The sequence below is a fragment of the Acinetobacter sp. CY79 genome, assembly GCF_059515845.1.
This window is the reverse complement of the sequence record NZ_JCAKMY010000003.1, coordinates 1-57,671: the sequence shown is the minus strand read 5'-3', so window position 1 is coordinate 57,671 and position 57,671 is coordinate 1. Positions and strand designations below refer to the sequence as shown.

Genomic DNA, 57,671 nt, shown 5'->3' with positions numbered 1-57,671 from the left:
AAGTCTAAAGTAGAACCTGTGATATTTAAGTTATCGGTATTCATCACACCGTGAGCAAATCCGACCAGTTGCCATTTGGCAATCATGACAGCTGTATTTTGAATGACTTTTGTTGCAAAACTCAGGAGAGGGGGTTCACTGTCTAAACATTCTGGATAATGCCATTCGATACACTTTTGCGTGAAATCTGGTAATAAATCGGATTGATATTGATTAATCCACTCAAAATGTCCTAAGCGAATGTGGCAATCTGAGGTACGCAACATCATCGCGCCACGCTCTAATTTTTCACGTTGTACCCCTTGATCTGATGAGGTAAATCCAACGGCATTACTCGAAGCGACACCCAGTGCATTGAGCGCATGACCCGCTAAGTATTCACGAATCACAGAGCGTAACACCGCACGACCATCGCCCATACGAGAGTAGGGAGTTGATCCTGCACCTTTTAAATGAAGATCAATGGTTTGGTTATTTTGATCTAAAATTTGCGCGATGAGGAGTCCACGACCATCACCGAGTTGCCCCGCCCATTGTCCAAATTGATGACCCGCATAGACCATCGCCAATGGGGTGAATTCAGCAAAGGTTTTTTGCCCGCTACAAATTTTAACCCATTGTTGCTTATCTTCAGTAGACCATTGCAATTGATCAGCCAAATCTGCATTGAAATGACCTGCTTTAGCACCTTTCAATGGAATGGGCTGTTGCTGATGATAAAGTCTATTTGACAGCGTTGGGTAACGTGAATTGAATTGCATAAACGTAAACAATCATAGGGAGGCTGATTTCACTATAGCAAATTCAATTTTGCTTTTCAGTGATTCATGTAAACTAATCAACAATGAATAGTTTTGCACCATTTATCGTAGATGATCGATGAGGCTCAGCATGATCAGACACTTGATAACTCATCCCTGGAAGTAAGTTAAATGAACCACCATCTTTGAGTTCAGTGAGTAGTTCACCTTCTAAGCAAAATAAAATATGACCTTTTCTGCACCAATGATCGGCCAAATAACCTGCCGAATATTCAACAATCCTGACTCTAATATTATTAAATTGCTGTGTTTTCCAAAGGGCATAACCTTGTTCGCCCAAATGTTTTACTTCTTCTAGATCAGACCATTGAGTCGTACAGAAAGGAATATTGTCGATGAGCATGGTTTTACCTTATTGTTATAGATGAAGAGTAAAGTGAGGCAAAAATAAAAAAAAGCTCCGAAGAGCTTTATTTTTCAGATATTGAATCATCTTCAATTAATGAGAAACTGAAGATTTCTTCAAGTTGCGCATTAATAATTTTAATGTTTGGCGATGATGTGAAAGACGTTGTTCAACCAATTGGAAATCTACTTTAAGTTTATTGTCCATTTGGTGAATCTTTTCAGCAACGGAAGCTTTCTTCGCTTGAATTTCTTGCTCTTTTAACTTCGCCCAATCATTTAAGGTTTGAGAGAAAGCATCATATTCTTGAGCAAAACGAGCTTTAACAGTGCTAATGTCATCATTCATATTTAAGCCGTATACAGCCAAATCTTGTTCTGCATATTTAAACTTCATGGCCAATTCGGCTTTTTTAATATTGAAGCTTGGAATACGACGTAAATTCTTTGCAAGACCAAGTTTAGAACATGTCCAAATCAGCCATTTCGTAGGATCGTACTGCCACCATTTCACCCCATTACGGTAATCGTACTGAAAAATATGGTGATAGTTGTGATAACCCTCGCCCCATGTAGCAATCGCAAGAACGAAGTTGTCACGCGCTGTATTTTCATCTGTATAAGGACGTTTGCCCCACATATGACAGAGCGAGTTAATAAAGAATGTCACATGGTGGCTCAAGATTAGACGAAGTAAACCGCCCAATAACATTACACCCCACATATCACCCACTAACCAACCCACAGAGGTCAAGATGACAGCATGCACTACAATGACTAAAGGAATGTAGTATTTGTCTTGGAACATCACAACCTTGTCAGCGAGAAGGTCGGGAGCATTCTTATAATTTGATTCAGCCGCAGGATAATTGCGAAGCATCCACCCAATGTGCGCGTACCAAAATCCATTATTAATTGAATATGGATCTTTTTCGACATCATCAACATGACGATGATGCGTACGGTGACCAGAAGCCCAGAACAAAATACTGTTTTGAACCGCAAATGTACCCATAATCATTAAGATGATTTTTAAAGGTAATGTTGCTTCATAAGCACGATGTGCCCATAAACGGTGATAGCCAGCAGTAATACCGAGGCTACTAAAACCAAGAAGTACAATTAAACTAATCCACGCACCGGCGCTAAAATCGTGATGGTACGCATACAAAGGAATAGCAATGATTGCGACAATCGGTAAAAACACCAATGCAAAAACTGCGATCCAGTTAATTGGGGCTTTGGGTAGGGGAGCATTCATCTCCAACAGCACTCCTAGAACCTTAGAAGGTATAAATGAAACCTTAATCCATGTAAAAACTAGGGATTAAGACTTCATGATATTAGCACGAGCAAACAAATGTTCACTAGCATTATTGTACAGTTGTATTGTACTAAACAGTAACATAATAAAACATTGGCTAAATTCCTTAAGATGGAACTGATTTTGTCGTGAGCCATTGTAAAAAGTGAGTTAACGATTCTTTGAAAATAGTTGCTGATGAAGCACATCAAATAAAGTTGTAAGATTTAATGTTAAATTAAAAATTTCAATACATTACAGGTATTGCATCATCATTTTGGGGTAGTCGGTGATCAGTCCTTGAATCCCTAAATCACGTAAATGTTTTGCTCGATCAAGTTGATTGACGGTCCAGACACTGACATTTAGATTTGCAGATCGTGTTGCATGAATGATCTCATCTGTTGCAAGTTGATTCATCCAACCGATTTGGCAACATTCAAGTTCAAGTGCTTGATCAATGGCTTGATATTGAATGTCAGTTTCAATGAGCAAACCACGTTTAAATTGAGAGCGCTGATTTTTTAAAGCTTGATGGATTTTGGGGTCAAAGCTGGTAATCACCGCAGAGTGTTCAAAGCCTTTGAGTTGCTGTTCTAGGCTCAGTGTGATTTTCTCAGCATCTGCTTGAGATTTAACGGCTTTCACTTCAACTTCGATATGTTCAAAGTTTTGGATCAGAGTCAGGGTCTGACCCAGCAGAGGCGTGCCTTCGATATTGTTCCAATCTGACCACGTCACAGCATGGTTGTACGCATGGAGATCTGCACGGCTACATTCATATACATGTTTTTGCTGACCTGAAGTGCGTACAAAATCATCATCATGCATGATAATCAAAGCATCGTCTTTGAGTTGACGAACATCAAACTCAACGGCGCGAATCCCTAATTTTTGAATATATTGAAATCCACCGAGGGTATTTTCAGGTGCTTCCCCACGCGCACCACGATGACCAATAATTTGCATACAACACCCCGATTTGACAGGGTGATCATAGCGCTGATTTATGAAGGAAATATGATGGTTTTAGATTATATTTTTAATCAATAAGGATCGTTATAACGACAAAGTCGATCATCTATGAATAAATTTTCTCAAAGCTTAAATCGTATCGTTAATATTCTTCTGCCAGAGCACTTCAGAACCACCTTCAGCACGTTGTAAAGTCCGCGAGGCAACAAATAACCAATCCGATAAACGGTTTAAAAGTTGAAGTGATGTGGCTTGAATATTTTGATCTCGAGCATGAACAGTCATTAAGCTACGTTCTGCACGGCGACAGACTGAACGTGCTTGATGCGCATAGCTACATGCTAAAGAACCCGCAGGTAATATAAAGTCTTTAAGCATCGGTAAAGCTTCGTTCATTTGATCAATTTCATTTTCGAGAAATTCAACTGAAATAGGCAAGACCATGTTGTAGTTAGGAATACAAACTTCACCGCCTAAATCAAATAACCAGTGTTGAATCAGGCTGAGTGATTTGTCCCATTTGGCTTTATCTTCAATAGAACTCACAGCAATTTGTGAACGTAAAATCCCGATGCAAGAATTCAGCTCGTCCACATCACCGAGTGCATGGATACGAAGATCATCTTTAGGCACACGTGAACCATCGCCTAGACCTGTTGTGCCTGAGTCGCCTGTACGGGTATAAATTTTACTTAAACGGTGTCCCATGATTTGTCCTTATCATTCGTTCAATTTAAAAAGCTAATGTGATTCACATTAGCTTGTAAATGTTAAAACTAGTATTTAAATGTCACGCCTGTTGAAGCAAGTCGACCACCATTGACGTAATAAACTCCGTCAAAGCTACCATCGTACGCAGCCTTGTATTTCACATCGCCTACGTTTTGGATGTTACTAAACAGCTTAATATTCGGGTTGATGTTCCAATAACCGTGTAGATCTACCGTGGCATAGCCTGAAGTGGTTTCACTGGTTGACCAGTCTTTCGCTTTCGATTTAGCAATTAATGATGTACTTAAGCCATAGCTTTCATTTTGTAAGCCTATTGTAAATGTCAATGTTTGGCGAGGGCGACGAAGTAAGTCAGTGTCCTTGATCTCGTTGGTCGCTTTAATATAGTGGTAGCCAGCTTGTAAGAAGTAATCATCTATTTGCCATTTTGCCAAAGCTTCAGCCCCTTGCATGCGCGCTTTAGAAATATTATCCAATCCCCAAGGTGCAGTGTCGGCATAATCAATCAAGTGGTCGATATCGGTATGATAAAGTGACGCACCATATTTGAATTGATCATTCAGTTGGTGATCAAAGCCGATTTCATAGGACTGACTTTCTTCAGGCTTTAAATTTGGATTAGCAGATGAGCCATAGTATAAGTCATTTACAGTGGGGGCTTTGAAGGCTGTGCCTACATTGGCGTAAACACTAAAGTTGGGTTGGAACTGATAACGTAAACCCATTTGACCGACTGTGTGTGAACCAAATTTTTCATTATCTTCAACACGAATCCCGAGCTGAGTATTTACACGGTCAGACTCATATTGATGTTGTAGATAATATCCTGTGGTATCTAAATCTTGATGAAATGAACCCGTTGTTTTTTGGGTATCAGTTTCTAGAGTCTTGTGGGTGGCACCTACGGTTAAATGTTGTTGAGCATTCAGTTGTTGCTTCAACATTAGTTCATATTCATCAGCAGTATAGGTGGTATTTTCAAAGCTCTTTAGCTGTTCTAGTTTGTCTTTGAAACGTGATATGCGCGCATCAGCGCGTAAGCTGTTATTCAACTGCGCGTAAGCTTTAAGATTGGTCACCGTATTTTTGAAGTCATGAGATTTCATTTCGTAGTCTGAAGTGACCCAACTAAAGGCTTCATATATCGAGTTGCCTTGGTTTTCATTGTGATCAAGGCTTAGACCATAATTTTCTTTTTCAATGCCGAATTTTGCTGAAAATCCTTTTTGATCATAAGCAGATTCTGTCGCGGTTTTAAGATCAGTAATAGGTGTGCCATCACTTTCTAAACGTTGCCCACGGATTTGCAGATAAGCATCATTATCAACAAGGTCAGCGCCAATCAGTGCTTTATAGGTGTTATTTTCACCGATTTCACCCGTTAAAAAAGCACCTGATTTTTCAGGCGTCTTGGTGATCACTTGAACAACACCACCAATGGCATTCGTTCCATATAGAACAGAGGCAGGACCTTTTAACACTTCAATTTGCTTGAGATCAGTCGTGTCTAAAAAACTGAGAGAAGCCAAACCACTCGCATCATTATTGAGTCTTACGCCGTCTCTAAGTACTAAAGTATGGTCTGAATCCGTTCCGCGCATAAAAATAGAGGTTTGTTGTCCAAATCCGCCCAGTTGCACCACATTTAATGCAGCTTCAGAGCGAAGTAAATCTGCAAGTTGAGCAATTGGAGACTGTTCAATGATTTTTTGATCAATAATAGAAATACGTGCAGGAATATTTTCAATCGCTTGTTCAGAACGAGTAGCTGTAACAACCAATGTGTTGAGCTTAGTTTGAGCAACTTTTTGTTCTGCGAAGGAAGAAGTAGAAATTCCCATCGCAATCGCGATAGCACCCACAAGTGTTGTCGGTTTAAAAAGAGAAAACATGTTTTCGCTCCATACATTCACCCCACGTGAATGATTGAGTTAAAGAACACAACAAGCAGGTATCCGGACTTAAATGTGGTATTAGTTTTCAGCAATTGAACCCTAAATACTTACATTTCCACCTTCCCACATTTTTCAATGCAGTGGCGTAAACTCTCAGAATTGAGTGAGAAATTTAAAGAGAAATGTTTTTCATTTTACCGTTGCGGGGGCAGTGTTGGATTTTCACCAATTTCCCTAAAGCGAAGCTTAGACTTGTTGCAAGATGCGGGCAGTATAATGATTGTATGCCTTATAAACAATGAACATGAAGAATAATCAGGATGAACTTTACTCAAGTTAAAAAAATTGCTTTACAATGCTATGGCTAAGTATTTATGACGCCACATAAATCACATTAATATTGAGTTAGGTCAGAGTGATCAAATATGCGAACTCGTGCCAAAATCTGTGGAATCACACGTATTCAAGATGTACAGTCGGTTGTTCAAGCAGGCGCGGATGCGATTGGCTTTGTGTTCTTTCCGCCAAGCCCTCGAAACGTGACTATCGCACAAGCAAAAACGCTTTCCAAACATGCCCCTGCTTATGTTCAATTGGTCGGACTGTTTGTCAATGCATCATTGGAGCACATTCAAGCGACATTAGCAGAAGTCCCTTTGGATATTTTACAGTTTCATGGCGACGAATCTGCTGAAGAATGTCAGCGAATTGCAAAAGCAACAGGGCGTCGTTGGTACAAAGCCATTCAAGTGAAACCTGATTTAAATATTGTTGAGGCAGTTGAGCAATATCAACAAGCGGGCGCAAGTGCTATGCTTTTGGATGCTTGGCACCCGGAACTGAAAGGTGGGACAGGTCATTCATTTGACTGGTCGCAGTTCCCCAAAATGGATATTCCCCTTATTTTGGCAGGAGGATTAAACCCTGACAATATTGAAGACGCTATTAACACAACACAGGCTTTTGCTGTGGATGTGAGCGGAGGCGTAGAGTCCGCAAAAGGTATAAAAGACCAACAACTCATTGAAAAATTTATGCAAGGAGTCCATCGTGGATCAGCAAAATCAAAGTCATAACAGTCAAGTTGACTATACCCAATTCCCAGATCAAAACGGGCATTTCGGTATTCATGGCGGACGTTTTGTGTCAGAGACTCTTATGGCGGCTTTAGAGGATTTAGAAAAACTCTATTTTCGCATGAAAGATGACAAACAGTTTCTGGCAGAATTCGACCGTGACTTGGCTTACTATGTAGGTCGTCCAAGTCCTTTATATCATGCTGAACGATGGTCAAAAGAACTCGGTGGTGCTCAAATTTACTTAAAGCGTGAAGATCTCAATCATACGGGTTCACATAAAGTGAATAACACGATTGGTCAGGCACTTTTGGCGAAACTTTCAGGTAAAAAACGTATTATTGCAGAAACGGGTGCAGGTCAGCACGGCGTTGCGACTGCAACCATTGCAGCGCGTCTCGGTCTTGAATGCGTTGTATTCATGGGCGCAGAAGACGTGAAACGTCAAGCGATGAACGTATATCGTATGCGCTTACTGGGTGCAACCGTTGTACCTGTTGAAAGTGGCTCAAAAACTTTAAAAGATGCCATGAACGAAGCCATGCGAGACTGGGTGACCAATGTTGATTCGACCTACTATGTCATTGGTACTGTTGCAGGTCCACATCCGTATCCGCAATTGGTACGTGATTTCCAATCGATTATTGGACGTGAAGCGCGTAAACAAATCCAAGAGCAAGCAGGGCGTTTACCTGATGCACTCGTTGCATGTGTCGGTGGTGGTTCTAATGCAATGGGATTGTTCTATCCGTTCTTGAATGACCAAGACGTTAAAATGTATGGTGTTGAAGCCGCTGGTCATGGTATCGAAAGTGGTAAACATTCAGCACCACTCAATGCAGGTCATGTCGGTGTGCTTCATGGTAACCGTACATATTTGATGTCTGATGCCCAAGGTCAAATCATTGAAACACATTCAATTTCAGCAGGTTTGGATTATCCAGGTGTTGGACCTGAGCATAGTTTCTTAAAAGACATGAACCGTGTTGAATATGTGCCAATCAATGACAACGAAGCACTTCAAGGCTTCCGTGATTTGACCCATATCGAAGGAATTATTCCTGCGCTTGAAAGTTCACATGCAATGGCGTATGTAACCAAACTTGCGCCAACGATGTCTAAAGATCAGATCATTATTGCGACAGTTTCAGGTCGTGGTGATAAAGACTTAATGACCGTTGCACGTATTGATGGCGTGGAAATGGTTGATATGTAAATCTAAGCTTAGATTTAGAGTCGTCTTTTAAAAGCTCCATTCGTGGAGCTTTTTTATGGGCTAAATCATACACACAAAAACCATATAGAAAGAACAACAGACTATCGGGACAATACCCCACATTTAGAACAGATTAAATTGATAAGAATGACGTTTACCCATTTGGTTCGTGCAGAACAATTTCCAAATCGAATTCATTGGCAATACAGAGATACTTTTGCCGTATGCATTATTCCACTGATTTTATTGAATGGATATTTCTTAGAGCAGATTTTTGGTCACTCCGTGAATGTAGCAATCGGAGATACAGTATTCAGAGGGATATTGTTTATCATCGTTTGTACGCTGTATAAAACGATGTTGGTTGAGCATTGGCAAAAATATAAACAGGCATTTTGGCGCTCCAGCTTATTGGTGGTTATCGGTGGAATAATGCTTCAAGTCGTCATTTCTCTGACACGAAGTTTTCTACCGACTGCAACATCAGTAGAGAGTGGCCATCAATTTGATTCGAGTCAGATCGCTTTTATTAGTCTAATCATGATCAGTTTCGGGCCATTATTTACTGCACTTTTAGAAGATATTATTTTTCGTTATACCTTACTACAAAAATTATTTGTCAAACCGTGGCTCTGGCGTGTGGTTTTAGTCTTGATGAACTCGATTTTGTTTGGGTTGATTCACTATCATAATTTTGATGGAAATTTGGTCGCTACAGTCAGTTTTATGGCAGCAGGGCTTTTTTTGAATATCATTTACCTGTGGACACGTAATATTTGGCATGTGCTCCTCATTCACTTTGTCAATAATGCCGTATTATCGTTAGGGGCTTTGATCCTTTTGGAAATTTTACAAAAGGTTAATGCTGTCTAATATTGAAAGCTCATTGGAGAGAAATATTATGCCTAGTTTGTTCATTGTCATGCTCGGTGGGCGTCATGCACGTGCCAATACAGAAGTTCATGATGTAGTTTTAGCAGTGGGTGATACTTTGGAAGACATTTACCCGCAGTTAAAAAATGCATGGTTTGGTGAGCAAAAGGGTTTACATATTGATGCATGGGCACAAATCAAAGGCGTAGAGTTTGAGGGGCAGAAGTATCAATTACAATTTACTGATGCTCAGCCGAATCAAGCATCACAAAAATTATATTTGATTAATTTGGGTGGTTATGATGCTAAAGAATTTGGAGAGCTACACCGCTATGTACTAGTGCTTGCTCAAAATGCCATGGTGGCAAAACAGAAAGGAAAAGCATATTTCGCTCAACATTGGCAAAAACAGCATACTGATCGCGTGCTCGATATCGATGATTGTATTGCCATTGATCATGTACATGGACGTTATGTGCAATTGGTCGAAGGTGAGTTTGAAGCTAACTATTGGGAAAATACTTATTTGGGTATTTAAAATTGATATTCGTAAGTGCATTAAATTTAAAAGCGCTACTGATTAGAGAAATATAATGACTATTGATTTCAAAATTCTGTGTATACCTGAACTTCAGCTAGACCAATTATCTAAAAACCAAATTATCAATCTCCTTCGAATAAGCTTTCCTGATGAAAATTTTGATAACAAACATTATTTTAAACAATTACCCCATATAAGGATTTTATTGAAAAGTGATAAGGAGTTGATTGGGCAACTGGGCTTGGATTATCGCGTTATGACTTTAAATGAGCAGCCGATCTATGTTTTAGGTCTTATTGATCTGGCGATTCAGCCGCATTATCGTGGACAAGGTTATGCAAGAGCAGTCATAATGTATTTAGAGAAATGGCTGCTAACTTTTAATCAAAATGTGGATTTTATTCTATTGTCTACAGAACAATATGCACTCTATGAAAAGTTTGGTTTTTTGCTTACTTCTCAAACAGTCACTTGGTTAACGGTAGATCAACATAAACAATTCGGACTCAAGACTGAATGGATTGATGACTGTTTAATGGTTAAGTCAGTTGGAGAGAAAAAATGGAATCATGGGGGAAAATTAGACTTGCTTGGCTATTGGTACTAATTGATCTTTTATAATATAAACAGATATCTACTTATTTATAATTTATAACAGCTAAATTCTGATAATAAACATTATGCTTTCTAAGCCTTATCAATAAAACAGTTATTAAATATGTAAAAAACGCATTTTCTTGATAGATCAATTAAGGCTATTCTGTTCGCCTTTATAATAGAAATTACTAGCCGTACGCCATGTATTTATATACTGATTTTGATCAGCAGTTGATCAACGAACGTGTTGCACAGTTCCGTGACCAAACGGAACGTTATTTAGCAGGTAAGTTGACGGAAGATGAATACCGTCCACTACGCCTACAAAATGGTTTATACGTACAACGTTATGCACCAATGTTACGTGTCGCTGTCCCTTATGGTCTAATGAATTCAAACCAATTACGTAAAATTGCGTCTTTGGCAAAAGAGTACGACCGTGGTTATGCACATGTTTCGACACGTCAAAACATTCAGTTTAACTGGCCTGCGCTAGAAAATGTACCTGATATGTTGGCAGAGCTTGCAACGGTTCAAATGCATGCCATTCAAACCTCAGGGAACTGTATTCGTAATACAACAACGGACCAATATGCAGGTGTAGTTGCTGGTGAAATTGCAGATCCACGTCCGACCTGTGAATTAATCCGTCAGTGGTCTACATTCCACCCAGAGTTCGCATTTCTACCACGTAAGTTCAAAATTGCAGTGTCTGCACTTGAAGAAACAGATCGTGCTGCGACTTCATTCCACGACATCGGTGTTTATATCGTTCGTAATGAAGCTGGCGAAATGGGCTACAAAATCAAAGTCGGTGGTGGCTTAGGTCGTACCCCAATTATTGGTAGTTTCATTCGTGACTTCTTGCCACGCGAAGACCTCATTGCGTATTTAGAAGCGGTACTACGTGTATATAACTTACATGGTCGCCGTGATAACAAATATAAAGCACGTATCAAAATTCTTGTTAAGGCGTTAACGCCTGCGGTATTTGCTGAAAAAGTTGAAGCTGAATTTGCACATACGATTCAGACTTTGAAAATTGATGCAGAGACGCTGAAGAAATTAGACGAAGAATTTACGCCGTTTAATTATCAAGATTATGCAGATGAAGACTTTACAGAATTGTTTGCTGCTCATCCTAAATTCAAACAATGGTTTAATATCAACACCAATGCACACAAAGTTAAAGGCTATCGTATTGTGACGATTTCACTGAAACGTGCAGGTATTGCACCGGGTGATATGACCACTGAAGAAATGAATTTGATTGCAGATCTTGCAGATCAATACACATTCGGTGAACTTCGTACCACACATGAACAAAATATTTCGCTTGTCGATGTACCACAAAAAGATTTGTTTGCAGTCTGGCAAACGCTTGAAGCAAATAACTTGGCACGCGCACATATTGGTTTTATTACCGATATCATTTGCTGTCCAGGTGGGGATTTCTGTTCATTGGCAAATGCGAAATCTATTCCAATTTCTGAAGCGATTTCACGCCGTTTTGATGATCTAGATACCATTTACAACTTAGGTAAATTAGATCTAAACATCTCAGGTTGTATGAACGCGTGTGGTCATCACCATGTCGGTAATATTGGTATTTTAGGTGTCGATAAAAAAGGCGCAGAATTCTACCAAATTACACTAGGTGGTAATGCAGATCACGATGCTTCAATTGGTGATATTTTAGGGCCATCTTTTGCGGCTGATCGTATACCTGACGTTGTAGAAGAGATTTTGAATACTTATCTTGATTTACGTCAAGAAGGTGAAGAGTTTGTAGAAACATATCGTCGTGTTGGTATTCAACCGTTTAAGGAGCGTGCATATGCTTAATACCGCACTTCAAGTGCTCGCAAAAGACGGCACTGTAACTGATAACACTTACCAAATCATTGGTGAAGATGGTGTGTTGCCGCAAGGTGATGTTGTTTTAACAGTAGAGCAGTTAGATCAACTTGCAAATGTATCGGGTAAAAAAGCATTGTACTTAACGGTTGATGCTTCTCCTGAAACCAACGAATTTCCATTAGATCAGCTAGATGCAATCTTTATTGAGTTTGCAGGTTTTAATGATGGTCGTGGTTATTCATTTGCAGCGCTGCTTCGTCGCCAAGGTTATCAAGGTGAACTTCGTGCAACAGGTGATGTGTTCAAAGACGTGTTGAACTACATGAAGCGGGCAGGTTTTGATACTTTCGTGATTAAAGAAGGTAAAGATATTGTTGAGGCTGCTGCGGGTTTAGGCGATTTCACTAACCCATATCAGGCATCTACCGCAGTTGATAAAGCCAATTATCAAACAGGTGCTTAAACTGATCAAAATAAAAAGCCTGCTGAACGCAGGCTTTTTATTTAATGTATTCAATTGGCATTTACATCTATGTATTTCATTCGCTTTAAATAAATGTGATGTGTTGTAATATAAGCAATGCAATGTTGATCGTTATTGGTGCAACATAGAATTACCTTTCAATTCCCTTTAATTTACTCAGTGATACAGTGGTTATGCAAAATTCGATTCGTATTGGTATTGTCGGCTACGGCAACCTTGGTCGTGGCGTTGAAACGTCTATCCAAAAAAACCCAGATTTACAGCTCATCGGTATTTTTACTCGTCGTGCACCAGAAACAGTTTCCCCTTGTTTTGCGACGACTTCTGTATTTCATATGGATACGCTTGCAGAGTTCCAAGATAAAATTGATGTTTTGATTTTATGTGGCGGCTCTAAAGATGATTTGCCAAAGCAAACACCTGAACTAGCAAGCCAATTTAATACTGTAGATAGCTTCGATACGCATGCACGTATTCCTGAATTCTTTGATGCCGTAAATGCACCAGCACTTGCAAACAAGAAGACAGCCATGATTTCGATTGGTTGGGATCCTGGTATGTTCTCAATCAACCGTTTATTCGGTGAAGCACTTCTTCCAGATGGTGAAACTTACACATTCTGGGGTAAAGGTTTGAGTCAGGGTCACTCAGATGCGATTCGTCGTGTAGATGGCGTCAAAGCAGGCGTTCAATATACCATTCCATCAACTGATGCAATTGAAAAAGTACGTAGCGGTTCTCGCCCACAATTAAGCACAAAAGATAAGCATACACGTGAATGTTATGTCGTACTTGCAGAGGGTGCTGATGCGAAAGCCGTTGAACAAGCCATCGTCACCATGCCTGACTACTTTGCTGACTACAATACAACCGTGAACTTTATTGATGAAGAAACGCTTGCTAAAGAACACAACAGCATGCCTCATGGCGGTTTCGTGATTCGTAGTGGTAATAGCAGTGCTGAGCACAATCAAGTTGTTGAGTTTTCATTGAAGCTTGATAGCAACCCTGAATTTACCGCAAGTGTTCTAGTGGCTTATGCACGTGCTTGTCATCGTATGAACCAAATGGGTCAATACGGTGCTAAGACAGCATTTGATGTTGCACCAGGTTTATTGTCCATGAAATCACCAGAACAACTTCGTAAAGAGCTTCTCTAAGCCTCTAGTGATTTGAACATTAAACATTATAAGTTATTAAAAAAGGCGAATCATCCATTCGCCTTTTTTATGTCTTATTCATTGATCTGAAGGAACTGATCGCTAGTGAATCAAAGCAACTCAGGCTAAACTTCACCCACGATTGTCACAATGAAAATAACCATGTCTTTATTAATGGAAAAAATAAATCCAGGAATCATTTGGTTAATGATCGCAATAGCAACCGATGTGCTTTCTACCTTTTATTCGGCGAAGGGTCATGGTCTAGTGAACAAGGCTGATCAAGGCATTGCGTTGATCCTTTATATTGTTTCTTTTGCCTGTGCAGCCTATGCCTTAAAGTTTATGCAGGCGGGTATTCTTTATGTTCTATGGTCGGGTATCGGTGTGATTGCGACAGCATTTTTAGCGAAAGCTTTTCTTGGACAAAATATTGATATTGCAGGGTGGATTGGTATTGGATTTATCACCATCGGGCTGATTATTATTGCTCAATTTTCAAATATCGATGTTTAGATTAAATCAATTTCGACTTATTCAAGCTGACAATCGAGCATCCATTGAATGCCAAATTGATCTCTAAAAAAACCATTGATTACATTCCAAAAGGTTTTTAAAACGCATTTCAATTGGTCTATTTTGAGACAAGACGGTAAATATTCTATAAGCTGCTGATTGCTCATTTTGGTTGAATTTAATAGAAATATAATAATTGTTTGCTTGAATCTAGGATATCTACCTGTAGTGAGATATCGGCATAAAGAGACCAGATGCCCAATGCTTTATCAAAACTTTTTGATGAACTTTAAATGTAACTTCCTTTGCCTTAAAGATTAAAATAATGATTGAGCTATTTTATTACTATAGCTGGGCTAATTTAACAATTGTGTCTACAAATTTTAATGAAAAGATAGCTGAATAAATTCAATGTGGTTTTTTAAGAAGTTAGAATTTAAAAAGCCTTCCAAGACCGGAAGGCTTTTCATAGGGCATGACTTTATAACTTAATTTTCTAAACAGCCTTCAAATTATATAATTTCAATCGCCACAGCAGTTGCTTCACCACCACCGATACACAGCGCGGCAATCCCTTTTGTACCGCCAGTACGTTTTAAGGCATGAATCAAGGTTAAAATAATACGCGAACCTGTTGAGCCCACTGGGTGACCCAAAGCACAAGCACCACCGTTGATATTGACTTTCTCAGCATCTAGACCAAATTCATCCATCGGACACATGGTGACCATGGCGAAAGCTTCATTGATTTCCCAAAGATCGACATCTTCAACTTTCCAACCAGACTTATCTAAGACTTTTTGAATTGCACCGACAGGTGCAATGGTAAATTCAGATGGATGCTGTGAGTTTGATGCGTAAGCAACAATCTTAGCAAGAGGAGCTAAACCTTTAGTTTTCGCTTGTTCTGCTGATGTTAAAACTAGAGCAGATGCACCATCAGAAATTGAACTCGCATTAGCAGCAGTAATGGTACCATCCTTAGCGAAAGCAGGGCGCAAGCTTGGAATTTTATCGATATTGGCATTAAAAGGTTGTTCATCTTTATCTACAACAACATCACCCTTACGAGATGAAACGGTCACAGCAACGATTTCATCAGCAAAATAACCTTCATTAATTGCCGTTTTAGCACGCTCTAAAGAACGGATTGCAAAAGCATCCATCTGTTCGCGTGTGTAGCCTTTGGTATTCGCCATATCTTGTGCAAATGAACCCATTAGGCGACCTGTTTCAGCATCTTCTAAACCGTCTAGGAACATATGATCTTTAATCTCACCATGTCCCATGCGGAAACCACCACGTGCCTTAGGCAATACATAAGGTGCATTGGTCATAGATTCCATGCCACCAGCAACGACAAAGTTTGCCGAACCTGCTTTGATCATATCGGCAGCTTGCATGACAGCTTTCATGCCCGAACCACATAATTTGTTAATGGTCACCGCACCGGTAGTATCAGGTAAGCCTGCTTGACGCATGGCTTGACGAGCAGGACCTTGTTTTAAACCTGCTGGAAGTACACAGCCCATAATCACTTCTTCGATGTCTGTGGGTTGTAAACCAGCGCGAGCAACAGCCTCTTTAATGGTTACTGCACCAAGCTCAGGTGCTGTAAGTCCAGATAAGCTACCCTGAAAGCCACCCATTGCTGTACGAGCGCCATTTACGATTACGATTTCAGTCATTGTTGTACTTCCATTATTGTATTTGCATGTTGTATTCAAAACTTTATAACTTAAGCAGTATATTGAAAATTTAGGAAGAGTGAAGCATCACTAGGTATTTTTGACTAATTAGTATTGTACGTTAATCAACATTTATTACTGGGCTCAGTTCTCACATGTCCCATTTGGTTGACCACATAGCGAGTATTGTTTTGAGTTGTTTTTAAACTGCAATAATGAAAACTGCCTTGAGATCCACGAGGTAGTCCAGTATCTCCCATAAATGTTATAGTCTTTACATTTACAGCACCGCCAACCCATTTAAGATTGCCATACTTGAAGTTGGTTTTAAGTTTTTGATGAATCATTTCATTTGTATCGAATATCTTATTATTGTTTTGATCTGTAAAAATAAGGATTCCTTTATCCCATTGGTTATCAGCACAACTGTTCAAGTTCTCTGAAGAACAAATGACAATTTGCTGATGCTGTGTTACCGCTAGATTTTTGGATAATTGTGTAACGTTACGAATCAAAGAGATTAACTGATTGTGCTCTTGACGCTCCATAAATGTATGGTATGAGGGTAGGGCAATACTGATAATAATGGCTAAAACAGCAATAGTTACAACAAGTTCAATCAGTGTGAAAGCATTTTCTTTACAAATTAGATACATTGGTTATACTTCTTCTGTTTATTAATTGTCTGATTTTTAAAATTTTTGATAAATTTAAAAGGTTTAAAGCCAACATTATAAAAAATGATTACTATCATTTCTTAATGCTGTTAAAATACTGAGAATGGAAAGATAAGTTATTCTCAAGGTCAAATTGAGTAAAAAATTACCGAATTACAACGGAAATTGTAAGTAATTTTGTCAATAATTTACTTGATTAAAGTAATCAAGCACTTGGAATTGTCTTCAAGTGTTTGTATGATTCAACGTGAGTAGCTTAAAAAAAATACTGGGGTATAAAAAAGCCTATCTCAGGAAGCCATACAATTTTAGGCTGAGCTTGAAAAACAATTGTTATCTCTGGAGGATATCCATGAAATTGAGTCGTATCGCACTTGCTATGCTTGTTGCTGCACCTTTAGCTGCTGCAAACGCTGGCGTAACTGTTACACCGTTAATGGTTGGTTACACGTTCCAAGACACTGCGCATAATAATAGCTATGAAGATCATCTTTATGGCGAGGCTGCTGAACTTCAAGACGATTTATTCGTTGGTGCTGCGCTTGGTATCGAATTAACTCCATGGTTAGGTTTCGAAGCTGAATATAACCAAGTTAAAGGTGATATTGAGACTGATACTGCTAACTTTGGTGAATACAAGCAAACTCAAATCAATGGTAACTTCTACGCTACTTCTGATTTGATCACTAAAAACTATGACAGCAAAGTTAAGCCATATGTATTATTAGGTGCTGGTCACTATAAATACGAATATGATGGCTCTTTCGGTGATCTTAAAGATGACGAAGGTACTTTAGGTAATGCAGGTGTAGGTGCTTTTTGGCGCTTAAACGATGCTTTGTCTCTACGTACTGAAGCTCGTGCTACTTACAACATCGATGAAGATTTCTGGAACTACACAGCTTTAGCTGGTCTTAACGTAGTTCTTGGTGGTCACTTGAAACCTGCTGCTAATGTAGTAGAAGTTGCTCCAGTAGAACCAGCTCCAGCTCCTGTTCAACCACCTGTTCAACAACTTGTTGAAGACTTGAACATGGAATTACGTGTGTTCTTTGATACAAACAAATCAAACATCAAAGATCAATACAAACCAGAAATCGCTAAAGTAGCTGAAAAATTATCTGAATACCCGAATGCGACTGCTCGTATTGAAGGTCATACAGATAACACTGGTCCACGTGCGTTGAACGAACGTTTATCTTTAGCTCGTGCTAACTCTGTTAAGTCTGCACTTGTAAGCGAATACAACGTTGATGCTGCTCGTTTGTCTACTCAAGGTTTTGCTTGGGATCAACCGATTGCTGACAACAAAACTAAAGAAGGTCGTGCTATGAACCGTCGTGTATTCGCGACTATTTCTGGTAGCCGTACTGTAACAGCTCAATAATTTGAGATCTTTTTCTTGATAAAAAACGACTCTTCGGAGTCGTTTTTTTTTAATAAAAGTAGAGGGTTTAGCTACTGGGATATTTATATAAAATGAGTTATTCTAATTTAAACCATTAAAATTGAATTTAAAAAATTTAAACAATAAGGGTCTATCCTATGATAAAAATGCAAAAATTAATTTTAATAGCAATAGTTAGTAGTGGTTTATTGGTTGGTTGTTCAACGACGAAAGTTAATGATACTATTCAAACTCAAGAAGTCGCTTCACAAAAAATACTCAATGAACTGAAGAATGGCGTATCTATTTATTTTGATACCAACTCAAGTGAAATTGAATCCAAATATCAAATTTATTTGATCACGGCAGCAAAAAGTTTGGCACAGAATCAAAATTTTGTACTTGAATTGGAAGGTCATACGGATAGCAGTGGTAAAGTTTCGACGAATCGTCGTGTTTCATTAGAGCGTGCCAATTCAATCCGTAATACATTGATCATGAATCATGGTGTTAACCCTAATCAGGTGAAAGCATTTGGTGTTGGTTCTTCTAAGCCAATTGATACAAATGCAACTCCTGAAGGCCGTGCAAATAACCGCCGAGTGAGTGCGACTTTAAAAATTCAATAAATAATTAAAAGTAATTTATAAAAAACCATAACTTTAAGTTATGGTTTTTTATCCTGTGTTTTTTGCAGTGTTAACCCTTGATACACAATACTTGTTTTAAGGTGTGAACAACTTCGATTAAATCATTTTGACATGCTATCACTTCATGGATGTCTTTATAAGCACTCGGAATTTCATCCACAACACCTTTATCCTTACGACATTCGACGCCTTCCGTTTGAGTAATTAAGTCTTGTTGATTAAAGAGTAGTTTTGCTTTACTCCGACTCATTTTACGCCCTGCACCATGCGAACATGAGCAGAAGGATTCGGGATTGCCTTTCCCTTTGACAATAAATGAGGCTGCGCCCATTGAGCCAGGTATAATGCCATATTCATCAAGCCCTGCACGAATCGCACCTTTACGTGTGACAAAAACGTCTTCACCATAGTGAAACTCTTTTTGCACATAATTATGATGACAATTGATCGCTTCTTTGGTCATTTGGAAGCTAGGTAATAAGGGGCGAATTGCTTCTAAAATTAAACGCATTATTTCTCGTCTATTTTCATATGCGTATTCTTGTGCCCATTCGACGGCTTCCACATAGTCATCAAAGCTAGAGGAGCCTTCAGCAAAATAGCTTAGGTCCTTATCAGGAACATGTCCGAAGCGATGTTGAGCTTCTTTTTTGGCACGTTCGATAAAGTAGGTTCCAATGACATTGCCTAAACCACGACTTCCTGAATGGAGCATAATCCAAACATCTTGATTTTCATCCAAACATAGTTCAATAAAATGATTGCCACCGCCGAGTGTGCCTAATTGTTTATGCCATGTGGTATCGAAACTCCGTAGCATGCGTTTTAGACCAGGATGTTTATCTGTAATGGTTTTTAATCGCTTCTCTAAAGGTGATAAGGTGGATGCTTTGGCCTTGACTTGCTTATGCATTTCAAAACCGACGGGGACTTTACGCTCAATTGCATTCCTCAATGCACTGAGTTGATCAGGCAATTGCGAGGCTTTTAAGCTTAAGCGTAAAGCATTCATACCACATCCAATATCAACCCCAACTGCTGCAGGAATGATTGCATTTTTGGTCGGAATGACACTGCCTACTGTTGCACCTTTTCCGACATGTACATCTGGCATGACTGCGATATGTGAATGGATAAATTCAAGTTGAGACATTTTATTCAGTTGATTTAAACTTTCTTGGTCAATGTCATCGGTATATATTTTTACTGGAACGCCATATTCTGCTTTAGCGTTCAAAATTTTTTTTATGCCCATAAGATTTCTCTTGATTGGTAATGAATTACATGTCCATGTATAAATTTTAGATACAAAAAACCTAGCGAATGCGCTAGGTTATATTTTTGCATTCGGACACCTTTGATCAGGCAGTGTCCGTGAGTAGACGTCGGCTGATCGTTTTAAGAATTATTTTCCAGTATGTACATGACGTTCTCCTCTCTATATTTTAAAATTCACTAAGCAAGTTGCTTCGTGATTGGCTATATTATCGGCAAAAAATAAAAAGTCAAATAAGAAACAGCCCGAAGGCTGTTTTTTATGAGTTAATCATCTTTTCCGATACTTAAGGGTAGGACATCCATTTCTTCGTATTTGACCAGTTTAGATTTTCTTTTTAATTTGTAACCGATCCAGATTGCAAAGAATAAGAAAATACCAATATAGGTTGAAAGCACAGCTAACCATTCACCTTTTAATACAGCTTGATAGTTCTGACCTAAGACCACAATGGCACACAGAATAAATGCAAACCATGGGGCAAATGGGAAGAATTTAGCACGATAAGCGAGATCTTCAAGTTTGTAGCCTTGAGCTAAGTAACCTTTACGGAAGCGATAATGTGAAATCGCAATACCAAGCCACACAATAAAGCCACACATACCAGACATATTAAGAAGCCAGTTAAAGACTTGCTCCTCACCGATGAACGTCGTCAAGAAGCACAGTGCTGCAATTGCTGTTGTTGCATACAAGGCATTCATTGGAACACCGCGTGTATCTAACTTAGAGAATACTTTAGGTGCACTACCATTTCGAGCCATGTCAAATAACATACGTGTGGATGAGTACATGCCTGAGTTACCAGCAGATAATATCGCAGTCAAGATTACAGCGTTCATTACACTTGCAGCAAATGCAAAGCCAGCTTGTTCATAGAGAAGGGTAAACGGTGATAGGGCAATATTTTCATCAGATGCTGCTTGCAAAAGGCGTGGATCGTCATAAGCAATCAATGTGCCGATAATAAAGATACATACGATATAGAACAATAGGATGCGCCAAAAGATTTGCTTGATGGCAATTGGAATGGTTTTCTTCGGATCTTTAGATTCACCAGCCGCGACACCCACCATCTCGGTTCCTTGGAACGAGAATCCTGCAATCATCGCAACACCAATGAGCGCTGATAGTCCACCAACAAAAGGTGCTTCACCCTTCGTCCAGTTTGCAAAAGTGGCCACTTCAGGTGTCATCATAATTTTAACAATCATGATTATGCCGATGATAATGAATAAGATGATGGCAAGGACTTTAATCAGCGAGAAGAAAAATTCGCTCTCACCAAAACCTTTTACAGTTAAAGCATTAATCCCAAAAACGACTGCCAGAAATATTGCACTCCAATAAAAGCCAGGAATGTCAGGAAACCAAAATTTCATGATGAACTGTACAGCAACCAATTCAAATGCAACGGTAATTGCCCAGTTATACCAATAGTTCCAACCAAGCGCAAAACCAAAACCATTTGATACGTATTTTGTACCATAGGTAAAGAATGCACCTGAGGTTGGATTATGCGTTGCTAATTCACCTAGGCTGGTCATCAAGAAATAAATCATGACACCGATAAGAGCATAAGCCAGTAAAGCACCACCTGGCCCTGCATTGGCAATGGTTGCACCAGATGCAAGGAATAAACCTGTACCGATCGAACCACCAATGGCGATCATATTCAGATGGCGTGCACCAAGCTTTCGCTTAAGCTGCTGTGTTTGAACGTTTTCGCTCATTGAAGTTCCTTATGATTTTTTTTGCGTGTTCGCGAATAACACTTTAAAGCCTTGTTGATCAGCTTTAATTGTACATTGACCAAAATTTTGTTCGATCAAAATCGGATAATTTAAAAAGCGATTTGCAACTAACCAGAGTTCACCACCTGATTTTAAATGGCGGCGCGCGGTTTTACATAAATTTTCACTGGCATTGTAATCTGTCTTGATCCCTTGATGGAATGGGGGATTGCTGACGATTGCGTGTAAAAATAGAGGTGCGTCTTCAATACCAGTCACTGCTTTAATCTCAAGTCGTTCTGGTAAAAGGTTATTTTTATCAAATGTCATACGCGTTGAAGCGAGTGCAAATGCATCGACATCCATCGCAAAAATACGATTTTCCGGATTAATCTTGGCAAGATAAGCACTAATCACACCTGCACCACAACCAAAATCAGCAATTTTACCCGCAGTCACTTGAGATAAATAAGGAAGTAGAACTGCTGTACCCACATCTAGACTCTTCTGGCTAAACACGCCAGGCAGGGCACAAATGGTCAGTTCACCATTTGGCGTAGTGACGGTGTATTGCATTGCCCATTCTTCAAGCGTTTTAGCAGTCACAGTTTTTTCAATGGTCATCTGCCACATTTGACAATGGCGTGCGCTGTCTAATTTTAGTGCAGGACCATAAGGTTGTAGTTGTTTGGCTGCACGCTCAACTCCACCTTTTTTCTCACCAACTAAAAATATAAATGCACCCGCAGCTAAGCGACTGATGACATTGTGTAAAACATAATTCAATAATTCTTTAGACTTGGGGACAAAAATAATCGCTTGATCAAATCCTTGCTCAGGTAAGTCGACACCAAAATGAACATTGGCTTGTTGATTTTGAAAAAACTGGTATTCGTTGAAATTCCACGTCCAGAAGATCGGTTCGATGTCTTTGTCTAAATTCGAAACTAAATCATCTGTAGGTGCATTCACCAATAATACTCGACCAGAAAGATATTCGTGTTGTCGAATGACAACTTCACTTCTTGGATCCATTTTGTCTCTCTATATAACAAAATTGCCCAGACAATGCTGGGCAATGTTAAAACTGAAATGAAATTATTTCTTCGTCTCTGGAAGAATAATATTGAGTAACAATGCTGCAATACCACCTGTCGCAACACCAGAACTAAAGATGTTACGGAACAATTCAGGCATATGTGCCAAAATATCAGGAACTTGAGCAACACCTAAGCCTAAACCTAGAGAAATAGCAATAATGAGCAAAGCACGGCGGTCAAGATTAACGCCAGAGAGGATGTTAATTCCTGATGCAGCGACTGCGCCAAACATCACCATCACAGCACCGCCAAGTACAGCTTGTGGTACAGCTTGAATGACAGCAGCGACCGCAGGAAGTAAACCGAGAATCACTAAAAGAGCTGCAACCCAAATACCGACATAACGACTTGCGATCCCTGTAAGTTGAATCACCCCGTTGTTTTGTGCAAATACAGAACTTGGAAACGTATTAAAAAGCCCTGCGAGCAATGAGTTCGCACCGTTTACCAATACACCACCTTTGATTCGTTGCATCCACTTTGGACCGTCAACAGGTTCATTGGAGAGTTTAGAGGTTGCAGTCACATCACCGATGGCTTCTAGCGAAGTCACCAGGTAGATAAATGCCATTGGAATAAATAAGCTCCAAGAGAAATCTAAACCAAAGTGCATCGGACTTGGGATTTGAATCAGGGGAGCATCTTTTAAGCTAGAGAAATCTAGGTATCCCATAACACCAGCGAGTGCATAACCGACTATTAATGCAATCAGAATCGCTGAACTCTTAATCCACACGATTTTGAAGCGATTTAAAATAATAATTAAAGCCAATACCGTACATGACATGATGAGGTTGTCTGCATTCGCAAACGTACCATCCTTCATCGCACCATAACCGCCACCCATACTGGTTAAACCGACTTTAATTAAAGTTAAGCCAATCAGTAAAACAACAATACCTGTAACCAGTGGGGTAATGAGTTTTTTGATCCAAGGAAGAATTTGCGATACACCCATTTCAATAAATGAGCCTGCAATGACTACACCGAAAATCGCAGCCATCACAGATTCAACAGGCGTGCCTGCTGCAACCATGGCTGAACCAATACCAATAATTGGGCCAATAAAGTTGAAACTCGTTCCTTGTACAATGAGTAGGCCTGCCCCAAAAGGACCGACACGTTTACATTGTAGAAAAGTTGCAATCCCTGAGATCACCAATGACATTGAAAGAATCATGTTGGTGTCTTCTTTTGATACACCGAGTGCCAAACAAATCAGTAGGCCAGGGGTAACAATAGGGACGATAATGGCAAGTAAGTGTTGAAATGCGGCTAAAAATGCAACAAAAGGTTTCGGGCGATCATTTAGACCATAGACCAGATCTAACTGATCTTTTTGCTCTGGAGACGTGTTTAAATCAGACATGAATCATCAGTGGATTGGCAGGATGGCGCTATTCTAATCGAGATAAACGGCTTTATAAAACCAAATGTCATAGATTTGTCAAAAAAAATCGACATTGTCAATAAACTGTCACTACTAAAAGCTGAGTTTTTTCTGTATAATTTGCCCTCAAATTAAATACGCATTGAATATACATGTCAGATATTAAAACTCTCCGTAACATCGCCATTATTGCGCACGTCGATCATGGTAAAACAACTCTTGTAGACAAACTTTTGCAGCAATCAGGTGCTCTCGGCGATCGCGCGGGTGAGATCGAGCGTGTGATGGATTCGGGCGCTATTGAAAGCGAACGTGGTATTACCATTCTTGCAAAAAACACTGCAATTAAGTGGACTGATGCACGTACGAACACTGAATACCGCATTAACATTGTGGACACCCCAGGACATGCTGACTTCGGTGGTGAAGTTGAACGTGTAATGTCGATGGTTGACTGCGTACTTCTTCTTGTCGATTCTCAAGAAGGTCCTATGCCACAAACTCGTTTCGTAACGCAAAAAGCGTTCGCACGTGGTTTGAAACCAATCGTTATTATTAACAAAGTAGACAAGCCAAGCGCGCGTCCAGATTGGGTCATTGACCAAGTTTTCGATTTGTTTGATAACTTAGGTGGTTCTGACGAACAGTTAGACTTCCCAATCGTTTATGCATCTGGTCTTCGTGGTGTTGCTGGTCCTTCTCCAGAAGAATTAGCTGAAGATATGACGCCATTGTTCCAAACAATCGTTGATATCGTTGAGCCACCAAAAGTTGATGTTGACGGCCCGTTCCAAATGCAAGTGTCTTCACTTGACTATAACAGCTTCGTTGGTGTTATCGGTATTGGTCGTATCCAACGTGGTTCAGTAAAATTGAACACACAAGTGACTGTGATCGACAAAGAAGGTAAAACACGTAACGGTCGTATCTTAAAAATCATGGGTTACCATGGTCTAGATCGCGTTGATATTGAAGAAGCAAATGCAGGTGATATCGTATGTATTACAGGTATCGATGCGCTTAACATTTCTGACACGATTTGTGATCCTAAAAATGTTGAAGCACTTCCACCGCTTTCTGTAGATGAACCTACAGTAACCATGACTTTCCAAGTAAACAACTCACCGTTTGCGGGTAAAGAAGGTAAATTCGTGACTTCACGTAATATCCGTGAGCGTCTAGATCGCGAATTGATCCATAACGTAGCATTACGTGTTGAAGACACAGATTCTCCAGACCGTTTCAAAGTATCTGGTCGTGGTGAACTTCACCTTTCAGTTCTGATTGAAAACATGCGTCGTGAAGGTTTCGAAATGGGCGTATCTCGTCCACAAGTAATCTTGAAAGAAGTTGACGGTGTTAAACAAGAACCATATGAAAACGTAACCTTTGACGTTGAAGAACAACACCAAGGTTCTGTTATGGAACAAATGGGTCACCGTAAAGGCGAAATGACCAATATGGAAGTTGACGGTAAAGGCCGTATCCGTATTGAAGCAACTGTTCCTTCACGTGGCTTAATTGGTTTCCGTTCTGAATTCTTGACCATGACTTCTGGTACAGGGATCATGACGTCTAGCTTCTCGCATTACGGTCCAATGAAACAAGGTACTGTTGCGAAACGTCAAAACGGTGTATTGATTTCTATGGTTCAAGGGACTTGCTTGGGCTATGCATTGTTTACACTGCAAGACCGTGGTCGTCTATTCGCTAAACCTCAGTTAGAAGTTTACGAAGGTATGATCATTGGTATTAACTCACGTTCTGACGATATGACTGTTAACCCAACTAAGGCAAAACAGTTAACCAACGTACGTGCATCTGGTACTGATGAAGCACTAACACTTGTTCCTGCAATCGAATACACGCTTGAACAAGCACTAGAATTCATTGAAGATGATGAACTCGTTGAAGTAACACCGAAGTCAATCCGTATCCGTAAGCGTTACTTGACTGAAAACGAACGTAAACGTAACCGTTCTGGTAAATAATTTCCCTGTATAGGTGAATCATTTGCTTAAAAACCGCTAACGAATGTTAGCGGTTTTTTTTGACTATAATTTTTGGCTAGGAGTTTTTACGATCAACTTGTACGAGATCAGACGAATTGAAAGATATTGAAATTTGCAGTCAAACAAAAGTATTGGACGATTTGAATTTAAGAGTTCAATAAAAACTGGGTGTCTAGAGAGCAAAATATTCAATGTTAGACTGTTATGATCATTTAGAGAGGTCAAATTGCAGTTTGATGCTTTGAAATGCATACATAAAGCACATTTAATTGTGTATTTTGATAAATGGATATTGGTTTTTTAAAAAAAACGAGTAAATTAGTCGGAAATGTAGAAAGTAGATTAATCTAAACTACGCCCTATAATAAAATAATCACATATTTGGAGTATTTAATGAGCATTGTTCAAGAATTTAAAGAGTTTGCTGTGAAAGGCAATATGATGGATTTAGCTATTGGTGTCATCATTGGTGGTGCTTTTGGTAAAATCATTGATTCATTGGTTAAAGACATTATTATGCCTTTAATCACTGTGATCACAGGCGGTGGTGTTGATTTCACTCAAAAGTTCTTTGTGTTGGGAGATAATCCAAATAATTTAACGTCTCTGGATGAGCTAACCAAAGCTGGTGTGAATGTTTTAACCTATGGTAGTTTCTTAACCGTCTTCTTAAACTTTCTGATTCTGGCATGGGTAGTGTTCTTATTGGTTAAAGTGTTGAACCGCGTTCGTAAAACTGAAGAAGCAGCACCAGCAGCAACCCCTGAGGATATTGCATTATTACGTGAAATTCGTGATGAATTAAAACGTAAAGGTTAATTGATTTAATCCATAAAACGGCGCATCTAGCGCCGTTTTTTATGTCTTAAATCTAACCTAACAAAACAGATGTTTAGGATTTGAGATTGTAAATGACTTCAAATGTAGAGGATTAATCCATTCGAAATTTAATTTCTAAAAGGTGCCAACCAAACTGACTTTTGATTGGGCCATGTAGTTCACGCTCAGGTAGGGTGAAAACGGCTTTATCAATCGGTGTGACGAGTTGTCCTTTTTTAATCTCGCCCAATTCACCCCCTTTTTTACCAGAAGGACAGGTCGAATGTTGTTTTGCTATCCTTGCAAAGTCTGAACCTGCTTTGATTTTTTTCTTCAGTTGTTCGCATAACTCTTTGTCTTTAACCAAAATATGTCGAACGATGGCAGATTTCATGCTTTGCTTCCTTTGGGAGATTTCTTCACAGCTATTTTAACCTTTTTGAGTGGTTGGCACTGTGGACAGAATACAGAAGCGCGTTGACCCAGTTTTAGGTTTTCTAAAGTGGTTTCGCAGTTGACACACATTTCACCTGAACGACCATATGCCAATAAGGTTTGTTGGAAATAACCATTTTCACCCATCGCATTGGTATAGTCACGTAGTGTCGAACCACCTAAGTCTATCGCCTGTTTGAGAATCCGTTTTACTTCAATGACCAATTTTTCAATTTGATCTCGACTCAAACTCGAAGCAGGTTGTGCGGGATGAATACCTAAATTGAATAGGCTTTCAGTGGCATAGATATTCCCCACACCGACAACAATATGATTGTCCATAATCGCCACTTTGGCACCCACATTTTTGTTCTTAAATTTTGAAGCGAGATAGTCTGCATTAAATGCATCACTGAGGGGTTCAGGGCCAAGCGTGTCGATGAGTTTGGTCTGAGAGTATTCATCAAGCCAAAGAATACAGCCAAAACGACGAGGATCATGATAGCGAAGCTGAATATCATCAAACTGAATGACCAAATGATCATGCTTGCGTAATTCATCGTGAGAATCACATAGTCTGAAACTGCCTGACATTCCCAAGTGCCATAGCATGGTGTCGTGTTCAAACTGAGCCAAAATATACTTTGAACGACGTGTTAAGTTCAGCAACTTTTGACCTTGAAGTTTTTGAATATCGTCAGGAATTGGCCATCGTAAACTGGATTGATAAACCTGTACGGATTGAACTGTTTGATCAATTAACGGCGTCAAACTGGTTTTGGTGGTTTCGACTTCGGGTAATTCGGGCATGTGAATCAATGTGAAAATAGAATGGGTTTAATATTGGGTTGTTTAAAGAAGAATACAAGTCTTGAACATTTGTTCAGAATTGTAGTGCTTTATGAAAGGCTGGAATTGATAATGAAATGATGCATCTAACTGTAAACTTTGGTCGATATAGCTCAATATTTCGAATGTAAAGTATAGATGCTATGAATTATTTTTTTACTCAAGTCTCTGTTTAATATTATAAAATATTTTAATTTAAATAAAAAATTATACTTAAAAATTAATTCATAAAAAAAAGTTTGATAAATAATAAAAATTTTGCTGAGACGATTCATTAAAAAATCGTTAACTTTCTCATGAATATTGGGATAAGTCATTGTGCTTAACTCCAATGCACTGACTCAAAAGTCGCTCTCTCTTTCCAGTTGTTGTTTTAGGTTATTGTAATGAAAAAATTAAATCTCGCTATTTTACCATTGATGATGGTTGCAATGACGCAAGTACATGCAGAACAAGCATTCGATCCTAAAGGACAATATCTATTTGGCGATTGGGATGGAAAGCGTACTGAACTCGCACAACAAGGGATTAAGTTTGAAGCCAATGCTTTGACCGATACAGCTTATCTTGCGGATGGTGGTCGTGATTCAGGCGAGAGTCCAAATACCTCTGCACAGTTTTGGTTAGGCACACAACTTGATTTAGAAAAACTTGCAGGTTGGGATGGAGTGACTGTGCGAGCTGTGATGACAGCACGTCAAGGTCAGAGTACTTCAGTTCGTGATCTTCAAGATCCGCTTGCTCCGCAGATGGCAAATGCTCAAGGCACTTTCGGGCGTGGTAACCAAGACAGCCGTTTAACTGAGCTTTCGATTGAAAAGAATTTTAAAGATCAGGGTTTAAGCATTAAAGCGGGACGCTTGGGTCTTGGTATGGACTTTAATGTGATGGCTTGTGATTTTGCAAGTACTGCATTCTGTGCTGCTCAGATGGGTAAGTGGCAAGGCAACATTTGGATGAACACCCCTGTGGCTCAGTGGGGAGCACGTGTGAAACAGCAACTCAACCCAGAACTTGCAGTACAAGTGGGTGTTTATGAATTTAACCCTGATAATGGAAATGGAGCAGCAGAAGGTCAGGGGTGGAGTCTGGACACGGATCATGCAGATGGTGTAACCATTCCAGTAGAAGTCGTTTGGACACCAAAATCATGGTTGAATGATTTACCAGGGAGCTACCGTGTTGGTGGTATGTATAACACGGCTGATGATGCTAAAAATCAAAAAGATATTATCAGTGGTGAAGCTGAAGATCGTACTTTTGCAGGTTGGTTAGCGGTAGAGCAACAACTCACTTCAACAGGTTCAGGTCGTCAAGGTTTACATTCATTTGCGAACTTTACTTGGCATGATCGTACCACCAATAAAGTGGATAATTCTCAACAGCTGGGTGTGAAATATATTGGTTTAATACAGTCTCAACCTAACGACATTCTGGGTTTAGCTGTTAACCGTGTGCATGTCAATAATCGTTTGAATCAAAATATATTTGACGCAAGTGCAGAATATAACGTCGAGTTAAACTATAGCTATAATCCGACCAAGTGGTTAATGTTACGTCCAAATGTTCAATATGTGATTAATTCGGGTTCAACTAATCGTGTAGACAATGCATTGGTTCTTGGTTTAGGGACTCGCGTTATTTTCTAAGCGTGATGATCTCCAAATAGAAAGTGGTTTACTGATTTCTATTTAGCGAACAAACAATAAAAAACAGGTTCAGTAGAACCTGTTTTTTATTGATAACAAGGTTGAAATTCATCCTGATTGTTTGCTATAGCTGTGAGTTCGCACAAGGAGAGTACAGATGTCACAATTATTTCAATCGATACGCTTTGGGTCGTTGAGCCTCAGTAATAAAATTATCATTGCACCAATGTGTCAGTATTCAGCCAATGAGCCAGGAAAATTGAGCTACTGGCATGAACAGCAGTGGGCGAATTATGCTTTATCTGGTGCGGGAATGTGTATTATTGAAGCCACAGCAGTTCAGGCTGAAGGGCGTATCAGTTACGCAGACTTGGGTTTATGGAGTGACTTACAACGTGCTCAAATCAAAGCGTTGCTCAGCAAAGTGAAATCATTATCTCCTATGCCATTTGGAATTCAATTGGCACATGCAGGACGTAAGGCATCAACAGATCGTCCTTGGTTAGGGCGAGGTCAATTACCACCTGAACATGAACAAGGATGGCAAACGGTTTCTGCTAGCGCTATTCCTTTTGGATCGCAAGATTTAGCCCCTCATGAACTCACCATCGATGAAATTCAAAAACTGATCAACGACTTTGCTGCTGCGGCAGTTAGAGCTGTAGATGCTGGTTTTGATCTCATTGAAATCCATGCAGCGCATGGCTATCTGCTACACCAATTTATGTCACCTTTATCCAATCAACGTACAGATGAATATGGTGGAAGTTTTGAAAATCGGATACGTCTAACCTTAGAAGTCGTACAAGCCATCCAAAATGCAGTACCCGAAGATTATCCAGTAGGCATACGCATTTCTGCAACTGATTGGATGGAACATACAGAGAGTTGGGATATCGAGTCGAGTATTGGCTTATCAAAAGCCTTAGAGCAACTGGGGGTGGTATATATCCATGTGTCGAGCGGTGGATTACATGAACAGCAAAACATTCAAATTGGTGCGGGATATCAAGTTCCATTTGCAGAGGCAATTAAAAAGAATGTCACTATACCTGTGATTGCTGTGGGATTGATTACTGAGCCTCAGCAAGCGGAAGGCATTCTACAAAGTCAACAAGCGGATGCCATTGCAATCGCAAGAGCCATTTTATATGAGCCTCGTTGGCCTTGGCATGCAGCAGTTGCATTAGGTGATGAAATCGCCATCAGTCCTCAATACTTGCGTTGTCAGCCGCATGGCGTAAAATCACGCTTTAAAGCATTTTGATTCTTTTCTATTTTAGACACTCGCCTTATTTCTGATGTGATGAATCAACCACAGAAATAAGGCTTTTGTGCATGTTGGACATGTCGTAATGATATTTCAGGTCATTGTACCCATCTTCTTTTTATTGGCGCTTGGTTACTGCACTGTAAAATTAAATTTGCTGACCCAAGAGCAAGTGAAAGCAGTGGGTGCTTTTGTGATTAGAATTGCACTGCCTGCGCTTTTACTTCACTCACTTGCTGGGAAAGACTTACATGAAATATGGTTACCCCAGTTTTTTTGGGTGTATAGCCTAGCAACAACGGCACTTTTTATAACTGCTTATTTTGTCGTCACACGGGTTTATCAAAACAATTCTAGCCATGCTGCCGTATTATCATTGGGTGCGTGTATGTCAAATACTGGTCTCATTGGAACGGCGGTGCTGACATTATTAATGGGTCAAAAAGGCATGACCTATATTTCATTGGTGGTCATTTTAGAAAGTGTAGTGTTGATTCCTGTGGTACTGATTTTGGCGGAGATGAATAGTAAGACCAATGTTTCCGTGCTCAAAATTATCAAGGAAATGATGAATACGCTGCTCAAAAATCCGCTGTTTATGAGTGTGGTACTCGGTATTTCTTTGTCAATTTTAGACTTTAAAATCCCTTTACTGATCGATCAATCTCTGACCTTACTTGGGCAGGCGGCTTCTCCTCTTGCATTATTTAGTATCGGTGGTGGGATTGTCGGGATGACCCTAAAATACGTCAATGCACAAACTTTTTATTTGGTATTTTCAAATAATATCGTCATGCCACTATTGGTATTTTTGGGATTAAGTTATCTGACTGATGCCAGTGAAGAGATGATTTATGCAGGAACCATTATTGCTGCTTTGCCGATGCCGACTATTTTTGGTATGTTGGGTCAAGCATATGGGCTAGATGATAAAGCCATGACCCCATTGTTAATGAGTACTATTGTCGGTTTTGCTATGACCAGTGGGATTATTGCATTGATCTAATGGCATTGATTTGATGATTATATGGATTGAGTTATATCATTAGACCTCTTGCGAAAGTAAAAACTATCCCCATATAAATGTCATGAGATATCAGAAATTAAACCATTTTTCAGATTCTGAATTCAAACGCTTGGTTGGCGTACCTCGGCAAGTTTTTACCGAAATGGTCGAGGTTTTAGCAAAAGCAGAATCACTTAAAAAGAAATCAGGGCGTCCTCATACATTAGCGCTTGAGGATCAATTGTTGTTAACGCTCAATTACTTAAGAAACTACAACACTCAGCTAGAATTGGCGGCGCATTATCATATTGCTGAGAGTAACGTGAATCGAACCATAAAAAAGGTTGAGGATGCGTTGATGAAATCAAGGCGTTTTACGCTTCCAAAACGATCTATCACCACAGCAGATGAACACTTTAATTGGGTTATTATTGATGCAACAGAATGTTCAATAGAACGTCCCCAAAAAAAATCAGAGTAAGTTTTACAGTGGTAAAAAGAAGAAACATACGCTCAAAGCACAAGTGATCTATCATCCAAAGAGCAAACAAATCATAGGTCTAGATCTATCAAGCGGTAGTCAACATGACATTAAATTGGCAAGAAAAACGATTGCAAAATTCAAGCATTGTGAATATGTGATTACTGATTTAGGGTATCATGGACTAGAGGAGCGTGGATTTAAGCTATTGACTCCTATTAAGAAAAAGAAGAATTTTGCCTTATCTGATATTGAGAAAAAGTACAATAAAATGATTGGAGAAATACGAATTGTGATTGAACACATCAATCGTCAATTGAAAACATTTAGAATATTGAGTGAACGCTACCGAAATAGACGCAAGCGATTCGGTTTACGCATTAGCTTAATCGCTGCACTGGTAAACCGGATAAACTTGCAATAATGACTTTCGCAAGAGGTCTATTATTTAAATCAGACTTTTAAAAGATACCATTAAAAAAACTCCATCAACGATAGATGGAGTTTTTATTCAACTTAAAAATAAATATCGAAATTTATGGTTTAAATTAAGACTTGGCTTTCGGTGAATTCTTGGCTTTTTCAGCAATCGCTTTATTTACAATGTCTAATTTTTCTTTTGCCGTAGGCACGTTCTGTTGTGCTAAAGCAGTAAAAATTTTCTTCGCTTCAGGTAGGTTTTGCGTCACGATATCACCATTGGCATACATATTCGCAACCGACAACAGCGCAGGGATAAAGTTCTTTTGTGCTAAGGATGAAATCGAGTTAAGCGCTTTATCGCCTAAAGCACGATTGTTGGTTTTCGCAGCGACAGATAAATCATAGATCGCTTTTGAGTACAGTGCTGAATAACTGCCTTTTTTGATTAAAGGATCAAGTTTTTGTAAGGCTTGCTTATCCGTTTCAGGTTTACCTTGAGCAAATAAAATGACCGCTTGTTCTACAATCGCTTCTTCAAAACCTTGTTTGGCTGCTTTGTCTAGATATTCAGTAGCTTTGGCTGGATTCTTTGTCAAACCTAAACTACCCGCTGCATACCCTTGTGACAAGATATAGTTTGCCAAAGCATAGCCTTGTTGACCTGCTTGATCATAGAGTGCCACAGCTTTTTTAGAATCTTGCTTGGTGCCTTTACCCGTTTGAGTTAAATAGCCTAAATTATACGTGGCTTGACCATTTCCAGCTTTAGAAAGTGTTTCAAGTTCTTTATAAGCCTGTTCAAAATTATTGGCTTTGATGAGGGTTTCAATTTTTGCAAATTGTGGATCTACAACAGGTGTATTTGCCATCGCAAACGTGCTTGATACCGCAAGCAATGCTCCACATAGAATTTTTTTCATTTTTTGACCTTTATACTTGGCTTTCTACAACAATTGTTTCTAAATCCATTTATTCAATGAAAAGAGGTTTCTAAATTACATTTTTATCATAGTCGCTATTGTGTGAATGTAAATATAGAAAATGTACCTAAATTGACGCATTCTATTCATATTTGTGCGCTCATTTTTGTATGTACTCAGCATTTATCTTACTCGATGATGTTTTAAATGAATCCGATGCAGTTGATTATTCGGTCATTATTTAATGTTTTTAGGCTAGGTTTCAGGTGTTGAGTCTGTTTAAATACCCGTCTGTATCGCTTGTGAGAAAACCATGTTTGTAAAAGGCATTAAACGTAATTATTTAAAAGTTCTTGAAGATGATTCGATTCCTGATGAAGAAAAAATTGATGCGCTTTTAATGAAGCTTGGTGCTGAGTATTTGGTCAGTAAAGATGATCGTGTCTATGTTTTCAAAAACGGCGATGCTGAAGCCAAATTTGATGCAAAGCATGCGCGTGCATATCATTTTAAAGATTATGTTGTGAAAGATATGAATAAATTATTCCACGACTTTAATTAAATATTTTTAGGCTTTTGGTATGCACAAAAGCCTTCCACTTAGATTGAACTAAACTGGATTGAATCAATCAAATTAAAAGCTTTAAAACGTGGGTTACGGCGTTGGTTAAAACGTTAAAATTTGAGTTACGGTATACGTGGAGTTTACCCATTTAGGTTTTTTATCATTTAATGATTGTTTGGCTGTGATTGATCATCAAGAATAAAGACTTAGATGATTTATGGTGATTGTCTTTCACGATGTAATTGTCCCCACGTTGCCATTTGTACCATTAAACCTTCTAGCGCTCTGCCTGAAGGGGTTAAATCGTACATCGCAATCTTTCGTCCTGTACCCACTTCATTCATTTCTATTTTCATGACCACGTCGTTTAATTCTAATTCTTTGAGTTCTTTAGAGATCATCCGGGGGGTAATGCCTTGGAGCAAACGTTCTATATCATTGAAGCGTCGAGGTTGCTTAATCATGGTAGCAACAATCGCCAATTTCCATTTGCCATTGATCACATTGGTGGCGTTTTTCAAGGCAACGATAAAGGCAACATTGCATTCATCTTCTAATTTAAGGTTATTTTCATTCATATCATAATTCTTTTGAATCAATAGATTATAAACGGATGATTATGTCGTATACGCTAAGAATAAAACGCGTTTAAAGCACTATACTTTTGTATAGTGAATATGCTCCATAAAATTCTTATAACTAAGCCTAACTTTTAAATGATCGATCTAGATCTGTATAGATATTAAATCCAGCAGATCGATCAACACAAGAATGATAGGTGAAAACAATGATTTTAGTCACGGGTGCGACAGGTAACTTAGGTGAGCATGTGGTCTCACATTTGAAACAACATTTGAGCTTAGACCAATTTGCTGTATTGGCACGCAATACTGATAAAGCACAAGCCTATGTCGAACAAGGCATAGAAGTACGCTTGGGCGATTTTGATGAACCAGAAAATTTGGTCAAAGCATTTGCGGGGGTGAGCAAATTACTTCTCATTTCAACCATGGATATGAACCGCTTGCAACAACATAAAAATGTAGTCGATGCTGCCAAGCAAGCTGGCGTTCGGCATATTATTTATACAGGTTTAGCGATACAAGATATACAAACTTCAGCCATAAAAGATTTGATGATCAGTCACTTTGAAACTGAAGATTACATTCGTGAAAGTGGACTTTTGTATACCTTTGCACGAAATACAATGTATGCAGAGGCAATTCCACAAATTATTGGGGAAAACGCTGTAAAAACAGGAATTTCCGTTGCAGGAGGTGAAGGCAAAGTCCCTTATGTCACGCGTGCAGAACTGGGTGAAGCCATTGCAAATCTATTGCATCAAACGGGACATGAAAATCAAATCTACAATTTAGTCGGCAGTCAAGCCTATAGCTATCAAGACATTGCTGATCTTTTAGAAGAAATGAAGCAAACAACTGTCTCTTATCAAGATTTACCTGTCCAAAACTATCGTGAACTTTTACAAAAGATCGGATTACCTGACTTTCTGATTTACCTTACACACGGCACTGTAGTGGATATTGCCAATCATCAATATGAAGTCGCAAGTACTGATTTAGAAAAACTTTTAGGTCGAAAAACTGCCCCTTTAAAAGACTATTTAAGCCAAGTTTACGCTTAAGTATATGAAGCAAATTGAATCAAAATAGGAAGAAAAAATGAAACTGATTGAAGCACTTAACTGGCGCTACGCTACCAAACAAATGACTGGTGAGAAATTACCACAAGAGATCGTGGATCAGATTTTAGAAGCTGCACGGTTAGCACCGACATCGGCAGGTTTGCAACCTTTCCATATTATCTCTATTAGTAACCAAGAACTGAAAGAAAAAATCGCTCCAGTTGCTTTAAACCAACCTCAAATTACGCAATCCTCGCATTTATTGGTATTTACCTCATGGGACACGATTCCAGATGAGCGTATTGATGAACGCTATAATTCAATGAACCGCGAACGGAATTTGCCTTTAGATACGACCATGGATGTGGTACAAAATTTAAAAACCTTATTTGCCACATTTACGGATGAACAGCAATATCACCATACAGCGAAGCAAGCGCATATTGGGTTTGGTATGGCGATTGCGGCTGCGGCAGAATTGGGTGTAGATGCAACACCGATGGAAGGCTTTGATAAAGATGGGTTGGATGAACTATTAGGCTTAAAAGAAAAAGGCTTAAAATCAGTGGTTTTATTGGCTTTAGGTCGTCGGAATCCTGAAAAAGATTGGTTATTGGGTTTAAAGAAATTCCGTATTTCTAAAGAAGAATTTGTGACCGATATTCAATAGTATTAGGTGTTGTTGAGAAGAAAAAAGACCACATGAATGTGGTCTTTTTTCTTCTATATGCTCAGTATGCTAGGTTTTTTTTAATTAAATCTACCATGAACCTGAAGCACCGCCACCGCCAGAGCTTCCGCCTGAATCACGTGGAGTTGAGGACGCTTTTGAGGATGAAGAGGGATTAAGATTGAATGTTGAACCTGAAGATGATTTTTGCTCTTTTGGGGCGGTCAGTTTGCTATATGGTTCAAAGGGACGTTCACGGTTTTTTTTGACTCTTATATATTGCTTACCATCCGTACCGATCACGATCTCAGGTAGTGGCGTCTTGGCTTTGTTGCTGTTTCTAAAATATAAGAACAGCAGCAGAAAGGGAATCGCACAGATTAAGCCACTGATGCCATAAAGTATGAGAATCAAAATCATTGTGCCCAATGAATACTCTTCATCTGCATTCAATTCCACTTCATTTTCTGTGTGTGATAAATCGTTGTTTTTATTTAAACTAGAAACACTTCTGAACACCGAATTCATCGCGATTTGGATACCATCGTAATATTGGTGCTGTTGAAAATAGGGTGCAAGATCGTGTCGAATGATTCGTCCTGCCTCGATATCCGTCAGTTCTCCTTCCAAACCATACCCCACCTCAAAACGCATCTTGCGCTCATCTTTGGCGATTACCAGTAATAACCCATTATCGAGTTTTTCATTGCCAATTTTGAGCGTATTAAAAATATCAAGCGCATATTGTTCGACAGATTCATTATCTGTTGTGGGAATCATTAAAATTTTAAAATCGATATTTTTTTCTTTATAAAGTAGTTCATTTTGCTGTTGAAGGTGTTGGATTTGATCAATGGTGAGCGTTTGTGTTGTGTCAACGATGTGGTCTTTTTTAAGTTGTTCTAATACTGAAGAATTAATCTCGGCATAAGTTAATGTAGTACTGATGAGACTCAACAAAAGGACAAAAAAACGAACTATAAAATGGTGAGACGAGGCATTGGAAAACATTATTTTTATAAATCTTTTTCTTAATATGTTTTGATTTTAATTTGCTGAAATAAAAAAGCCAAACAACTTTTGTTATTTGGCTTTATTTTCAAATTTGCAATGATCAATTAGGACGAGCTACATCACCATTTAAGTATTCTGGTAAGTCTAAAACTGTAATATCACTTAATTCAGCCAATGCATCAGGGCGTGCCACCACCAGTGCGACATAACCATTGTCAATCGCTGTGCTATTCACCACCTGAACATGAGCATGGAGTTGTTCGGCTTGAGCAGGGGCAGTCCCTGTGCCTTGAATCGCATGTAACCATGCTTTTGGCTTTGCTTTAAACCATAAACGAGCAATGACTTCCTGACCCAAGTAACAGCCTTTGTCATAGTGAACGCCTTCACGTTGATGCAAACGCAATTCTTGAGGTTGGAATACATGCTCAATCGCTTGATTGATATAAGCTTGACCGTTTTGAATGGCTTGAACTTCCCAAGCATGAACATCGGTTACATCGGTAGAAAAAGTGGTAATGCCATCATTGAGCGTTGGATAAACCTGACCTGTTTCTTCAAGCTTCATTTTTGAGAAAGCACCAAACTTTTTAATGTGCTTGGCAAATTCTTCAGCTTGATCGGCAGTGGTCACAATCTCAAAGCTTTCTGAATTTAACTTAGTTAACCATAAACCGAAATGAATACGACCTTTTAAATCGCAGATCGCGGTATAGCGGGTGAGATTTTCTTCAAGGCGTTCAACGTGTAAAGTCACCTGACCTTGAAGGAATTTTTGTGCATCTACACCATTTAAGGTGAATGAGGAGAAAGCTAAATTGCTCATTTATTCATCTCACGAATCAAGTCTAATACTAAAGAATTATCCTAATTTTCCACTATTTTCAGCAAAAAAGCACATTTAGAGCATTTATACTAAGATTTCTGTAACTAATTATTTCAAAAACCCTGATTTTTATACTTAACTATATGAAATATATAAAATTTGGGAAATGGACTTTTGACAGCGTACAATGCCTAAAACTTGATTGATTCCAATCGAAAAGAAAGATAGCTAGAAAAGTGATAAGGCAGGTAAGCAATGAATAACAATTATCGTAAACCACTGCAGGGTACCCAGCTTGAATACTATGACGTGCGTCAAGCCGTTGAAGATATTCAGCCAGGCGCATATGCGAAACTTCCATACACCTCAAAAGTCTTGGCTGAACAATTGGTACGCCGTTGTGATCCTGCCATTTTAGAGCAATCTTTAAAAGAACTGATTTACTCGAAACAAGACCACGATTTTCCATGGTATCCAGCGCGTGTCGTGTGTCATGACATTCTAGGTCAAACCGCACTTGTTGACCTTGCAGGCTTACGTGATGCGATTGCAGAACAAGGGGGTGATCCATCTAAAGTCAATCCTGTTGTACCAACACAACTCATTGTTGATCACTCACTCGCAGTAGAGTTTGGTGGTTTTGATCCTGATGCGTTTGAGAAAAACCGTGCGATTGAAGACCGTCGTAATGAAGACCGTTTTCATTTTATTGAATGGACCAAAACAGCCTTTGAAAATGTCGATGTGATCCCTGCGGGTAACGGCATCATGCACCAAATTAACTTGGAGAAAATGTCTCCAGTGATTCAAAACCGTGCGGACAAAGATGGTAAGCGTGTGGCGTATCCAGATACTTGTGTCGGTACAGATTCGCATACCCCGCATACCGATGCGCTTGGTGTGATTTCGATTGGGGTCGGCGGACTCGAGGCTGAAAATGTGATGCTCGGCCGTGCATCTTGGATGCGTCTACCTGACATCATTGGTGTAGAGTTAGTGGGGCAGCGTAAGCCGGGCATCACGGCAACCGATATCGTATTGGCTTTAACGGAGTTCTTACGTAAAGAACGTGTCGTCGGTGCTTACCTTGAGTTCTTCGGTGAAGGTGCGGACAGTATGTCAGTGGGGGATCGTGCAACGATCTCAAACATGACCCCAGAGTACGGCGCAACCGCTGCGATGTTCTACATTGATCAGAACACCATTGATTACTTAACCCTGACTGGTCGTGAACCTGAGCAAGTGAAACTTGTAGAAAGCTATGCCAAAGAAATTGGTCTTTGGGCAAGTGACATGACTGGGGCGCAATATCCACGTGTGCTTCGTTTTGATTTATCGACTGTGACTCGTAATATTGCAGGTCCATCAAACCCACATGCACGTGTGTCCACCTCTGACTTAAAAGCCAAAGGCATTGCAGGGAATTTAGATGCGGCTCGTGCTCAAGAAGCTGAAGGTTTAATGCCTGATGGTGCAATCATCATTGCAGCCATTACTTCATGTACCAATACCTCAAACCCACGTAATACGGTTGCAGCAGGATTGCTTGCACGTAAAGCCAACGAGTTGGGCTTAGTGCGTAAACCTTGGGTGAAATCATCATTTGCACCGGGGTCTAAAGCAGCTGCGCTTTACTTAGAAGAAGCAGGTGTACTCAAAGATTTAGAAAAATTGGGCTTTGGTATCGTGGCCTATGCATGTACCACGTGTAACGGCATGTCAGGTGCACTCGATCCAAAAATCCAACAAGAAATTATTGAACGTGACCTATACGCAACTGCGGTGTTATCGGGGAATCGTAACTTTGATGGTCGTATCCATCCTTATGCAAAACAAGCATTCTTGGCATCGCCTCCGCTTGTGGTGGCATATGCAATTGCAGGCACCATTCGTTTTGACATTGAAACGGATTCATTAGGAAATGATAAAGATGGCAATCCAATTTACCTCAAAGACATTTGGCCGTCTGATGAAGAAATTGATGCGCTGGTAAAAGTGGCTGTGAAGCCTGAGCAATTTAAGAAAATCTACATTCCCATGTTTGATTTGGGTGTGAATGAAAAAGCGATCAGTCCACTTTACGACTGGCGTCCGCAAAGTACCTATATTCGTCGTCCACCTTATTGGGAAGGTGCACTTGCAGCACCTCGTACACTCGCCAATATGCGTCCGCTTGCGATTTTGGGTGACAACATCACCACCGATCATTTATCTCCATCGAATGCGATTGTTTTAGATTCTGCTTCAGGTGAATACTTGAAGAAAATGGGCTTGCCTGAAGAAGACTTTAACTCCTATGCAACGCATCGTGGCGATCACCTCACTACGCAACGTGCAACATTTGCCAACCCGAAATTGTACAACGAGATGGTCGTTCGTTCTGACGGTACGATCAAGCAAGGTTCGAAAGCGCGTGTAGAGCCTGAAGGCGAAGTGATGCGTATGTGGGAAGCGATTGAGACGTACATGAACCGTAAGCAACCGCTGATCATCATTGCGGGTAAGGACTATGGTCAAGGTTCAAGCCGTGACTGGGCTGCGAAAGGTGTGCGTCTTGCAGGGGTTGAAGCGATTGTCGCGGAAGGTTTCGAGCGTATTCACCGTACTAACCTTGTGGGGATGGGCGTGTTACCGCTTGAGTTTAAAGCGGGTATGGACCGTAAAACTTTCGGTTTTGATGGAACAGAGTTGTATAGCGTGATTGGTAATATTGCGCCTCGTTCGACGTTGACTTTGGTGGTTGAGCGTTCAACGAAAGATGGTCAAAATGAAATCCTTGAGATTCCTGTCACCTGCCGTTTGGATACCGAAGAAGAAGTGCATGTGTATGAAGCGGGTGGGGTGCTACAGCGCTTTGCACAGGATTTCTTAGAAGGGAATGTGGCTTAATTTTCTATTAATCCTCCCCAACCCTCCTTTTTCAAAGGAGGGAGTTCCCCTCTTTTTTAAAGAGGGGTTAGGGGAGATTAAAGTTGTTGATATTGTTGTAAAAAAACCCACATTAATATAGGGTTTTTTGAAAGAAATATTGAGTGATTATAGATGAATTACGATGATGATATAAATGAATTAAAACTGAGTGATTTTGAAAAAAATGGATTACAAGTATATAGAAATTATAAAACTAGCTTTCACAAACATGAAATAAAACTATTTATTGAGGAATGTGATAGAGGAAATTACGAAAATTTAAAAGATTTAAAACAGGTTTTAGGCTTGATTCTTAAAGAAGATATAAAATATTTGCCAATAATTTTGTGCTCTTTTGCTGATGAGTGTTTTGAAAGACTTCTTAAGAGAATTATACCTGAAGGTATTCCAGGAGGTTCAAAGTCTATTCTAGATGGCTTTGGGAGTGTATCTAGTTTTTCCAACAGAATTCAAATTGCATATATTTTCGATCTTCTTAGTAAAGATATTTTACTTGAGCTTAATAACTTCAGAAAAATAAGAAATGATTTTGCTCATCAATGGAATCTTGAAGAAAGTAAAAAAAAGTTAAAGACTATAATTAATTCTAGATCTATAAAGATTGAAGAGCTACTAATAGAAAACGGAAAAATTAGTGAAGACTTAGAAGAAGATGAGCAATGGAAATGTCATTTAGTTTTTTTTGTTGGGAGAATATATTACGAATCAGAGCTTTATTATAACTGTATTAAAAAAGGATTAAATCCAAACACTGTACTTTATAGTGGTGAACAAACACCTAAACTATTCAAAGAAGTAACAAAACTAGTTCATGAACACTTACAGAAACATAGAGTTTGATTCCAAAAAATGTTAAATTTAAATTGTTAAAAGGCATAATTATAGGTTGAAAAATAATCAAAAAATACCTATCATAAGATATATATCAAAACTCATGGAGTCGCCGTATGACTACCGCAAAAGTTTTTATGACAGGGCGTAGCCAAGCTATTCGTTTACCAAAAGAATTTCGCTTTGAAGGCAAGGAAGTCGAAATCTTCCGCCGTGGCGATGAGGTAATACTGCGAGAAAAACCAGTCACAGCAGAGCAGTTGTTTAAAGTTTTGGCGCAAATGCCTGATGACTTCTATGCAGAAGAAAGAGTGGATGAACTACCGCAAGAACGAGAAGAGTTCTAATGCCAACACAATATTTATTGGATACCAATATTTGTATCTACATCACCAAACATCAACCTGAAATCGTTCGTAAGCATTTTGAAAAACATTTACCCCTTGGCAATATTTTAATTTCAGTGATTACATTAGGAGAATTACGTTTTGGTGCAGAAAAAAGCCAAAACAAAGCAAAAGCCTTACGTGTTATAGATGAATTAGTTTCAATTATTCCAGTGATTGAATTAGATGAAAACGTTGCAGAGCACTATGCACAGATTCGTAAGGATCTGACTGCCAAAGGACAAATTATCGGAAACAATGACTTATGGATAGCAGCGCATGCAAGAGCAAATAATTGGGTCATGGTGACGAATAATGAAAAAGAGTTCTTACGTGTTGAAGGACTAAATGTCGAAAACTGGGTCACCAAACCTACGTAAAGCAATCAAAATTTCGATTGTAAATATCACTTCGCCCAATCGACATCATCATCCGTCGAAATGGACAATAAAACATCATCATGAGTGGAGTATATTAGACTCACCATTTCTAATAACTACGGAGAACCAAGATGGTAACTGCTGGCTCAAAACCGGGAACAGGTTTCTATTTTTGCGTTCAGTGCGGACATCGCACTTACTTAGAAATTGGTACAGACCGTCTACCACCGTGTACCAAGTGCCAAGGCAATCAGTTTAACAACAAGAACGCCTAAGCCAACACACTAAAACAGCGATCCCTGTTTTAAATAAAAAGCCCTATTACTCCATAGGGCTTTTTTGTTATCTTTAAAACTAGACTTCAATCACAATAACCAACAACAAAAACAGGAATCATCATCATGGAAACCATCTTAGGATTATGTATCGGCATTGGCTTAAGCGCAGCGTGTGGATTCCGTGTATTTGTCCCATTGCTTGTGATGAGTGTAGCATCCCTCATGGGCTGGTTTGAACCGATGAAAGGCTTTGATTGGCTTGCAATGCCATCGGTCTGTATCGCACTGGCTGTCGCAACCGTTTTTGAAATAGGGGCGTACTATATCCCTTGGGTCGATAACTTACTCGATACCATTGCCACACCCGCAGCACTGGTTGCAGGCACACTGACTACGATGGCAGCAGGCACAGGGGAAATGTCACAGTTTGCCAGTTGGGCATCGGCACTCATCGTGGGTGGAGGAACTGCAACCGCAGTACAAATGAGTACTGTAGCAGTCCGTGGACTATCCACTGCGACCACAGGCGGAGTAGCCAATCCAGTGATTTCAACAGGAGAGTGGATTGGTGCATTTGCAGTGTCAATCTTGTCTTTAATTGTTCCAGTTTTGGTGGTGATTGTTGGTGTGATCGCATTGATTTGGGTAATACGTTGGATCAGAATTAAAAAGAAAAATAGCATCGCAACAGCAATTAATTAAAGCTGAAAATAAGATGGATTAAAGGCTTGTAGAATGAAGATTGATTTAGATTGTATCGAGCAATAATTTAATTTAAAGAATGAGTTAAGCTTAAATTTATGGAAGGTCAAATGCATGATTGACCAGATATAAATATCGACAAAATGATTGATTTTTACTCCAAATACCCATATTTTGATTATGTAATTATAAAGACATAAAATTTATATGGGATTGTTGTTTTTGTGCATTTGGTACGAAAATTTGAAATGTAGGGGAGAAGATTAATGATCAAATATATCGTCGATGAAAATGCATTACCGAGTGGCGCTTATCAAATGCATAATGCAACACGAGGCTGTGAAGACATCCCCAATCTTAAAAACCAAATATTCATTGGCAACTTTGCCGATTGTGATCTTGCACTCAAACGTGCGCGTATGAATTGGCCCAGAGAAAAAGTCGTTCCATGCCCGAAATGCTGTGTGGACTAATGATCTATAGATGGTTTTCTATTCATTTTGGAGATTTAGAGTTTAAATTAAGTCGATGTAATGAGGACTCGAGCTCAACTGAACAAAATTGATAATTCATTTTATAAATCATCATTGGCAACAAGCACCTTATGTGAGTTAAGGTCGATATCAATTAAATGCAAAAGCGATACAGTTGCACGATGAGGTGGCGATGAATTCGTGGTGATCTTACAAAACACGGATCAAGCGGGCACAGAAAAATATGCAAGATGTCTTAGAGATATTTTTAAAAGCGGATTAAAGCAGCGCTACGCTTTTGATTTCAGTACCGAGGTCGGTTATTCAATGAGCTTCCTGCTAACCTTGATGAGGCAACCCATCTCACTGACCAGCTGATATATACATCAAAAGTAAAAGGTAAATCACAAACCACAATTCGAGTTGCATAATCTGTAATTGAAATCTTTGTATTAAAAATTCTCTTAAAAGGATGATTGTTGGTAAATAAAAGACTTATTTTGATTCATTTGGAAAATATTATTTAAAATTTAAACTAAAGTGAAAATATTTCTCAAATAGATTAAAAAATAGCGCATCTTAGGAAATTAATCCCGAACAACTTTGACTACTATATCTCTCAAGGGTGTGACGGGAATTGAAAAGAGTAGCATGCTGTTAGCGGCGCAAAACGCGAATGCAGTACTCACCCAAAAGGTCTCGATTCGACTTAGGACGCTATAGATTACCAATTTATATGCACATGGTTATAACTTACAAAGTTATGCTCGTTGAAGTTAAACATTATGTTTTTCCCAACACCCTTAAAAATTCTGAAAGACAAAACCAATAAAAAAATAGAACCCATCAACATAAAAATCAAAACAACAACCTCCCTCAAGTAAAACGCCATCTTATATTTATTACAGCGCTATAAAATTGAAGTTATTTCAATCCATTGATAACATATGCACACAATTTACATTTTAAAATAATGATATGAAAAAATTAAAAACGATCATGCTCCTTTTGTTAACGCTTAATCTTTTTGCATGTGATCAAATCTCTAATATTCAAAAAAATGCAGATAATGCATTTGGTGATCAACATTTCAAAACAGCTATTTCATTAATCGAATTGCATAAAATAAGATATGGACAATATCCTGAAAATTTAGAGCAAATTAAATTTACGGGAAGTTGGGATTTGATGGCATTGCAATCAGTAAGCTATAAGCAAAATGCTGAAGGTTATGACCTAGACGTTGTAAATGGATGGGTTGGACAGCCTGAAATCAAATATCCCGATGAGTTTTGGCAAGGTTTAGGCATTCAACATAGCAATATGAAGTAATCAGTTTCATAGAATAAATGTGCTGGGCTGTCGAAGATTGACAGTCTAAGCACCACTTGTTATTTTGCGCGCACTTTTGCTGAAGCTGTTATTTCATGGCGCTGAACGATAATTTTGTCTATATGCCTCCTCAGGGTGAACTTTCAATTCTTTATGAGGATGATGATCTGGTCATCATTGAAAAACCTGCAGGACTATTGTCTGTCCCGGGGCGTTTACCTGAGCATCATGACAGTGCGTATTTTCGTGTTTTAGAGCAATTTCCAAATGCCAAAATCACCCATCGTTTAGATATGGCAACATCGGGTATTTTGATGTTTGCCAAGCATCGGGATGCCGAAGTAGCGGTGAGTAAAATGTTCCAAGCACGTACCGTTAAAAAAAATTATATCGCTTTGGTACAAGGAAAACTGCCTGATACAGGTCGTATCGAAGTGCCTCTGATTACCGATTGGGAAAATCGTCCACGTCAAATTGTGCATTTTGAATTGGGTAAGCCAGCACTGACTTTGTATGATCGTGTGACATATGATGAAGCAACAGATGTTAGTCGCGTGTTATTGACACCGATTACAGGTCGTTCGCATCAACTTCGTGTGCATCTACAATATATTGGTCATCCAATTACAGGGGATAAGCTTTATCATCCTGAGCCGACACGTAGTCCATTGGGTCGTATGGCATTGCATGCAAGTTATTTGGCATTTACTCAGCCATTGAGTGGCACAGAATTAGAGATTGTTTGTGAAACTGCTTTTTAAGGGATAAAAGTGGCAATCAACATTAAAAATCGTATGATGTGAATATCTTAAAAGAAAATTATCGATGAAAATAATAATTAAAGTCGCACGTGATAGTGTTGCGCTGGGCGATGATTGTACTGCCCCGAATAAACGAGAATTCGAAGTAGCGCAAGATTCTACAGTGGCAGATTTTTGTCATTTAATGATTGAAAGTGATTATTTACCTCCTATTCAGGGAGGTGAAGCGACTTGGGTTTTAACATTCCAAAATCAACCGATTGCGGTGTTTGCTCAGCAATGGAATGACCCTAAATATCTAGTCGATTCAAATGAGGCATTGTCAAACTATATAAATCGTTTAAGTGATCCGCGCAATGATCATTTTTGGTTTGATTATCAATGCCAAAAAGATCCACAAAAAATCTATCGAAACCTAAAGCTTTAATATGATTGTGTCAGATTAAATTTAAGATTAAAAAATATATCTCCAAATTGAAATAGAATTAAGCTAAGGTGGTTCTAACCTGATGAAAAGAAACACAAGGATTCTACAATGACTGAACGCGACCTAGCACTATTTCCAAATGATGATAATGGTGATGTCCTTTGGCAAATGGCTCAAGACGGTGACGACCTCACTGAAGCACATGAAATTGAATATTCAATTGCATTCACAGACAAAGCAAAAGCTGAACAGTGTGCATTATTTCTTTTACATGAAGAGCAAAAAATCAGTCTCTTTATTGATGAAGAATCAGAAACCCAAGAGTGGATTATTACTATTTATGTCTACATGGAACCTGAATATTCAGACATCGTCGATCTAGAAGAATGGTTCACCAAAATTGCCAATGAACATGGCGGTGAATACGATGGTTGGGGTTGCATGGCATATGTCTATGATGACGAAGACATTGATGAAGAATTCCAAAGTTAATTTTTTTGAAGCGTTATTGTTAAAATAGCCAATAAAATTCAAATCAGCCCTAATATTTAAAAATATTGGGGCTTATTTTTAGATGAACAATGAAACTTATGATAAAGCGAACTTACTCACTCTACGCTGAACAATAAGACTGATTTAAATCATAACTAAAATATTGGAATGCTTTGATAGCTATAAATTAATGTTATAATACAGACTTTCTTTTTTGCTTCATTTTTTAAATTTGGAAATTATTATGTCTTTACCAAGCTGCCCAAAATGTAACTCAGAATATACGTATGAAGATGGCGAACTATTGATTTGTCCTGAATGTTCACATGAATGGAAAGAAGGTGAAGTCGCTGAATATGTTGCGATTATTAAAGATGCTGTTGGTAATGTTTTAGCCGATGGCGATACTGTGACAGTGATTAAAGATCTTAAAATTAAAGGCTCATCATCCGTCGTTAAAGTCGGCACGAAAGCAAAAAATATTCGTTTGCTTCCAGATGCAAATGATGGTCACGATATTGATTGTAAGGTAGATGGTTTTGGTCCAATGAAACTCAAATCCGAATTTGTAAAAAAAGCATAAATTCTACAATTCTTGTGAATAGCTGGCTTTAAGATTCAGTGTGTTTAGAAATATATGCACACTTTAAGTCAGTGCTTCACTTTAAGATTTTCCATAATGCACACAGCATAGTAAATCCAAAATTATCCGACTAGACATAATGAAGATAGTCAAAAAAGCAGTTTTGTCAGGCAAATACGCTTGGACGTTGTCTCTTATCGCTTTATTTTTAAAATCTATTTTCAATTTGATCAGTGCAGATATTGAATTGGAACAGTAATTTATTAGTTGAATACGGCATCGCAAACTCATATTTCTATTCAATTAGCTTCATTGCACTCTACTTTTAAACAGTTAAAATACTGCTCACTTGTAGTTCAGTATTTTTTAATCTTTCAGAGCATTCATTACTTTAAAAATAATTTCTCTAACTACCTTATTTGTATAAAATAAATCTTGGCGGACCATTTATTTAGTTGTATTAAAAAATAGTCCTAGTTTGTCAAATTTTAATAAAATTGTTCACAAAAAAATCATAATAAATGATAAAAATCCCAAAATTCCCCCTTACTTTAATGGATTAAAAGTGTTAACTTCATCACAAATATAAGAAAAATGAGGAAGCAAACCGTGCCAATTCAAATAGACGGTGACAAAATCATTGCACAAGAAGTTTTGGCTCAAATTGAGTTGTGGGATCAAGCTGTGGTCGGCACAAATATTAAAGCACTTGCGAATCAATGCTGTCCTGAAATGCGTATGTTCGATGTCAGTAGTCAGTTGAATAACATCGAAGAATATAAAACAGAATGGGCGAAGTTCAGCCCTTACTTCATGGAAGGTATGCAGATTTCACGCCGTGAAATTAAATTACATACCAGCGACTCTTTGGCTGTTTTACATTGTCTCTCTAAAGTTGAACATAGTGCTTTAAAAGGGAAGTTGCAAATGCCTTGGTGTCGTACGACTCTATGTTTAAAAAAGCTGGGTGATGAATGGCGCATTGTACATCAACATATTTCTATGCCTGTGGACATCATCACGGGAAAGGCCGTCCTATTGAAGGATAAGCCTAAGCTGCGGCTGGTGGTTTAAAGTTTACTGCTTTGAGCAGAATTTATTCTAAAGAGCTTCTCACAAGAGATCTAAAGAAATAAATAGACCTGTAATCAACTTTACGGGTATTTTTATTGAAGGGTCCAAAATGTCAATCTGATGCCTAAGCTTAATAAATTCAGTTATAGGATGTGTGTGGTGATCTTTAAATCAGGTGTTATATGCTGGTGATTAAAATAACGAATTTCGGAAATGAATAATGGGATTTCATGATCTGTATCGAATGAGTTCACATGCGGTGATTTGTAACCAAGATGGACAGATACTGTTACTCAAAGCGAACTATGCTGATCATGCTTGGGGATTACCTGGTGGCGGTTTAGATGTCGGTGAAACGATACATGATGCGCTAATTCGTGAATGCCAAGAAGAGCTAGGTTGTGAGGTAGAAGTGAAATATTTGTCAGGTGTCTATTACCATTCAGCTATGAATTCACATGCGTTTATATTTCGATGCGAGCTGATTAGACATAATGAAAACACAAAAATACAGCTCAGTGATGAACATTCGGAATATGCTTGGTTTGATGTAGAGGCTTTATCCAAAATTCAACAGTTAAGAGTGACAGATTGTCTTGCTTTCAATGGTTCTGTCATCAGTCGCGCTTTTTAGGAGCAAATATGGCTATTTCATTTGATCAATGAACCGATGCTGAGTTGCTGAATATCGCCAATCAGATGATGGATTCACTTATGCAGGCATCGATTGAAAAAGACTATGCCAAGCATATTCAGTATTTTAGTCAACGTGCTAAAAGCGCATTGGATGAAACGCAATTTAAGATTGTGTGCGGTGTTTATCAAGAGAAGATGGGTCTATTTACAGAACGAGAATTTGTAAAACTGTTCCGACGCCCTGAATCTGTAGCGGTAATTTGGACGCAAAAATACAGTAAAGCCGAAGGTGACTATGTTGCTGAAATGGTCATGCTGATTGAAGATGATCAATATAGAGTCGATCATGCTTTTGTGTTCTAATCATGAACAACGGTTCACCAAACTTGGTGGATGATTTTTAAATTTATATTTTAATAAGATGATCAGTAATCATAATGAATAATCAAAATTTACAAGCTCTATTTGAGCAAACCCAACAAAACTATGAGTTGATTCCGCAATTTATAACGGAATTATTGGACGCTGAAGTTTTTTGTCTGGGTACACAGGATGATGCAAAAAACTTCCAATTCCGCGTATTGGAGTCGGCAGAGGGTGAACAGGCAATTCCATTTTTCTTATCGCTAGACATGATTCATTCAGATGTAGGTGTGGATGCTGAATATTTTAAAATGATTACTCGCGAGCTTTTCTCCATGACCAGTGGAGCAACTTTGGTCATGAATCCGACCTCTGATTTGGCGAAAGAGTTTTCCCCAGATGAGGTGAACGCTATATTGAATATGGATATGGATGAATTGTGATCTGAAATCGATTCAATTTTACAGTTCAATTTGAAAAAAGACGATCTATTGATCGTCTTTTTTACGCACTAAAACAACTTTTTAGCTAAAAAAGCTGTTTAATTTGCATAAAATTTGATTAAATAGACAGCATTCAAAGATACGCTAAAAAAGATAATAAATATGCTTTCCAATATATTTTCGGCTATAGAAAAACTTGGCTTAACCGCTCAAAAAAGAGCCATACACGCACAGTTTAGTAATCCAAGCTTAAATGAAGAAGTGTTTCTACAACGAATAGATGGTCAACATGCGCTCAATGAGGGGCTTAAGGCAGAGTTGATTTGTTTATCCACTAACGCAACTATCTCGCTTAAACAATTTATTGGTTGCCAAGTCGCTGTGGATCAAGTCACCGATCAGGGTAAGCTGTTTCGTACCACAGGGATTATTACCGAAGCAGCGCAAGGGCAAAGTGACGGTTCACTGACCCTGTACAAACTTACACTTCAAGATCCTACATCTCTATGGCATAAACGGCTGAATAACCGTGTTTTTATGAATAAGTCTGCGATAGAGGTGATCGAAACCATTTTTCAGGAATGGCAAAGCAAAAGTGCACTATTTGCTGCAAGTCTCAGTTTAGATCTTGGTGGACTTAAACAACAGTATGATGTGCGTCCTTTCATTATGCAAAGTAATGAAACCGATTACGACTTCTTGACGCGTCTCATGCGCAGTGAAGGTATCAATTGGCTGATTGACGAAGCTCAACTCCAAGTACCTGTCTCATCAACTTCCATAGAAGCTCAAAAGCTCAGGCTGATAGACGATAGTAGCCAATACCAAGCACTTGAACGCAGAAACATCCGCTTCCATCGCAGTAGTGCAACTGAAAGAAAAGACAGTATCATTAGTTTTGTGGGGCAACGTAGTATTCAACCCACTGCTGTGCATGTACAGCGTTGGCAATCAGATGTGCTGGAACAAGAAGAAGGAGCAGGCACGGTTCAAAGCAAGCATAAACATAGTGATAACTATGATAATGCGAGTTTGGCTTTGGAACAGGCTTGGCATTTCAGCCCTGCATGGATGCAAGATCTAAAGGGTGAAGATCAGGCGACAGCATCAAATAATAGTCAAATTGAAAAATTTAATAAGAATCTCAGTAATTATTACGATACTCAAAGTAAGCAGTTTGTAGCAAGGTCAACTGTTAGAGATACACAAGTTGGTTATTGGTTTGAATTTAATGACCATCCTGAAGTTGATGAGCATAGTGGTGCTGATAAAGAGTTTTTGATTGTTGGTAAGAGTTATTACAACCAAAATAATTTGCCTAAAGATTTGGATGATCAAATTGGTCAACTACTTGTGCAGAGTAATTGGTTGCCTTCAAATTTAAGCCAAGCTAATCAAGAGAGACAGCTTAATAATCTAATATTACAACGACGAAACGTCAGTATTGTTCCTGAATTTAATCCATTGAAGCATCGTCCTGCAGCTCATCCACAACGTGCCAAAGTTGTTGGACCGCCTGGCGAGGTGATTCATGTGGATGAATGGGGACGTATTAAAGTCCGTTTTTTATTCACTCGTAGTGAAGATCATCAACACGATGGAGGGGCGGGTGCAAATGAAAATGATACTGACTCTGCTTGGGTAGATGTTCTTACTCCTTGGGCGGGTGATGGATATGGTGCTCGCTTTTTACCGCGTATCGATGAAATTGTCGTCATTGATTTCTTTGATGGGAATATTGATCGTCCTTTTGTAGTGGGACGCTTGCATGAGGCTCAACGCAGTCCGACTAAGTTCGATGTACAAGGTCAGTTACCAGATACCAAGAAATTGAGTGGTATCCGTTCTAAAGAAGTAGCTGGTGGAGGATTTAACCAGTTAAGATTTGATGATACAACTGGGCAAATTAGTGCACAGCTTCAGAGTAGTCATGGAGCAAGTCAACTCAACTTGGGAAATCTAAGTCATCCAAAATCATCCGATAAAAGTGATGGACGAGGAGAAGGATTTGAGCTTAGAACTGACCAGTGGGGGGCAGTGCGAGCTGGACAAGGTCTACTTTTAAGTACATATAAACAAAACTTAGCTAAAGAAGATCACTTTGATGCAGTTGATGCTAAAAAGCAGCTTGAAAGCAGTTCTCTTAATAGTAAAGACTTAAGTGATATCGCTAAAAAGCAACAGGCGGATGAGTTGGAATCATTTGAACAACTTAAACTGTTCGCTGAACAAATTGAGAAAGAAGTTGCTCACTTTAAAAAATCTATTTTGTTACTTACCTCAATAGACGGTGTGGCGATTAGTACGCCAGAAGATATTCATTTGTCTGCAGATGGTCATATCAATCAAGTTGCTAGTGGTAGTATCAATTTAAGTACTCAAAAGAATTTATTAGCACAGGCATTGGGGAAAGTCAGTGTTTTTGCTGCTCAATCAGGTATTAGTACGATTGCAGCAAAAGGTAAAATTGAAGTTCAGGCTCAGGATGATGCACTTGACTTATTAGCAAAATCTGGGATCAAAATAGCGTCTACAGAAGATAAAATTGAAATCAGTAGTCCAAAAGAAATTGTGATTACTGGTGGTAACTCTCAAATCAAAATCAATGGTTCAGGGATTTTTCCTTCGACGAGTGGTAAATTTGAAGTTAAAGCAGGTCAACATTTATTCCAACCAGGTCAAGGTGTATCCGCTGCGGCAAAACTTCCTAAGCCTAGCAAATTGAAAGGTGCATTGGATTTACTGCGTAGTTACGGGAAGGAAGATTTTTTCAAGCAAAATGCTTATAAAGTCATCGATTCTTTAGGAAAAGAAGTGACTGGAAAACTTGATGCAAATGGTTTTGCAGCTGTAACAGGAATTGCACCAGGTCCAGCCAAAGTTATTTTTGATAAAGATAAGAGAAGTTGCTGGTCACCTTCAAGCCATTTTGAAAGTCGTAGTTACCAGTGGTCCAATGGATTTGTAGGCGCTTCTGCTAGTGGAGGAGTGCTACAAAGTTTATTGGGTGGGGCTGGTCAAAATTTAATGAACCAATTAAAAGATAATTTGTTCAATTTAAATGGAGATACACTTAAAGATATAGGTAGGTCCGCGTTAAATGATTTGGGTGGCAAAGCATTGAATCAATTCGCTAATCAAGTGGGCGGGAGTTTATTAGGTGGTATATCCAACCAGCTGAATTTAAATCTGTCTGCTGATCAATTGATGAATGCAGGGCAAATGTTGGCTAATGGCTATGAGACAGTGGAAACGATAAAGGAGCAAGGATTAGATTTCTTTAAAGATCAAGCCGAAGCACTTTTCAAGGATGGACTCAGTAATAGTTTAAATGCTTTGGGAGCGGGGGGGGCGAGCGGTTACGGTTTTAATGGAGGTTTTAATCCTCACTCAAATGTGTCATCAAATAATGGCTTTTTAGGAGGGTATACTCCTAGCAATAGTTTTGACTCCGCGAGTGTATTTACAACAGACGATAGTCCCGTGGTTGTAAATGATGATTTTATTTCACAAGAATATTTTCAAAACAGTAACCTAACTTACTCAGAAACATTGAGAGTGAGTAATGAGGGCGAGCAATATGATGCTATACAAAAAGATATCAATACTCATACTGATTTAAGTACCTCGACTCATGTGGATCAAGAAGAAATATCTGTTGAGCACTCAGATAAACAACAAGATAAACCCTTATTTGAGGTAAAAGATCCTGATGAGCCTGTGGTTGTTCATGACTCTTTTATTACGCAGAAATATTTCAGTGAAGGTAATGTCAATTATACGGAGACAATTCGAGAAGTGAAATTACCAGATTCGGAAAATTTCAATGCGCAGAATAAGAAATAGTTAGATTTGCACCTAAAAATGCAGATAAGTAATGTAAGTAATTTTATATAGATCTAAAAAATTAAAAGGTAACAACATGACATTCCAAGATACAGCAAATTCAGGTAATCCAGGCCAAGGACAAGAACAGGTTCAAGATACTCCCCCTGAGTTGGCTGTGTTTAATTTGGAAAGCACCCGTTCACCGACCGATTTACAACGCATTGCCAGTCAAGTGCAACTGTTTTTATCCAGTTGTGGTCAAACCAACTTACAACAACTGCAAGCCTATGCCAACGTCCCGATGGTGGCGAATTCTTTTGCCTTAACCGGCAGTGTGCTCGATGTGATCTTGTTTGCACTGAAGCCCAAGCAAGGTGATGCCGGCGTACAACAGGCAGCGCTACTCAGTGCCAATTTGATTGGCTTGTTCTTGGCACCGCAGTCCGAAGCGCATGTCCGTATGGCGCTGAGACCGATGTTTGGTCTAATGGCTGAATATCTGTATAAAGAAGACGGTAAAATCCAAGAGCCTGGTATCAAACGCCTGTCCTTGCACTTAAATGCGATGATTGCCGGCGACCTAGAAAAATTCCTCAAAGAAACCAAAGGCAAGTTGGCAGGCTTACTCAGCAGTGCCAGTGCTTTGGGAGCATTGATGATGACCGCACTGAGCATGCCAAAAGGCAGTATTACAGGTGCGGTAGGTGCTGTCTCTGGTGCTGTCAGCAGTGCAGGTGCCAGTGCTGATACTCGTGATCCCAAAGAACAATTTAGCAACTGGGCCGCCTCGCTTGCCAGCTTGATCTCTACCGCAGCCGTGGCCAAACAAGGACAAGATTCAGCCTATGCCGACATACCCATAGGGGCTTTACAGCTGCTTGCTGCCAAACATGCGGGTCAATTGACCGGCGCGATCCAAGCCCAATCCAGCGGACAAAAATACACCCTGATGTGGTTGATTGATGAAACCTTAAAAGCGATTGCTGAGCTAGAAAATAAAGTCAGTGCCAGTGTGCCTGTGACCCAAACAGGGGAGCTGGAGCGGCATACCAAAGGCGATACTTTAGAGTTTGTTTCGCTACAAGCCAATGCCCTCAATGATCCACTCTGCGTAACCCTTGGCAGTGATTCAGCAACTTTCAAGAGTATCAGCTATGCCATCGGTGCAGAGCGGGTCAAACATACTGATTTTTATCTGCCACTGCTCGGCTTTGGCTTTAGCCGCCAATACAACTCGCAAATGTCAGAGTTTGATGACAGTTGTATAGGTGCACGCTGGATGATGCCCTTTTCCAATCGGATTGAAGCGACTGAATTCGGCTATCTCTTTATTGATGGTAATGGACGTAAACATCGATTACCAGCCAGTATCACTGAACAAGTCTACGACGTACCTTTTGAAGGGATTTTGATTGCCCCGCTTGAGAATGGTGATCTAGCCTTAAATTTTGGTGGCGATTGGAATTTTCACTTTCACCAATTTGTAGAAGGTGGGCACTATCATCTGGTGTTAGAGGAGAATCCAAGCAGTAACGAACAGGTGAAACTGGATTATTTGCTGGTCAATGGACAGGCCTTTCTGAAGCAAGTCGATTTTCAACTTAAAAAAGCCCAGCAGAGCTTAAAATTTGCCTACAACCCCCAAGTGAAGATGATTGCGATCTTTGTGGATGAGCAAGCAGAACCACTGGCACGCTATGACTATGATCAACACGGTAATCTGATCAAAGCCTATGATCAAAATGGGCATCATCGAGATTATACCTATAACCATGCCCATCAACTGACCCGCTATACCGACCGCACAGGACGTGGACAAAATATCCGTTACGAATCCCCTGCAGCGAATGCCAAAGCGATTGAGGAATGGGCGGATGATGGGAGCTTCCACACCAAACTGAAATGGCATCCGCGCCTACGCCAAGTGGCGGTGTATGATGCCTATGACAATCCGACCTACTACTACTTTGACCTTGAAGGCTTTACCTATCGCACCCGTTTATCGGATGGACGCGAATCCTGGTATTCCCGCGATCAATACAAACGCATCACCCGACAAATCGACTTTGAAGGACGCGAAACCCAACAAGAATACGATGAAGCAGGACAACTGACTAAAATCGTACAACCCAATGGCGGGGTGATCCGCTTTGCCTATGATGATCAAGGCAATCTGATTGAAACCAAAGATCCCGAAGGCAATATCTGGAAAAAAGAATACGATGCTGATGGCAATGTCAGCAAAGAAATCAATCCACTGGGACATACCACGACCTATAAATACAATGCTCAAGGGCAAGTGGTTGAGGTGATTGATGCTAAAGGCGGTAAAAAGAGCATTCAGTACAACGACCTCGGGCAAATGCTGTCCTACAGTGACTGCTCTGGCAAAGAAAGCGCGTGGGAATATGACGAAACAGGCACACTCTTACAACAACAAGATGCCACAGCCCAAGCCGTGCAATACCTTTATAGCGACCAAGGCATAGATAAAGGACAGCTTAAAACTGTCATCTACCCCGATGGCTTAAAAGAACACTTCGAGCATGACCAAGAAGGACGCTTGCTCAAACACATCGATACCGCAGGCAAAGCCACCCTCTACAGCTACAACCAAACCGGGCTACTGCAACAACGCATAGATGCCAACAAATACCAGATTGGCTACCAATGGGACAAACAAGGCCGCATCCAAAAGCTGATCAACCAAAACCATGCAGAGTACCTGTTCGATTACAACAGCATGGGACAACTGGTTCGAGAACAAGCCTTTGATGGCGAAGAAAAGCATTATGCCTATGCAGAAAGTGGACGCCTGTTCCAAATCAAACAAGCTCAAGTCATTACCCAATTTGGCTACCATGAAGATGGA

56 protein-coding genes and 1 riboswitch (1 of these 57 running past the window's edge) are annotated in these 57,671 nt (G+C 39.3%); of the genes, 38 read left to right on the top strand and 18 right to left on the bottom strand.

Annotated features, from left to right (window positions below; translation table 11 throughout):
• From AC5YCE_RS01915 to AC5YCE_RS01890, 6 genes are all read right to left on the bottom strand, one after another.
• Positions 1 to 761, bottom strand: the 5' portion of a protein-coding gene (locus AC5YCE_RS01915) for a protein adenylyltransferase SelO (protein WP_496170750.1). 685 nt of this gene lie to the left of the window's left edge; 761 of the gene's 1,446 nt are visible here — the first part of the coding sequence; it begins with the start codon at positions 759 to 761; its stop codon lies beyond the left edge, outside the window.
• A 73-nt stretch (positions 762 to 834) separates the two neighbouring features.
• Positions 835 to 1,164, bottom strand: a complete 330-nt coding sequence (locus AC5YCE_RS01910) for a DHCW motif cupin fold protein (protein ID WP_496124366.1) — start codon at positions 1,162 to 1,164, stop codon at positions 835 to 837.
• Positions 1,165 to 1,260: 96 nt separating this feature from the next.
• Entirely contained in the window at positions 1,261 to 2,427 is a 1,167-nt protein-coding gene (locus AC5YCE_RS01905) for an acyl-CoA desaturase (RefSeq protein WP_496124367.1), read from the bottom strand.
• Positions 2,428 to 2,724: 297 nt separating this feature from the next.
• On the bottom strand, positions 2,725 to 3,438 hold the full coding sequence (locus tag AC5YCE_RS01900; protein ID WP_496170748.1) for a glycerophosphodiester phosphodiesterase: 714 nt from the start codon (positions 3,436 to 3,438) through the stop codon (positions 2,725 to 2,727).
• Positions 3,439 to 3,573: 135 nt separating this feature from the next.
• Entirely contained in the window at positions 3,574 to 4,152 is a 579-nt protein-coding gene (locus AC5YCE_RS01895; RefSeq protein WP_496124369.1) for a cob(I)yrinic acid a,c-diamide adenosyltransferase, read from the bottom strand.
• Between the two features lie 68 nt (positions 4,153 to 4,220).
• A complete protein-coding gene (locus tag AC5YCE_RS01890; protein WP_496170746.1) occupies positions 4,221 to 6,068 on the bottom strand; it encodes a TonB-dependent receptor plug domain-containing protein in 1,848 nt (615 codons plus the stop codon).
• 37 nt (positions 6,069 to 6,105) lie between these two features.
• Positions 6,106 to 6,342, bottom strand: a riboswitch (cobalamin riboswitch).
• Positions 6,343 to 6,496: 154 nt separating this feature from the next.
• Here AC5YCE_RS01890 and AC5YCE_RS01885 point away from each other — a divergent pair.
• The 9 genes from AC5YCE_RS01885 (at position 6,497) to AC5YCE_RS01845 (ending at position 14,394) form a co-directional block, all read left to right on the top strand.
• Positions 6,497 to 7,147, top strand: coding sequence for a phosphoribosylanthranilate isomerase (locus tag AC5YCE_RS01885; RefSeq protein ID WP_496124371.1), 651 nt, complete (start codon positions 6,497 to 6,499; stop codon positions 7,145 to 7,147).
• Positions 7,122 to 8,363 (top strand): tryptophan synthase subunit beta, encoded by a 1,242-nt coding sequence (trpB, locus tag AC5YCE_RS01880; protein ID WP_496170744.1) that lies wholly within the window; start codon positions 7,122 to 7,124, stop codon positions 8,361 to 8,363. Before AC5YCE_RS01885 ends, trpB begins: the two co-directional genes overlap by 26 nt.
• 147 nt (positions 8,364 to 8,510) lie before the next feature.
• Positions 8,511 to 9,236 carry a CPBP family intramembrane glutamic endopeptidase gene (locus AC5YCE_RS01875; protein WP_496170742.1) on the top strand — a complete coding sequence of 242 codons (726 nt, stop codon included), beginning with the start codon at positions 8,511 to 8,513 and terminating at the stop codon, positions 9,234 to 9,236.
• 28 nt (positions 9,237 to 9,264) lie between these two features.
• Positions 9,265 to 9,774, top strand: coding sequence for a DUF1543 domain-containing protein (locus AC5YCE_RS01870; protein WP_496124374.1), 510 nt, complete (start codon positions 9,265 to 9,267; stop codon positions 9,772 to 9,774).
• A 55-nt stretch (positions 9,775 to 9,829) separates the two neighbouring features.
• The gene (locus AC5YCE_RS01865; protein WP_496170740.1) at positions 9,830 to 10,384 is read left to right on the top strand and encodes a GNAT family N-acetyltransferase; all 555 of its coding nucleotides are present in this window, start codon (positions 9,830 to 9,832) and stop codon (positions 10,382 to 10,384) included.
• Between the two features lie 191 nt (positions 10,385 to 10,575).
• Complete coding sequence (locus AC5YCE_RS01860; RefSeq protein WP_496170738.1) at positions 10,576 to 12,219, top strand: nitrite/sulfite reductase; 1,644 nt, start codon at positions 10,576 to 10,578, stop codon at positions 12,217 to 12,219.
• Complete coding sequence (locus AC5YCE_RS01855; protein ID WP_496170736.1) at positions 12,212 to 12,697, top strand: DUF934 domain-containing protein; 486 nt, start codon at positions 12,212 to 12,214, stop codon at positions 12,695 to 12,697. Before AC5YCE_RS01860 ends, AC5YCE_RS01855 begins: the two co-directional genes overlap by 8 nt.
• A 194-nt stretch (positions 12,698 to 12,891) precedes the next feature.
• On the top strand, positions 12,892 to 13,878 hold the full coding sequence (locus tag AC5YCE_RS01850) for a diaminopimelate dehydrogenase (protein WP_496124378.1): 987 nt from the start codon (positions 12,892 to 12,894) through the stop codon (positions 13,876 to 13,878).
• A gap of 162 nt (positions 13,879 to 14,040) precedes the next feature.
• Positions 14,041 to 14,394 carry a DMT family transporter gene (locus AC5YCE_RS01845; protein ID WP_496170734.1) on the top strand — a complete coding sequence of 118 codons (354 nt, stop codon included), beginning with the start codon at positions 14,041 to 14,043 and terminating at the stop codon, positions 14,392 to 14,394.
• Between the two features lie 512 nt (positions 14,395 to 14,906).
• Here the strand turns inward: AC5YCE_RS01845 and AC5YCE_RS01840 are convergent.
• Positions 14,907 to 16,082, bottom strand: a complete 1,176-nt coding sequence (locus AC5YCE_RS01840) for a thiolase family protein (RefSeq protein WP_496170732.1) — start codon at positions 16,080 to 16,082, stop codon at positions 14,907 to 14,909.
• A 125-nt stretch (positions 16,083 to 16,207) separates the two neighbouring features.
• On the bottom strand, positions 16,208 to 16,738 hold the full coding sequence (locus AC5YCE_RS01835) for a GspH/FimT family pseudopilin (protein WP_496170730.1): 531 nt from the start codon (positions 16,736 to 16,738) through the stop codon (positions 16,208 to 16,210).
• A gap of 373 nt (positions 16,739 to 17,111) precedes the next feature.
• On the opposite strand from AC5YCE_RS01835, the gene omp38 reads away from it, so the two are divergent.
• Positions 17,112 to 18,146 carry an outer membrane protein Omp38 gene (gene omp38, locus AC5YCE_RS01830; RefSeq protein WP_496170728.1) on the top strand — a complete coding sequence of 345 codons (1,035 nt, stop codon included), beginning with the start codon at positions 17,112 to 17,114 and terminating at the stop codon, positions 18,144 to 18,146.
• A 167-nt stretch (positions 18,147 to 18,313) separates the two neighbouring features.
• Entirely contained in the window at positions 18,314 to 18,775 is a 462-nt protein-coding gene (locus tag AC5YCE_RS01825) for an OmpA family protein (protein ID WP_496124383.1), read from the top strand.
• A 70-nt stretch (positions 18,776 to 18,845) separates the two neighbouring features.
• Here the strand turns inward: AC5YCE_RS01825 and AC5YCE_RS01820 are convergent, their stop codons facing one another.
• The 4 genes from AC5YCE_RS01820 to AC5YCE_RS01805 all read right to left on the bottom strand — a co-directional run bounded on the left by AC5YCE_RS01820 (position 18,846) and on the right by AC5YCE_RS01805 (position 24,274).
• The gene (locus AC5YCE_RS01820) at positions 18,846 to 20,051 is read right to left on the bottom strand and encodes an RtcB family protein (protein WP_496170726.1); all 1,206 of its coding nucleotides are present in this window, start codon (positions 20,049 to 20,051) and stop codon (positions 18,846 to 18,848) included.
• 287 nt (positions 20,052 to 20,338) lie between these two features.
• On the bottom strand, positions 20,339 to 21,805 hold the full coding sequence (locus AC5YCE_RS01815) for an amino acid permease (RefSeq protein WP_496170724.1): 1,467 nt from the start codon (positions 21,803 to 21,805) through the stop codon (positions 20,339 to 20,341).
• Between the two features lie 9 nt (positions 21,806 to 21,814).
• Positions 21,815 to 22,840 (bottom strand): methyltransferase, encoded by a 1,026-nt coding sequence (locus tag AC5YCE_RS01810; RefSeq protein WP_496170722.1) that lies wholly within the window; start codon positions 22,838 to 22,840, stop codon positions 21,815 to 21,817.
• Positions 22,841 to 22,903: 63 nt separating this feature from the next.
• On the bottom strand, positions 22,904 to 24,274 hold the full coding sequence (locus AC5YCE_RS01805) for a uracil-xanthine permease family protein (protein WP_496124386.1): 1,371 nt from the start codon (positions 24,272 to 24,274) through the stop codon (positions 22,904 to 22,906).
• Positions 24,275 to 24,447: 173 nt separating this feature from the next.
• Here AC5YCE_RS01805 and typA point away from each other — a divergent pair, with 173 nt between their 5' ends.
• A complete protein-coding gene (typA, locus tag AC5YCE_RS01800) occupies positions 24,448 to 26,286 on the top strand; it encodes a translational GTPase TypA (RefSeq protein ID WP_496124387.1) in 1,839 nt (612 codons plus the stop codon).
• Between the two features lie 414 nt (positions 26,287 to 26,700).
• Positions 26,701 to 27,126, top strand: a complete 426-nt coding sequence (gene mscL, locus AC5YCE_RS01795; protein WP_496124388.1) for a large conductance mechanosensitive channel protein MscL — start codon at positions 26,701 to 26,703, stop codon at positions 27,124 to 27,126.
• Positions 27,127 to 27,238: 112 nt separating this feature from the next.
• On the opposite strand, the gene AC5YCE_RS01790 is transcribed toward mscL, so the two are convergent.
• A complete protein-coding gene (locus AC5YCE_RS01790; protein WP_496170720.1) occupies positions 27,239 to 27,520 on the bottom strand; it encodes a peptidylprolyl isomerase in 282 nt (93 codons plus the stop codon).
• A complete protein-coding gene (mutM, locus tag AC5YCE_RS01785; RefSeq protein ID WP_496124390.1) occupies positions 27,517 to 28,371 on the bottom strand; it encodes a bifunctional DNA-formamidopyrimidine glycosylase/DNA-(apurinic or apyrimidinic site) lyase in 855 nt (284 codons plus the stop codon). Before mutM ends, AC5YCE_RS01790 begins: the two co-directional genes overlap by 4 nt.
• 425 nt (positions 28,372 to 28,796) lie before the next feature.
• On the opposite strand from mutM, the gene AC5YCE_RS01780 reads away from it, so the two are divergent.
• The 4 genes from AC5YCE_RS01780 (at position 28,797) to AC5YCE_RS01765 (ending at position 33,240) form a co-directional block, all read left to right on the top strand.
• The gene (locus tag AC5YCE_RS01780; protein WP_496170717.1) at positions 28,797 to 30,059 is read left to right on the top strand and encodes a carbohydrate porin; all 1,263 of its coding nucleotides are present in this window, start codon (positions 28,797 to 28,799) and stop codon (positions 30,057 to 30,059) included.
• 157 nt (positions 30,060 to 30,216) lie between these two features.
• Positions 30,217 to 31,326 carry an NADH:flavin oxidoreductase/NADH oxidase gene (locus AC5YCE_RS01775; protein WP_496170715.1) on the top strand — a complete coding sequence of 370 codons (1,110 nt, stop codon included), beginning with the start codon at positions 30,217 to 30,219 and terminating at the stop codon, positions 31,324 to 31,326.
• Positions 31,327 to 31,414: 88 nt separating this feature from the next.
• Positions 31,415 to 32,335: an AEC family transporter gene (locus AC5YCE_RS01770; RefSeq protein WP_496170713.1), complete on the top strand. Its 921-nt coding sequence runs from the start codon at positions 31,415 to 31,417 to the stop codon at positions 32,333 to 32,335.
• Between the two features lie 82 nt (positions 32,336 to 32,417).
• A protein-coding gene (locus AC5YCE_RS01765) for an IS5 family transposase (RefSeq protein ID WP_496170711.1) occupies positions 32,418 to 33,240 on the top strand; the annotation gives its coding sequence in 2 pieces (ribosomal slippage) (positions 32,418 to 32,795 and positions 32,797 to 33,240; 822 coding nt in all).
• Between the two features lie 124 nt (positions 33,241 to 33,364).
• Here AC5YCE_RS01765 and AC5YCE_RS01760 read toward each other — a convergent pair.
• A complete protein-coding gene (locus AC5YCE_RS01760) occupies positions 33,365 to 34,159 on the bottom strand; it encodes a tetratricopeptide repeat protein (protein WP_496170709.1) in 795 nt (264 codons plus the stop codon).
• A gap of 313 nt (positions 34,160 to 34,472) precedes the next feature.
• Here AC5YCE_RS01760 and AC5YCE_RS01755 point away from each other — a divergent pair, with 313 nt between their 5' ends.
• Entirely contained in the window at positions 34,473 to 34,721 is a 249-nt protein-coding gene (locus AC5YCE_RS01755) for a hypothetical protein (RefSeq protein WP_496170707.1), read from the top strand.
• A 218-nt stretch (positions 34,722 to 34,939) separates the two neighbouring features.
• Here the strand turns inward: AC5YCE_RS01755 and AC5YCE_RS01750 are convergent, their stop codons facing one another.
• Entirely contained in the window at positions 34,940 to 35,302 is a 363-nt protein-coding gene (locus AC5YCE_RS01750; RefSeq protein WP_496170705.1) for a winged helix-turn-helix transcriptional regulator, read from the bottom strand.
• A 209-nt stretch (positions 35,303 to 35,511) separates the two neighbouring features.
• On the opposite strand from AC5YCE_RS01750, the gene AC5YCE_RS01745 reads away from it, so the two are divergent.
• Together AC5YCE_RS01745 and AC5YCE_RS01740 are read left to right on the top strand one after the other, a co-directional pair.
• On the top strand, positions 35,512 to 36,369 hold the full coding sequence (locus AC5YCE_RS01745) for an SDR family oxidoreductase (protein ID WP_496170703.1): 858 nt from the start codon (positions 35,512 to 35,514) through the stop codon (positions 36,367 to 36,369).
• A 37-nt stretch (positions 36,370 to 36,406) separates the two neighbouring features.
• Entirely contained in the window at positions 36,407 to 37,039 is a 633-nt protein-coding gene (locus tag AC5YCE_RS01740; protein ID WP_496170701.1) for an NAD(P)H-dependent oxidoreductase, read from the top strand.
• Between the two features lie 90 nt (positions 37,040 to 37,129).
• Here the strand turns inward: AC5YCE_RS01740 and AC5YCE_RS01735 are convergent, their stop codons facing one another.
• Both AC5YCE_RS01735 and ygfZ read right to left on the bottom strand, forming a co-directional pair.
• The gene (locus AC5YCE_RS01735; RefSeq protein ID WP_496170699.1) at positions 37,130 to 37,996 is read right to left on the bottom strand and encodes a TPM domain-containing protein; all 867 of its coding nucleotides are present in this window, start codon (positions 37,994 to 37,996) and stop codon (positions 37,130 to 37,132) included.
• A 157-nt stretch (positions 37,997 to 38,153) separates the two neighbouring features.
• On the bottom strand, positions 38,154 to 38,879 hold the full coding sequence (ygfZ, locus tag AC5YCE_RS01730; protein WP_496170697.1) for a CAF17-like 4Fe-4S cluster assembly/insertion protein YgfZ: 726 nt from the start codon (positions 38,877 to 38,879) through the stop codon (positions 38,154 to 38,156).
• A gap of 255 nt (positions 38,880 to 39,134) precedes the next feature.
• Between ygfZ and acnD the strand changes: the two genes are divergently transcribed.
• The 18 genes from acnD to AC5YCE_RS01640 all read left to right on the top strand — a co-directional run.
• Positions 39,135 to 41,768, top strand: a complete 2,634-nt coding sequence (gene acnD / locus AC5YCE_RS01725) for a Fe/S-dependent 2-methylisocitrate dehydratase AcnD (protein WP_496170695.1) — start codon at positions 39,135 to 39,137, stop codon at positions 41,766 to 41,768.
• A 153-nt stretch (positions 41,769 to 41,921) separates the two neighbouring features.
• Entirely contained in the window at positions 41,922 to 42,650 is a 729-nt protein-coding gene (locus tag AC5YCE_RS01720) for a hypothetical protein (protein WP_496170693.1), read from the top strand.
• Between the two features lie 107 nt (positions 42,651 to 42,757).
• Positions 42,758 to 42,988: an antitoxin gene (locus AC5YCE_RS01715; protein WP_496170691.1), complete on the top strand. Its 231-nt coding sequence runs from the start codon at positions 42,758 to 42,760 to the stop codon at positions 42,986 to 42,988.
• Positions 42,988 to 43,407 (top strand): type II toxin-antitoxin system tRNA(fMet)-specific endonuclease VapC, encoded by a 420-nt coding sequence (vapC, locus tag AC5YCE_RS01710; protein WP_496170689.1) that lies wholly within the window; start codon positions 42,988 to 42,990, stop codon positions 43,405 to 43,407. The genes AC5YCE_RS01715 and vapC overlap by 1 nt, the downstream gene beginning before the upstream one ends.
• 131 nt (positions 43,408 to 43,538) lie before the next feature.
• The gene (locus AC5YCE_RS01705; protein ID WP_004647987.1) at positions 43,539 to 43,682 is read left to right on the top strand and encodes a zinc ribbon-containing protein; all 144 of its coding nucleotides are present in this window, start codon (positions 43,539 to 43,541) and stop codon (positions 43,680 to 43,682) included.
• Positions 43,683 to 43,808: 126 nt separating this feature from the next.
• Entirely contained in the window at positions 43,809 to 44,387 is a 579-nt protein-coding gene (locus tag AC5YCE_RS01700; RefSeq protein ID WP_496170687.1) for a DUF4126 domain-containing protein, read from the top strand.
• Between the two features lie 266 nt (positions 44,388 to 44,653).
• Positions 44,654 to 44,860: a hypothetical protein gene (locus AC5YCE_RS01695; RefSeq protein ID WP_496124407.1), complete on the top strand. Its 207-nt coding sequence runs from the start codon at positions 44,654 to 44,656 to the stop codon at positions 44,858 to 44,860.
• 978 nt (positions 44,861 to 45,838) lie between these two features.
• The gene (locus AC5YCE_RS01690; protein WP_496124408.1) at positions 45,839 to 46,192 is read left to right on the top strand and encodes a hypothetical protein; all 354 of its coding nucleotides are present in this window, start codon (positions 45,839 to 45,841) and stop codon (positions 46,190 to 46,192) included.
• A gap of 95 nt (positions 46,193 to 46,287) precedes the next feature.
• On the top strand, positions 46,288 to 46,953 hold the full coding sequence (locus AC5YCE_RS01685; RefSeq protein ID WP_496170685.1) for an RluA family pseudouridine synthase: 666 nt from the start codon (positions 46,288 to 46,290) through the stop codon (positions 46,951 to 46,953).
• A 64-nt stretch (positions 46,954 to 47,017) separates the two neighbouring features.
• Complete coding sequence (locus tag AC5YCE_RS01680) at positions 47,018 to 47,380, top strand: hypothetical protein (protein WP_496170683.1); 363 nt, start codon at positions 47,018 to 47,020, stop codon at positions 47,378 to 47,380.
• A 108-nt stretch (positions 47,381 to 47,488) separates the two neighbouring features.
• Positions 47,489 to 47,872: a ribonuclease E inhibitor RraB gene (locus AC5YCE_RS01675; protein WP_496170681.1), complete on the top strand. Its 384-nt coding sequence runs from the start codon at positions 47,489 to 47,491 to the stop codon at positions 47,870 to 47,872.
• A 244-nt stretch (positions 47,873 to 48,116) separates the two neighbouring features.
• The gene (locus AC5YCE_RS01670; protein ID WP_496170679.1) at positions 48,117 to 48,455 is read left to right on the top strand and encodes a zinc ribbon domain-containing protein YjdM; all 339 of its coding nucleotides are present in this window, start codon (positions 48,117 to 48,119) and stop codon (positions 48,453 to 48,455) included.
• 609 nt (positions 48,456 to 49,064) lie between these two features.
• Entirely contained in the window at positions 49,065 to 49,529 is a 465-nt protein-coding gene (locus tag AC5YCE_RS01665; protein WP_496170677.1) for a YybH family protein, read from the top strand.
• A gap of 220 nt (positions 49,530 to 49,749) precedes the next feature.
• Positions 49,750 to 50,163 (top strand): NUDIX hydrolase, encoded by a 414-nt coding sequence (locus AC5YCE_RS01660; RefSeq protein ID WP_496170675.1) that lies wholly within the window; start codon positions 49,750 to 49,752, stop codon positions 50,161 to 50,163.
• Positions 50,164 to 50,243: 80 nt separating this feature from the next.
• Complete coding sequence (locus tag AC5YCE_RS01655) at positions 50,244 to 50,528, top strand: hypothetical protein (RefSeq protein WP_496170673.1); 285 nt, start codon at positions 50,244 to 50,246, stop codon at positions 50,526 to 50,528.
• Positions 50,529 to 50,602: 74 nt separating this feature from the next.
• Complete coding sequence (locus tag AC5YCE_RS01650; RefSeq protein ID WP_496170671.1) at positions 50,603 to 50,971, top strand: SseB family protein; 369 nt, start codon at positions 50,603 to 50,605, stop codon at positions 50,969 to 50,971.
• A 162-nt stretch (positions 50,972 to 51,133) separates the two neighbouring features.
• Entirely contained in the window at positions 51,134 to 54,817 is a 3,684-nt protein-coding gene (locus AC5YCE_RS01645; protein ID WP_496170669.1) for a type VI secretion system Vgr family protein, read from the top strand.
• A gap of 76 nt (positions 54,818 to 54,893) precedes the next feature.
• The coding region (locus AC5YCE_RS01640) for a DUF6531 domain-containing protein (protein WP_496170667.1) at positions 54,894 to 57,671 on the top strand (2,778 nt) is incomplete at its 3' end.

Excerpts from the sequence above, each read along its gene's own strand:
- AC5YCE_RS01825 (WP_496124383.1), top strand. The coding sequence starts at position 18,314 with ATGCAAAAATTAATTTTAATAGCAATAGTTAGTAGTGGTTTATTGGTT.
- AC5YCE_RS01750 (WP_496170705.1), bottom strand. The coding sequence starts at position 35,302 with ATGAATGAAAATAACCTTAAATTAGAAGATGAATGCAATGTTGCCTTT.
- AC5YCE_RS01905 (WP_496124367.1), bottom strand. The coding sequence starts at position 2,427 with ATGAATGCTCCCCTACCCAAAGCCCCAATTAACTGGATCGCAGTTTTT.
- AC5YCE_RS01855 (WP_496170736.1), top strand. The coding sequence starts at position 12,212 with ATGCTTAATACCGCACTTCAAGTGCTCGCAAAAGACGGCACTGTAACT.
- AC5YCE_RS01890 (WP_496170746.1), bottom strand. The coding sequence starts at position 6,068 with ATGTTTTCTCTTTTTAAACCGACAACACTTGTGGGTGCTATCGCGATT.
- AC5YCE_RS01720 (WP_496170693.1), top strand. The coding sequence starts at position 41,922 with ATGAATTACGATGATGATATAAATGAATTAAAACTGAGTGATTTTGAA.
- AC5YCE_RS01845 (WP_496170734.1), top strand. The coding sequence starts at position 14,041 with ATGTCTTTATTAATGGAAAAAATAAATCCAGGAATCATTTGGTTAATG.
- AC5YCE_RS01840 (WP_496170732.1), bottom strand. The coding sequence starts at position 16,082 with ATGACTGAAATCGTAATCGTAAATGGCGCTCGTACAGCAATGGGTGGC.
- AC5YCE_RS01865 (WP_496170740.1), top strand. The coding sequence starts at position 9,830 with ATGACTATTGATTTCAAAATTCTGTGTATACCTGAACTTCAGCTAGAC.
- AC5YCE_RS01850 (WP_496124378.1), top strand. The coding sequence starts at position 12,892 with ATGCAAAATTCGATTCGTATTGGTATTGTCGGCTACGGCAACCTTGGT.
- ygfZ (WP_496170697.1), bottom strand. The coding sequence starts at position 38,879 with ATGAGCAATTTAGCTTTCTCCTCATTCACCTTAAATGGTGTAGATGCA.
- AC5YCE_RS01895 (WP_496124369.1), bottom strand. The coding sequence starts at position 4,152 with ATGGGACACCGTTTAAGTAAAATTTATACCCGTACAGGCGACTCAGGC.
- AC5YCE_RS01655 (WP_496170673.1), top strand. The coding sequence starts at position 50,244 with ATGCAGGCATCGATTGAAAAAGACTATGCCAAGCATATTCAGTATTTT.
- AC5YCE_RS01695 (WP_496124407.1), top strand. The coding sequence starts at position 44,654 with ATGATCAAATATATCGTCGATGAAAATGCATTACCGAGTGGCGCTTAT.
- omp38 (WP_496170728.1), top strand. The coding sequence starts at position 17,112 with ATGAAATTGAGTCGTATCGCACTTGCTATGCTTGTTGCTGCACCTTTA.
- AC5YCE_RS01700 (WP_496170687.1), top strand. The coding sequence starts at position 43,809 with ATGGAAACCATCTTAGGATTATGTATCGGCATTGGCTTAAGCGCAGCG.
- AC5YCE_RS01870 (WP_496124374.1), top strand. The coding sequence starts at position 9,265 with ATGCCTAGTTTGTTCATTGTCATGCTCGGTGGGCGTCATGCACGTGCC.
- AC5YCE_RS01875 (WP_496170742.1), top strand. The coding sequence starts at position 8,511 with ATGACGTTTACCCATTTGGTTCGTGCAGAACAATTTCCAAATCGAATT.
- AC5YCE_RS01910 (WP_496124366.1), bottom strand. The coding sequence starts at position 1,164 with ATGCTCATCGACAATATTCCTTTCTGTACGACTCAATGGTCTGATCTA.
- acnD (WP_496170695.1), top strand. The coding sequence starts at position 39,135 with ATGAATAACAATTATCGTAAACCACTGCAGGGTACCCAGCTTGAATAC.
- AC5YCE_RS01770 (WP_496170713.1), top strand. The coding sequence starts at position 31,415 with ATGATATTTCAGGTCATTGTACCCATCTTCTTTTTATTGGCGCTTGGT.
- AC5YCE_RS01885 (WP_496124371.1), top strand. The coding sequence starts at position 6,497 with ATGCGAACTCGTGCCAAAATCTGTGGAATCACACGTATTCAAGATGTA.
- AC5YCE_RS01670 (WP_496170679.1), top strand. The coding sequence starts at position 48,117 with ATGTCTTTACCAAGCTGCCCAAAATGTAACTCAGAATATACGTATGAA.
- AC5YCE_RS01780 (WP_496170717.1), top strand. The coding sequence starts at position 28,797 with ATGAAAAAATTAAATCTCGCTATTTTACCATTGATGATGGTTGCAATG.
- AC5YCE_RS01805 (WP_496124386.1), bottom strand. The coding sequence starts at position 24,274 with ATGTCTGATTTAAACACGTCTCCAGAGCAAAAAGATCAGTTAGATCTG.
- typA (WP_496124387.1), top strand. The coding sequence starts at position 24,448 with ATGTCAGATATTAAAACTCTCCGTAACATCGCCATTATTGCGCACGTC.
- AC5YCE_RS01810 (WP_496170722.1), bottom strand. The coding sequence starts at position 22,840 with ATGGATCCAAGAAGTGAAGTTGTCATTCGACAACACGAATATCTTTCT.
- AC5YCE_RS01820 (WP_496170726.1), bottom strand. The coding sequence starts at position 20,051 with ATGGGCATAAAAAAAATTTTGAACGCTAAAGCAGAATATGGCGTTCCA.
- mutM (WP_496124390.1), bottom strand. The coding sequence starts at position 28,371 with ATGCCCGAATTACCCGAAGTCGAAACCACCAAAACCAGTTTGACGCCG.
- AC5YCE_RS01740 (WP_496170701.1), top strand. The coding sequence starts at position 36,407 with ATGAAACTGATTGAAGCACTTAACTGGCGCTACGCTACCAAACAAATG.
- AC5YCE_RS01705 (WP_004647987.1), top strand. The coding sequence starts at position 43,539 with ATGGTAACTGCTGGCTCAAAACCGGGAACAGGTTTCTATTTTTGCGTT.
- AC5YCE_RS01715 (WP_496170691.1), top strand. The coding sequence starts at position 42,758 with ATGACTACCGCAAAAGTTTTTATGACAGGGCGTAGCCAAGCTATTCGT.
- AC5YCE_RS01675 (WP_496170681.1), top strand. The coding sequence starts at position 47,489 with ATGACTGAACGCGACCTAGCACTATTTCCAAATGATGATAATGGTGAT.
- AC5YCE_RS01835 (WP_496170730.1), bottom strand. The coding sequence starts at position 16,738 with ATGTATCTAATTTGTAAAGAAAATGCTTTCACACTGATTGAACTTGTT.
- AC5YCE_RS01760 (WP_496170709.1), bottom strand. The coding sequence starts at position 34,159 with ATGAAAAAAATTCTATGTGGAGCATTGCTTGCGGTATCAAGCACGTTT.
- AC5YCE_RS01685 (WP_496170685.1), top strand. The coding sequence starts at position 46,288 with ATGGCGCTGAACGATAATTTTGTCTATATGCCTCCTCAGGGTGAACTT.
- AC5YCE_RS01745 (WP_496170703.1), top strand. The coding sequence starts at position 35,512 with ATGATTTTAGTCACGGGTGCGACAGGTAACTTAGGTGAGCATGTGGTC.
- AC5YCE_RS01900 (WP_496170748.1), bottom strand. The coding sequence starts at position 3,438 with ATGCAAATTATTGGTCATCGTGGTGCGCGTGGGGAAGCACCTGAAAAT.
- AC5YCE_RS01755 (WP_496170707.1), top strand. The coding sequence starts at position 34,473 with ATGTTTGTAAAAGGCATTAAACGTAATTATTTAAAAGTTCTTGAAGAT.
- AC5YCE_RS01660 (WP_496170675.1), top strand. The coding sequence starts at position 49,750 with ATGGGATTTCATGATCTGTATCGAATGAGTTCACATGCGGTGATTTGT.
- AC5YCE_RS01790 (WP_496170720.1), bottom strand. The coding sequence starts at position 27,520 with ATGAAATCTGCCATCGTTCGACATATTTTGGTTAAAGACAAAGAGTTA.
- AC5YCE_RS01860 (WP_496170738.1), top strand. The coding sequence starts at position 10,576 with ATGTATTTATATACTGATTTTGATCAGCAGTTGATCAACGAACGTGTT.
- AC5YCE_RS01815 (WP_496170724.1), bottom strand. The coding sequence starts at position 21,805 with ATGAGCGAAAACGTTCAAACACAGCAGCTTAAGCGAAAGCTTGGTGCA.
- AC5YCE_RS01645 (WP_496170669.1), top strand. The coding sequence starts at position 51,134 with ATGCTTTCCAATATATTTTCGGCTATAGAAAAACTTGGCTTAACCGCT.
- AC5YCE_RS01775 (WP_496170715.1), top strand. The coding sequence starts at position 30,217 with ATGTCACAATTATTTCAATCGATACGCTTTGGGTCGTTGAGCCTCAGT.
- mscL (WP_496124388.1), top strand. The coding sequence starts at position 26,701 with ATGAGCATTGTTCAAGAATTTAAAGAGTTTGCTGTGAAAGGCAATATG.
- AC5YCE_RS01650 (WP_496170671.1), top strand. The coding sequence starts at position 50,603 with ATGAATAATCAAAATTTACAAGCTCTATTTGAGCAAACCCAACAAAAC.
- AC5YCE_RS01690 (WP_496124408.1), top strand. The coding sequence starts at position 45,839 with ATGAAAAAATTAAAAACGATCATGCTCCTTTTGTTAACGCTTAATCTT.
- vapC (WP_496170689.1), top strand. The coding sequence starts at position 42,988 with ATGCCAACACAATATTTATTGGATACCAATATTTGTATCTACATCACC.
- AC5YCE_RS01680 (WP_496170683.1), top strand. The coding sequence starts at position 47,018 with ATGAAAATAATAATTAAAGTCGCACGTGATAGTGTTGCGCTGGGCGAT.